We start from the raw sequence: 57,671 nt of genomic DNA on the forward strand, positions 1-57,671 counted from the left end.
TTATTTCTTGGAGTTAAACGCTTCTGTCCCTGCCTCTTTTTATCTAATAAAATTTTAAGACCACCGATTATTGATCGATTTTTTCTGCCGCATTTTTAGGGACTTCAGAAGCTTTTATTTCTTCCCAGCTTAATACACCTTTACGAGGATTGACTTTGAGTTGGAGATACGCATTCATCTTTAATGGATGTTCTCTTACTTCATGAAGCGTCACTTGTTTTTTTTCTCCATCTTTGTTATAAGCCGCTTGCTTGTAGGTATAAGTCGTAAATTTTTCTCCATTATCTGTTCGGAAAGCTGACATTTCGCCATTCGTCGTGATTTTTGTATAATAGGCTTCGCCGCCGTAAAAATAATGATAGGCTGCAAAACTTCCGCCGAGAAAGATGCCTAAAACGACAAGTACGCCAATTAATTTTTTCATGTACTTCACCTCTCTTCTTATTATTAACGAAATAGAAGATTTCGTCTATTGAAAGTTGTTGGCGACAGCTGAATTTTAAACTTTTCCTCATTTTGTTCTTATTGCTTCAAAAGAAAGTTAAAGAAGAGCTTGAAGTTTTTCTCAAAAAACATAATTTTTTATTTATAAAAGGTACTTTTTTCGCGTATAAGACAGGCGAGTGCTCTTAGTTGACTTTGACCAATTTTGACGTATAATAAGCTTAGTTCGAATCTTACAAAAAGTAAGCCGGACGTATTCTTTTTGATTTATTCAAAAAAAGACTATAATAAAAAAGTGAGAGCTGAAATCCTTCAGTGATCTATATTATTTAGGAGGTTTGTAAATTATGGCAAAAGAACATTACGACAGAAGTAAACCACACGTTAACATTGGTACAATTGGACACGTTGACCATGGGAAAACTACTTTAACTGCTGCGATCACTACAGTATTAGGCAAAAAAGGCCTAGCAAATCCTCAAGACTATGCTAGTATTGATGCAGCTCCAGAAGAACGTGAACGCGGGATTACGATCAATACCGCACACGTAGAATATGAAACAGAAAAACGCCACTATGCGCATATCGATGCACCAGGACACGCGGACTATGTGAAAAACATGATTACAGGGGCAGCCCAAATGGATGGTGCCATCTTAGTCGTTTCTGCAACTGATGGTCCGATGCCTCAAACACGTGAACACATTTTGTTGTCACGTCAAGTTGGTGTAAAATACCTAATTGTCTTCTTGAACAAAGTAGATTTAGTCGATGATGAAGAATTGATCGATTTGGTAGAAATGGAAGTTCGCGAGTTATTGAGCGAATATGGTTTCCCAGGCGATGATACTCCTGTGATCAAAGGTTCCGCATTAAAAGCATTGCAAGGCGATCCAGATGCTGAAGCTGCTATTATGGAACTGATGGATACAGTGGATGAATATATCCCAACACCAGAACGTGATACAGATAAACCATTACTATTACCAGTGGAAGATGTTTTCTCTATTACAGGACGAGGAACTGTTGCCTCAGGTCGTATTGACCGCGGTGCTGTTCGTGTCGGTGATGAAGTAGAGATCGTAGGGATCAAACCTGAAACACAAAAAGCAGTTGTCACAGGTGTAGAAATGTTCCGTAAAACGTTAGATTACGGGGAAGCTGGGGATAACGTAGGCGTACTGTTACGTGGTATCCAACGTGACGATATCGAACGTGGACAAGTACTTGCTAAACCAGGTTCCATTACTCCACATACAAAATTCAAAGCTGAAGTGTACGTGTTGACAAAAGAAGAAGGTGGTCGTCATACACCATTCTTTAACAACTACCGCCCACAATTCTACTTCCGTACAACTGACGTTACTGGAACAATCACGTTACCAGAAGATACAGAAATGGTCATGCCTGGTGACAATGTGACGATTGATGTTGACTTGATCCACCCAATCGCTGTTGAAAACGGAACGACCTTCTCCATTCGTGAAGGTGGCCGTACAGTAGGTTCAGGTATCGTTACAGAAATCGAAGCATAAGAAACGTGACTCGAATATTTTGGTAATGAAAAATGTTTAAAATGAAAAGCGGTCAAAACAGAAATCTTGTTTTGACCGCTTTTTTTGTTCTTCAATTGTACAATAAGAGAGGGCAGGAGCCGTACCTCACGCTTTGGTTCAGTCTCTTTTATTTATATTGTGAGTGTTTCCTTACTAACTACGCAGTTTTTAGTACTTTCTTCGTATCCATTTTTTCAAACCACTTATTCTACCTTGTGTCTGCTCAACTGGCGCATTATCAATAATCAGCAAAGCAATCATAACATATGCAATCCAACTATCTCGCGAATATAGGGTGTAGCGTGAGACCCAGTTCGTAGCGTACTTGCTTTTGTATTCTCTTAATCCATGGAAAGAATAAAAATGAGAGCCAAACTCGTAAACCAAGTAAGCAATTCTTTCCTGTAAAAAACTCTTTCTGGAAGTTCCAACATTTGAAAGAGGTGCCATCCCTAAATTGAACCATTGGATATGTTCTTCTTTCATATAAGCAAATAAATGCAGGAACAAGAAATCCATACTGCCGGAAGGGGCTTTTTTGGGATCATATCGCATCAAATCGATCGTTCCTACTTTGTTGTTCGTGTAAGTAGGCATGATCGTCGCAAAAGCGACAATTTCTTCTTGAGTATTTTTGACTACAGCAATAGGCGCTCTTTGTAAATAATCTTCCGAGAAAAAGCCTAAAGAAAAACCTTTTTCTTTTCGTGAACCCAACCAATTATCAGAAATATTTTTGAAAATACTCATTTGCTCAGCAGAAAACGGCGGTTGTAAGACATCAAATGTAAATCCTTCTCGTTCAATTCGGTTCAAGACAGCCCGAGTGCCCTTCATTTTTTTCCCTGATGTTGTAAAACTATTCAGGTCTACATAAGCTTCTTCCCCCATTTTAATGAAGTCATAGCCGAATTCATGCAAAATCATAACGATCTCTTCGCTTGTTTCGTAGAAAACAGGTAAATAACATAATCGGTCTGTCTCTTCGATGAAAGCTTCAATTGCTTCTGGAAAATCTTCTTTCTTACCAGAAGGATCGCCCATTACGATGCATTTATTATTGAAGCAAGCGAATTGGAGAAGCACAGTTGGTTCACCGTCTTTTTCGTAGGCAAACATCCGCTTGTCTTTTAAGAAGATCAATTGACTGTCGGAGTTTCCTCCATAAGTTGTGAGGATCTTCAGTGCCTTTTCTTCATTAAAGGCTTCGCCAATCTGTTTCTTTTCTCCTTGAAGAAAATGGACAAATAAAACGATCATGAAGCTAACGGCGATAATGGCCAACAACCCTGAAAACCAAATCTTTTCAGAAGGGAATAAGAAAAAGGAAATAAAATGGTGACGCCGATGTGGAAAGTCAGGCAGATTGTATACACCAATAACGATATAAAGCAATGTCAATGCACCGATAATGATTCCGTCGATCGTACGCCATTCCCACGAATAGATGAGTTGTTCCCGAAACAGTTCGTTTTTGGACGCAAGAATGATCAGAAGCAGAATAGACAAGAAAATCACCGGTGTGAAGCTAAAATCGCTTAATAAAACATAAAACAAAGCGAGTGCGATCAAGAAAATTGTAGGCAGATAGGCTCGTTTTACGCGTGCAGCGATCCCTCTCCCCATAACAATCAAAAGAAATCCTAATAATATACTAGGAAATTGGATAATAAAGTGGAATTTCAATGGGTTCAAACTATGAAGCCAGCGAAACTCTGTAAAAGCTTGCGGAATAGTGGCAGAAAGTACCAACATGATTCCAGAAAAGTATAAGAGGACAACCACGATTTTATGCGCGATTTCTGTTGCTAACTGCTTAGGGATCCCTGAATAACGTTGATCAAAAGTGGAACCGATATTTTTGAAGAAAAAGACGATTCCAATCAAAAACGGAATGATGTAGTAGAACAGACGATAAAGCAAGATCCACACAACGACTGTTTCTCTTGGCACACCAATAGCAGATAATCCGATAATCATCATCACATCGAAACTGCCGATTTCGCCAGGAATCATAGACACAATCCCTATCACTGAAGCAGCAATGAATAACGGAATCGTTTGCCACAGATCGATTCGGATTTCCATTAGGTAACCAACAGAAAGGAAACTGAACAGGACACCAGACCATTCCAATAATGAAACAAGCAAGAGCTGTCCTTGCGTTTTAAGTGAGGTACCACCAAGGAATCCTTTCTTTTTGAAAGTAGTGAATAAAAAGACAACAGGGAAATACAGACCGCCGCCAATCAGCCATATCCAATATTGCTTCAAAAAAGGAGCAACTGGCGTGAAGACTACAAGTAAAAAAGAAAGCAGACTGTAAATAGAAAGTCCAGCCATCAAAAACAAGAAAACTTTCGATAATGCCTGGATCACGTTTCTGCTCTCTTTCTTTTGTCCATATAGCTCAGAGCGAAGCCCCACACTGACAAACCCGCCGAAACCGGCAATATTGTTGATTGTATTGATCAGCCAGCTTGTCTCAAACAAGTAACGAGGATTCTGCTTTTGTTCAAGCATCCGATTCAAAATAATATCATAACCAATCATAGGTAACACAGAGACAAGACCAATCAACAGCATAAGTCCGCTTTTCCAAATAGGTATAGTGGCAAACGTTTCTCCTAATTGCTGGATAGATAGAGTCTTACCGATGGACATCAATTCACCGACAATAATGACAATGACAGAAATCAAAAAGATTGTTTTGAACAGTCCTAGATGGTTTTTCAGCCATTGTATGGTAGTTTTTAACAAATAAATCACCTTCTATTCCTAATAATTATGTTTCAGAAAGAAATTGAAGAACTTCTCGGTTGAAGCGTTCAGGATCTTTTCTAGCTAATTCATGTCCTTGTTCTTTTACAAGTACAAAAGAAGCTTTTGGTATAGTTTTAGCTATATACAGAGAATGTTTCAGCTTGATCACATCTTTTTTTCCTACAATAATCAAAGTTGGGGAGTTGATTTTTTTTAAATCGTTTTCTGTAAGGCCGATATCATGCAGCAATAGTTTAATAACTAACAGATTTTTGCGAAGGCTTGGGCGAAATAAAGAGAGCAACCATACCCATGCATAATGAAAATTGCTGATGACTCTGGCAGAAAAACGAACGCCTTTAACTAGCGTGTTTCCAGAATTTAAAATCAGTCGATGAACTTTTTGGGGAAAGCTGCTGGCAAATACCAATGCCAGATTTGCGCCATCACTAAATCCAAGAAAATCTGCCTGATTGATTTTTTCTAGCAACATAATCGTATTCAGATCCTCAGCCATCAAATGAAAATTCAATATAGATGCTTCATTTGTTGAACGGCCATGTCCTCTGCTGTCTACTAGATAAACGGTATAGTAGCGTTCAAGTACGGGAACCTGTTCTGAAAAAAAGCGGCCGCTGCCATCATTGCCATGCAGTAAAAAGAGTGGGAAGCCTTGACCACTCTTTTCATAATAAATTTCGCTCCCGTCTGACATTTTTGCATATTTCTTTTCTTTTTTCACATAATCACCTACTGTGTAAAGTATAACGATTATAACAGTCATTGGGCAATCGTTTTTACTGAAAAACAACGATCATTTTCGTAAGATGATAAAAAACACAGGAAAATTCATTTTTTCTTAAGGTGTACACAGAATTTAAGGAAGAAATAGCCAAGAAGATAAAGAAATAGTAAGATAAAAAAGATGTCAAAATAACTAGGTGATGAAATGAAGCGAAAACGATTATCTATTATCCGTATTCTTTTTTACATGATCCTTCTAACGGTCATTGGTGCGGTGTTATTTTTAGGAGGAAGAACTTATCGCTCAGTAAAACGGGTGGAAAGCTATCAAATAGAAATAACGACAGCTGCAAAAAATTATCATATGGAAGCATACGAAAAATTGATCAAGGCAATAATCTTGACCGAATCAAAAGGAAAAGGCACAGATCTCATGCAGAGTTCAGAGAGTTTGCATGGAGAAGCCGATATCATTGATAATCCAGCTGACAGTATTGATCAAGGGGTCAAATATTTGGCAGAGATGATAATGGAAGCAAAAAAACAAGGATGTGATCTGTGGACCGCTGTCCAAGCGTATAATTTTGGGAAAGATTATATTGCCTATGTAAAAAATCATGGCGGAGAAAACACAGTAGAACTAGCAGAAGCATATTCTAAAGATGTGTTAAGCCCACTTTTAGGAAATGAAGAAGGAAAACAGTACCGATATTGGCGGATCCAGTCCTTGCTTTACAACGGTGGCTATCTCTATCATAATGGAGGTAACATGTTTTATCCTGATATTGTCAAAATGAATGAAAAAATAATAGAGACTTACGAAAAAGTCTTTAAATAAACGAGTAGGAAATATCTAAACATAATAAAATGAGTTGAAAGAAGGAGTGCGCAAATAGTGGAAAAAAGGCAAAAAATGGAAAATCAAAAAGTGGGGTACACAACCAAAGATTGGATGTTGCGGTTTGTGAAGGGAATGTTTATCGGTTCAGGATTTATCTTGCCGGGGGTCAGCGGTGGTGCATTAGCAGCTGTTTTTGGCATGTATGAGCGACTGATTTCTTTTCTAGCCCATATCACAAAAAATTTCAAAGAAAATGTTTTGTTTTTCCTGCCTGTTGGTCTAGGCGGAGTGACAGGCATCTTTTTACTTTCTTTTTTAGTCAGTTTTTTATTAGGGGCGTATGAAACAACAATATTGTGGTTTTTTGTTGGGTGTATCGTCGGAACTGTTCCTGCGTTATGGAAAGAAGCAGGAAAAAAAGGACGAGATACTTCTGATGTAATCATCATGGTTGTTACTTTTGTTCTGGCTTATTTGTTTTTATTATACGGTGCTCGATTATTTGATGGACAAGTCGATCAGAATTTTGGGACTTGGCTGATCGCCGGTGGATTGATTGGTTTAGGGATGATTGTCCCAGGATTGAGTCCTTCTAATTTTTTGGTATATATGGGATTGTACAAAGCGATGGCTGACGGATTTAAAGAAGTTCGGTTTGAAGTCATCTTGCCGATCGGAATTGGTGGGATTCTTTGTGTCCTTGGCTTGTCAAAAATCATGGATTATATTTTCTCAAAGGCATACAGTAAGCTATTCCATTTTATTTTAGGCGTCGTTTTTGCTTCAACGATTATGATCATCCCTACTGATTACGCGGGATTGGGAGTCGCTGGAGTGCTAGCTTGTCCTGTTCTTTTTGTAGCTGGTACAGCACTAGGATGGTGGATGAGCCGTTTGGAAGAACAATATAAGTAAAGATAGTTCGATAATAAAAAAACAACACACGGGTGATTTATACAAAAAAGATCAGTATCTTTTTCGTAAGAATCCATTCGTGTGTTTTTCTATAAATTTTATAAAAACAAGTTGTTTTTAATCTTGGAACACGCTAGACTTAAACACGTGATTATTTTTGAAAGTTGGCGGAAAATGGAGAAAAAGAAAATGAATGGACTTACACAGCAAGAAGTAGTTCAAAAAATGGCTTCTGGCCAGCAAAATGACTACCAGGAAGATGCATCAAAAAGTACAAAGCAAATATTCAGCGATAATATATTGACGTTATTCAATTTTCTGAACTTCGGTATCGGGATTTGCCTGTTATTTGTAGGTGCTTATTCCAACATGGCGTATTTAGCAATTATTATCGTGAATATCGTTATTGGAATTTATCAAGAAATACATGCAAGAAATCTTGTACGGAAATTATCGATTGTTTCCCAATCAGAAGTACTAGTGATTCGGGACGGTAAAGAACAATCGATTTCTACTAAAGAGCTGGTATTAGGAGATTTGGTAAAAATCGGAGCAGGAGAACAGATACCAGCCGATTTGCAGGTCATATCAGGACGGGCAGAAGCAAATGAAGCTCTTTTGACAGGTGAATCTGACTTGATTGTCAAAGAAGCTGGAGCTGAATTGCTTTCTGGGAGCTTTTTGACAAGTGGTTCTGTCATGGCTGAAGTCATCCGAGTTGGGGCAGATAATTATGCTGTCCGCTTGACTAGCGAGGCAAAAACCCACAAAGCTATTCATTCTGAACTTGTAGATTCGATTCGTAAAGTATCCAAGTTCACTAGTTTCGTGATTATTCCTTTAGGGATCATACTATTTTTGGAGGCACTGTTCATTCGCGATGCTTCTATCAAGATTTCAGTTATTGCCTCTGCAGCAGCTTTGTTAGGGATGCTTCCAAAGGGATTAGTATTGCTGATAAGTATTGCGTTAACGACAGGTGTAACAAAACTGGCAAAAAAACGGATTCTTGTTCAAGACATGTATTCCATTGAAACACTTGCTCACGTCGATACATTATGTTTGGATAAGACAGGAACCATTACTGAAGGGAAAATGAGTATCCAGCGTGTAGAAGCATTACATCCGCTGTATGAAAAAGCTATTCCAGAAATTATGGGAACGTATCTTGCAGAAAGCAGTGATAACAACATCACCATGCGGGCGATGAGAGAGTATTTTGAGCTTTCTAATCGTTATGATGTAACAAACAAAGTCGCATTTTCTTCTGATCGCAAATGGGGTGCGATGGAGTTTCCAGAATTAGGAGTCGTATACGTAGGAGCACCTGAACGCTTGGTGGAAGAAGATCGGCTGCCAGATAGTCTAAAAACAGCTCAAGCGAATGGCTATCGCGTACTTATGTTGGGGATTGCTCCAAATCAGCAATTAAACGAAGAAAAACCCGCGTTTGTTGAGCCAGTTGCTCTGTTTGAAATCGATGACCCAATCCGAAAAAATGCGCCAGAAACACTAGCTTATCTTCATGAGGAAGGCGTTGACCTGAAAGTAATCTCTGGAGATAATCCATTTACTGTCTCCAATATTGCCAGACGTGCAGGATTACCGAATTATGATGCGTATATCGACCTTTCTCAGATTACTGAAGAATCGGACGTGCGAGAAGCTGCACATCAATATACCGTTTTTGGTCGAGTGAGTCCTCAGCAAAAGAAATTACTGGTAAATGAATTGAAAGATAGCGGTAGAACGGTTGCGATGACAGGTGACGGCGTAAATGATGTTTTGGCATTAAGAGAAGCAGATTGTAGTATCGCCATGGCAGAAGGTGACGGAGCGACACGTCAAATTGCTAATCTGGTATTGTTGGACTCTGATTTTACGACATTGCCAGAAGTCCTGTTTGAAGGACGTCGGGTAGTCAACAATGTGACGAAAGTCTCCGGTATCTTTTTCATCAAAACGATTTATTCTTTTATTTTATCGATTATCTGTGCCGTTACAGCTATTGGATTTCCATTTATCCCTATCCAGATTACGCTGATTGATTTGGCGATTGAAGGGTATCCTTCCTTCTTTTTATCATTTGAACAAGATAAACGCAAAATCACTTACCGTTACTTGCCTACTGCACTTATCAACGCGTTGCCGAATGCCTTGCTTGTAGTAGTGAATATCATAGCAGTGTATCTACTTGGAAAAACGTTCGCGTGGGGAAGTAGTGAAACCACTACGTTGATGTATTACTTGCTAATTGGAATCAGCTGCATGGCAGTTGTAAAAGCTTGTTATCCTTTCAACCCGTTGCGAATATTCTTAGCAGTAACGACAATCGTAGGGATATATGTAGCTGCGATGCTGTTCCACGGAATTTTGGAAGTAAACTTAGGTTTAGGAGAAACCATAGGATACTTCGTTATGTTCATGATCATAAATATTGTCCTTCGATTATTGTACTGGAAGGCTGATATTCAAAATCAGCTACTGAAAAGAGTAGCAAATTGATGCTTAATTAAATAGAAATGTGTTATACTTGAAAAAGAATTGAAATATGATACAATCAAACATGTATAATTGTGTCCTTTAAAATCGCACTGATTTCAGTTAGTGCGATTTTTTACCGGTTATTCTCCTGAAATATCTTTTGTTAAAACGAAAAGATATCAATAAAGCAGGGGGTGGAAAAATGGCTCAACGGATTCCTCAAGAAGTTATCGAAACGGTACGCAGTCAAACGAATATCGTTGAGGTGATTGGACAATATGTCCAATTGAAAAAGTCTGGTAAAAACTACTTAGGGCTGTGTCCTTTTCATGAAGAACGCACACCATCCTTCTCTGTTGCAGAAGACAAGCAGATCTTTCATTGCTTTGGTTGCGGCAAGGGCGGAAACGTGTTTACTTTTCTTCAAGAACTAGAAGGACTGAGTTTTCCAGAAGCAGTGATAAAAGTAGCAGACTTCGAACAGATTCCGTTGGAAGATCAATGGCGTCAGCGAACGGTAGCTGTACAAAATCCTGAATCTGCTACAGGAAAATTGATTGCTGCTCATGAAAAAGCAGCGGAAATCTATCATCACATGCTGTTGCATACAAAAGCGGGACAGCCAGCCCTAGAATATTTGCAAAGTCGTGGGTTGTCTTTAGAATTGATTGAAGAATTCAATATCGGGTTTGCGCCTAATGAACGCTCGTTTCTTCAGCAAGTCTTCAAGAATGAATCATTCTCAAATGAATTGTTAGAACGTTCTGGATTGTTTGTCACACATGATGATGGCCGTCTGTCGGACCGTTTTTACCAAAGGGTGATGTTTCCCCTTCGTAATCCTCAAGGCCAGACAATCGGGTTTTCAGGACGCTGGCTTGCACCTGAAAAAGGGCAGGAAAAAGATCAGCCCAAATATTTGAACAGTCCGGAAACAGAATTGTTCAATAAAAGACAAGTTTTATTTAATCTTGATAAAGCAAGAAGCGATATCCGAAAAAATGGAGAAATCTTGTTGTTCGAAGGTTTTATGGATGTGATTGCTGCATGGCAGGCTGGTATCAAAACTGGATTAGCTTCCATGGGAACAAGTCTGACAGCTCAACAGATCCAGCAAATGGAAAAACTGACGAAAGAACTGGTTTTTTGTTATGACGGAGATAACGCAGGTTTTGAAGCAACCAATCGAGGGATTGAATTGCTTCGGCAAAATAGTCGCTTAGGACTTTCGGTCGTAGTCGTTCCAGAAAAGCTTGATCCTGATGAATATCTCCGTAAGTATGGGGAAGCATCTTTTCAAGAATTAGTGGCTCATGGGCGTGAAACAGTTTTTACTTTTAAATCACGTTATTTGAAACAAGGGAAAAATTTAGAGAATGAAAAAGACAAAATCGAGTACCTTGAAGAATTATTAGTTGAACTTAGCCGAGTCGTTTCACCAATTGAACAAGATATGTATTTATCGCAGCTGTCCACAGAGTTTCAGGTTAGCAGAGAGACGATACAAAAACAATTGCGTGAGCTCCGAAGAACAAATCAGCAAAATCGTCAAGAACCTCAGGAAAACCAACATACGCAGACCAAGAGACAAGAAACTGTACGGAAGAAGAGACCGTTGACGCAGGTAGAAAAGGCAGAGCAGATTCTGTTGTACCGCGCATTTAAAGAAGTTTCTGTCCGCAATATTTTAAAAGAACGAGAATTTCAGTTTATCCACGACGCATATGCAGAAGTTTATTTTTTATTCGATGCATATGTCTCACAACATTATGAATTCAACCTTGCAGAGTTTTTAGACTTTTTGCAAGATGAAAATTTAAGGCGGTTGGTGGTGGAGATCGAATATTTACCGGTGGCAGAAGAAAGTTCGCCACGGGAAATCCAAGACTTGCTAGATGTGATCAGCAAATCTGGCTTAGCTGATGAAATAACATTAAAAAAACAAATGCAGCAAGAAGCCAGACGTACGGGGAACAAACAGCTTGAGCTTGAATTGACGATCGAAATCATCAATTTAACGAAACAGTTAAAACAAGCCAAATAGCTACTCAAGGGGGGCCTTCTTTTATGGCAAATGGAACAGATAAAAAAAAGTATGAAGCAGCAGTAGCAGCTTTCATCAAAGAAAACAAACCCAAACGACAAGTTGTATATGATGATTTATCCAATCAGCTTGCTACACCATTCACTTTGAATGCAGATGAAATGGACAAATTGATCCAAAAGATTGAAGACGCAGGTATCAGTGTGGTGGATGAAAATGGTGATCCATCAATTCACAGCTTGAAAAGTGCTGAGAAAAAAGCTGAACAGGCAAAAACAGAAGATCTCTCTGCGCCAACCGGTGTAAAAATCAATGACCCGGTTCGTATGTATCTGAAAGAAATTGGCCGTGTCTCCCTTTTAACTGCGGAAGAAGAAGTAGCGTTAGCATTGAAAATCGAAGAAGGCGACCAAAAAGCAAAACAGCGTTTAGCAGAAGCAAACCTTCGTTTAGTAGTAAGTATCGCTAAACGTTATGTAGGGCGAGGCATGCAGTTCCTTGACTTGATCCAAGAAGGAAATATGGGGCTGATGAAGGCAGTTGAAAAATTCGATTATCGCAAAGGATTCAAGTTTTCTACTTATGCTACATGGTGGATTCGTCAAGCAATTACTCGTGCAATCGCCGACCAAGCACGTACGATCCGTATTCCAGTTCACATGGTAGAAACAATCAATAAATTGATTCGTATCCAGCGTCAATTGTTGCAAGACCTGGGAAGAGAACCTACGCCGGAAGAAATCGGTGCAGAAATGGACCTTCCGACAGAAAAAGTCCGCGAAATCTTGAAAATCGCGCAGGAACCTGTTTCCCTTGAAACGCCAATCGGTGAAGAAGATGATTCTCATTTAGGTGATTTCATCGAAGACCAAGAAGCAACAAGTCCAGCAGAACACGCAGCATATGAACTACTAAAAGAACAATTGGAAGATGTACTAGATACATTGACAGATCGGGAAGAGAATGTCCTTCGCTTACGTTTTGGTCTAGACGATGGACGTACGAGAACACTGGAAGAAGTAGGAAAAGTATTTGGTGTTACTCGGGAACGTATTCGTCAGATCGAGGCTAAAGCATTGAGAAAATTACGCCATCCTTCTCGTTCGAAACAATTAAAAGACTTCTTAGAATAAGCACGAACTATTGACCAGAAGAAAAATCAGTCAAATGGTTTGGTTTATTTTAAAAGAAAAAAAGCTTGGGACTACGCGGTCTCAAGCTTTTTTTTCTATAGGAAGAAAATTTATTCATTATTTTTAAGTAAATCCTAAAAATAAGCTATTGGCGTGACGAATAGAATATGATAGATTAAATGGTAGCGTAAACCTAGTAAAGGAGCCGATCGCTAAGTGATGAAAAAATGTCCAAATTGCGGATCGAAAAAAATGGATGAGAACAATATCTGTCCAGACTGCGGTCATCAACTAACTGCAGAAGATCAGCAAACAAAAGAAACAATCGAAGAAATAAATGCAGATGAAACTATGCAGGATAAATCAACTGAAGACGCAGTCTTTCCTGATACAGAATTAAACGATCCAATCGAATGGTCGGAATTGAAAGATCTACCTCTCGAATCCGTGATGGAATTATTCGAAAAAACAGAACCAGAAGACGATGTATCATCTACTCACGATAAAGTAGCCAATAAAGAAAAAAGGGAACAGAAGAAAGCGACTGTTCGTGAGACTTCGGAAAAATCAGGAAAGAATCAAGAAGAAACCCTTGAATCAAAACAAAAAAGAAGAGTAGCTGAACTAAAAGAAATCGTCGATAATGAGGAAGAAAATTCGATACTATCCGCCTATATCAAAGCACATCGTGAAGATACAAAGGAAGAGCACGCGGAAGAGCTGCTCAAAATGATCAGTGAAAAAATTGCACAGGAAAACAAAGTAGAACCAGAACATGAAGCTGAAAAAGACGCTGAAAAAGACATTAGAGGAGTAAACGCTGCAGGTAAAGAATCAGTAAAAACGAATGATCTAAAAACGGATATCCCGGAAAAAACTGAAACATTGTCTGAAAAACAATCAGAAGACGAGAAATCGAATGGGTTGCCGGAAGCAGAGAAAAGAGAAATGCTCGAAAAAGCAGACAAGAAATCAACAGAGTCGGATGGAATAAATAATGAAGCCGATGCTGAAAGTCAATCTGCAAGTGAAGATAGCACTGTTCTTGAAGCTAAAATAGAAAAAGAAGAGAACCAGCCTGAGCTGATTGAAGCAGAAACAGAACCAATAACAATCGTGCCAAATACTGAAAAAACGCCTCAAGAATCAAACCTAGAAAAAAAAGATCTAGATAAGACACAAAAGAAAAAATCAAAAAAAGTGCCTTATCTCGCTTTAGCAGCGGTTCTTCTACTAGGTGGGGGAGGCTGGGCTTATTATGACCATCATCAAAAAGTAGAAGCCGAAGTAGCAGCAGAAGCAAAAAGACAGCAACAAATGGAAGACCTTCATGGGAAACTTGCTGCCTTTTATACAGATGATCACCATCAATTTATTCGTGCAGATATGATTCATCAAGATCTATCAAAACTAAAAAATGATTTATCAAGTCTTAAGAATGAAAAAGGATATTCAGCGTTAGAAACAACTTATCAAGATATCCAATCTAAGATCCAAGATATCCAGAAAGTGAATGAATGGTTCGTAGCACCTGTGATCGTCGATGATCATCTAGCAGATGACATCAAGTTGAAAGCAGATAAAGAGATACAAACGATCGAAACGGATAACACAGATTTTGGAAAATTGATTCAACAAGCACAAACAGAAGCTAAAAATCAATATGCTGAATTGCAAACAGCTAAAGAAAAAACAGCTATAGTCTTTAAAGACGGAAAAGTAGTGGGTTCAGCGACACGCGACCAATACAAGACGGCAAAAGAAGCAGTAGAAAAGGTGAAAAATACAGATCTATCTGCTCAGTTGAATGAACAATTGAAACAAGTAGACAAGATGCTCACTGATAAAGAGAAAAAAGAAGAAGAGGAAAAGAAAAAAGCAGAAGAAGCGAAAAAAGCAGCTGAAGAACAAGCAAAACAAGCTGCTCAAGCAGCAGCTACAGCTCAAGCCGCTCAACAAGCTGCGGTCGCACAAGCAGCACAGCAAGAAGCGGCATCCTCGACTCCTTCCTCTTCAAACTCAGCGAATCAGCCAATCAAATCTGCCAGAGCAAGTGATATTGCCGATGCATCTAATCCAGCATGGACGTGGGCACCAGGTGTCCAAAGCAAAGTGATTGCTACATGTATCCAACGTGGATATATTGTTGAAGGAGGTTACAGATTAGAAAAAGCCAGAATCGAAAATGGGGAAGGCTATTACAATCTATATGCCACTTCAACAAAATCTGCATTGATGAAAGGCATTGGAGAAAGTGCTTTGCCATTTTATATCGTAACGATCAACTGTAAAACTGGGTGGTTCGGAGGAAATGGGAGCAATTAGTTTTAGCTAAACGAAAGAGGTTGTGAGCCTGCCGTTTCACTCTGAGTCACAAGGAACAATTTCAAAAAACAGCTTCTCATGTTTGATGAATAGTGTGACTTGAAACCGAGGAGTTGGCAGGTAAACACCGTTTATTCAAAAAAGGGGAGTATGACACAACTGTTGTCATACTCCTTTTTTCACCTTTCCAAAGCAAGGCTCAGCTATTCAAGTAGATAACATTATGTTATGATAGCAAAGAAATGTATTAAGAAAACCTTTCACTATAGAGGGAGAAAAAAATGAACGATTTATTAGCAACTATATTTACAGGTATTATTATTGATGAAAATGAAAAAAATTACTTTGTCCAAAAAAATGGGCAAACCTTTGGCTTAAGCAAATCAGAAGGCGAGCACAAAATCGGTGAGGCAGTGGAAGGATTCGGCTACCAAAATCAAAAACATGAAAACCGGATCACTACACAAATTCCAAAAAGTCGCATCGGTCACTATGCATTTGGGATCGTTACTGCTACACGAAAAGATTTAGGCGCATTTGTCGATATCGGTCTTCCAGATAAAGACTTTGTCGTATCTCTTGATGAATTACCGACCATGACAGAGCTGTGGCCTAAAAAGGGAGATCGTTTGATGATTTCCCTTAGAGTTGATGCAAAGGATCGTGTTTGGGGTAGTTTAGCAGACGAAAAAATATTCAAATCTTTAAGCAAGTATGGAACAGAAGAAATGAAAAACAAAGATGTTATAGGAACAGCCTACCGTTTGAAATTAACAGGTACGTATGTTTTGACTGAAGATTTCTATCTTGGGTTTATCCATCCTTCTGAACGATATAACGAACCTCGACTAGGCGAGCAGGTAAAAGGGCGTGTGATCGGTGTCCGACCAGATGGTGTACTGAATCTTTCATTGAAACCAAGAGCGTATGAGGCAATATCAGATGATGCACAAATGATTTTAACCATTTTAGAACGTTCTGCAGATCAGCAAATCAACTTTACAGATAAATCAGATCCAGAAGACATCATGAAAGCTTTCGGCATCAGCAAAGGTGCTTTTAAGCGAGCATTAGGCAATCTTTTGAAACAAGGACTGATTAAACAAGAAAACGGTGTGACAAAATTAGTCAAAAAATCTAATTGAGAATCCCTTGCATGTTTTTCTTAACTAGCTTATAATAATTTTAATTAACACAGTGTTATTGTTTTTCTAAATTGTAATTATTATAAATTGTTGGGGTTGAGTAAATGGTCATGAATGCTATTTCGGCGATGAAAAAAACAAAACAGCAGCTACATGAATCGGGGTTCAAGCTGACACCGCAAAGAGAAGCTACCCTGCTTGTGCTTTTGGAGAATGAGAAAGAGCATTTGTCTGCAGAAGAGATCTTCTTTTTAGTGAAAAAAAAGAGTCCAGAAATTGGACTTGCTACTGTTTATCGAACCCTTGAAATCTTGACAGAATTAAAAATTGTCGATAAAGTAAGTTTTAATGATGGATTAGCCCGTTATGATTTGAGAAAAGAAGGCGCCAAACATTTCCATCATCATTTACTATGCTTGAACTGCGGCACGATCGAGGAAGTAGAAGAGGATCTTTTACTTGAAGTGGAGCAAGTAGTAGAAGAACGTTATCATTTTTTAGTAAAAGATCATCGGCTGACGTTCCATGGAATCTGTCAGGAATGTTATGAAAAAGAAAAAAGAAACCAGTCCGTCTGAGTGTCTAGACGGCTTTTTCTTTGCTCAGATTATGGAAAAAGACTATCAGAATGAAGCGGTATCTGATATGATAGAGAGGCATGAGGGGGATTATTATGAAAGAGCAAATCAACGATTATCTCCACTACTTGAATATTGAACGGGGATTATCCGCCAATACACGTCAAAGCTATGAACGTGATTTGGAACAATACTTGCATTTTCTAGAAGAGCAGAAAGTTGCTTCATGGCAAGATGTCGATCGTTTTTTAGTCATCCGTTTTCTGGAAAAACTGCATGAAGAAAAAAAAGCGACAGCAACCGTTACGCGTATGATCTCAAGCCTCAGAAGATTCCATCAGTTTTTACGACAAGAACGTATCACGGATCATGATCCAATGCAGCATATCGATACGCCAAAGAAAGCGCAGAAATTACCAAGTACATTGACGCTGGCAGAAGTAGAAAAGCTGATTGAAGCACCTGATACGACAAAAACGTTAGGGATAAGGGATCGTGCAATCTTAGAAGTCATGTATGCTACTGGGATGCGCGTCAGTGAATTGATTGGATTGAAATTGGGAGATCTTCATCTTTCTCTTGGGCTGGTACAGACAGTCGGTAAAGGAGATAAAGAGCGGATTATTCCTTTAGGTGATTATGCGATTCAATGGCTGGAACGCTACTTAGACGAAGCACGTCCGTTACTTGTAAAGGACGCATCTGAAATGCATGTATTTGTCAATAATCATGGAAAAGGTCTTTCCCGGCAAGGAATCTGGAAAAATCTGAAACAGCTAGTAAGAGAGGCTGGGATTTACAAAGAAGTAACGCCGCATACGCTACGGCACAGCTTCGCCACCCATTTGCTAGAAAACGGAGCAGATTTGCGGACAGTACAGGAATTGTTAGGTCACGCGGATATCTCTACGACACAGATTTATACACATATCACGAAAAAAAGGATGACAGATGTTTATAAGCAGCATTTTCCAAGGGCTTAGTCATAGGAAGGTGAGAAGATGTTAACACATTACCGAAAAGAAAACCGTAAAATTGCTATGGGACTGTTGAGTTTCCATAAGAAGCTGACAGGTAAGTCTTCTTTGTTGAAGGAGATAGATACGTACGAATCTGAAGATGATTATGAACTTTTTTTCTTTACGCCGGAAGGTTCGACCAACATTCAAGGAATCATTGGTGTTTATTGGGCAACGAACGATCAGCTGATTATCCATGACATTTCTTTGAATCCATCTTATCGCGGTGAGAACATGGGCTTCCAAATGTTAGATGAATTACAAGAAAAGTATCCGGATGTCTCCATCCGTGCAACTGAAATCACAGAGCCTTATATTGGAAAGTGGCTAGCAAAGAAAAAGAAGAAAGAGTGAATGAGTTGACGGAGATCAATATTAAATTAGATGTATTCGAGGGACCTCTCGATCTGCTGCTTCATCTGATTCAGCAAATGGAAATCGATATATATGATATACCAATCGCTACGATCACGGAGCAATATATGAATTATATCCATACAATGAAAACACTAGAGCTAGCTGTTGCAGGAGAATACCTAGTGATGGCTGCTACATTGATGGCAATCAAAAGTAAGACGTTGCTCCCTATCCAAGAGTTTGTTACAGATGATGAAGAACTATGGGAAGAAGATCCTCGAGAAGAATTGGTCACTCAGCTTTTAGAATACCGTAAGTATAAGTATGCGGCTGAAAAATTAACAGAAAAAGCAGAGGAACGAAGTCTTTATTACACAAAAGACCCTATGAACATCGATGGATTGGCGGATGTTGAAAAGCCGTTGAAGCGAGGACAAGTTAAAAAAATCGATCTGATCCGTGCCATGCAGAAAATTTTGGAACGTAAGAAATTTTCTCAAAAAGTGGAAAAAACGATTACGCCGGATGATACAACGATCGAAGAACGAATGATCTTTATAGAAGAGCGTATAAAAAGAAATACGCATGGCTGTACCTTCGACTCTTTTTTTGAGTCGCCTTCCAAAAGTGAAGTCGTCACTACTTTTATGGCTTTGCTAGAGTTGATGAAAAAAGGACAGATTATTGCGCAACAAAAAGAAAACTATGAATCAATTATGCTTTATCCAGCAGTAGGAGATACCGAACATGACGAAATTAAGTGAACTTGAAGCCCTTCTTTTTATTGTTGGCGAGGAAGGAATCAGTAATGAAGAATTAAGCGGACTGTTGAATCTCAGTGAAGCAGAAGTCGCAAATTTAATGAAAGAATTAAAAGACTCTTACGCTCAAAACCCGCACTCAGCTTTGCATATTTTTGAAACGGAAAGCCATTATGTATTAACGACTAAAAAAGAGCTAGCGCCATTGCTCAAGCGATATGCACAAGGAACATCGAACACGTTATCTCAAGCCGCTGTCGAGACTTTAGCAATCATTGCCTATAAACAACCGATCACACGAGCTGAGATCGAGCAGATTCGAGGCGTTCAGGTTTCAGGAGCGGTACAGCGTCTGGCTGCTCATAAACTGATTGAAGAAAAAGGCAGAGTAGAAGGACCAGGTCGCCCGATATTATATGGAACAACTGGTTACTTCTTGGATTATTTTGGGCTGAAATCATTAGAGGAACTGCCTGATACACAAGAAATGGAAATTTCACTTGAAGAAGATGTGTCACCAGATCTATTCTTTGATGGAATGAATAAAGGAGAACAATTGTAAATGGAGAGATTACAAAAAGTAATTGCCCACGCTGGCATCACTTCTCGTCGAAAAGCAGAAGAATTTATCCTTGCAGGACGTGTAAAAGTAAACGGACAAGTTGTAAGAGAATTAGGGATAAAAGTTGGAAAACATGACACTGTGGAAGTGGATGAAGTGCCAATTTATCAAGAAGAATACGGTTATTATTTATTGTACAAACCTAAAGGAGTCATTTCTGCTGTAGCAGATGACAAAGGAAGAAAAGTCGTTACGGACCTTCTGCCGATGGTAAAAGAACGAATTTACCCCGTAGGTCGACTGGACTACGATACTTCGGGCATCTTACTGCTGACAAATGATGGAGATTTTGCCCAGCGCCTGACACATCCAAAACATGAAGTGGATAAAGTTTATGTCGCAAAAGTAAAAGGGATTGCGACAAAATCGATGCTTGCACCTTTGGCGAAAGGAATAAAGATCGAAGGACGAAAAACGTCTCCAGCTAAATTCCAAATTTTATCAGTGGATCCTAAGACAAATCACAGTATCGTGGAATTGACGATCCACGAAGGACGGAATCATCAAGTGAAAAATATGCTTCAAGCAGTTGGGCTTCCTGTGCAAAAGTTAAAACGTGAAAAATACGGTGATTTGACATTACAAGGTTTACGCCCTGGGGATTATCGTGAATTGAACAAAAAAGAAGTCAGCAGCTTATTGAATCATTCAAAATAAACACTTACTTTTTATAAGCGTTAAATGTTGCGTTTTTTGAAGAGATATGTATAATGAACATGTAAACAAAAATTATATAAGGTTCGTCTTCAGGGGCAGGGTGAAATTCCCGACCGGTGGTTATAGTCCACGACCTATTTTGCAAAAAATAGCTGAATCGGTGAAATTCCGATACCGACAGTACAGTCTGGATAAAGAAGATAGGGCTTATTTGACGCACACTTGATCAAATAACTCTAACTCTATTTTCCCTGGAAAATAGAGTTTTTTCATTTGGAGAGAAACGTCAAAAAGTTCGCTGAAGAGGAGTCCTAACAGGAGGATTTCAAATGAAGAACACCCGTGTACAGAAAATGGTTGCAGTAGCGATGTTTGCTGCGATCGCGTTAGTTTTACAGTATTTTGCTTTTCCGATCATGCCGGCTTTTAGTTTTTTGAAGATTGATTTTAGTGATATCCCGGTATTGATCAGTATGTTCTTATTCGGTCCAGCGGCCGGAGTAGCAACAGCGTTCTTGCGTTCAGTATTACATCTGCTGACTACAGGTTTTTCTCCAGATAACCTAGTGGGAGACACAGCTAGTTTCTTATCAACAACGATCTTTACATTCCCGATTTATTACTTCTTTAGTGTAAAGAAACAGCATAAAGGAAGAAATAAATTTTTAGGTGTGATTACAGGAACGATTGCTCTGACTATTTTCATGAGTATCGCGAATTATTTCGTTATTACGCCTCTTTACTTAATGTTTTTAGGACTGAACGCGACACAGATGTTGGGGATGTCTTTAGCAAATTATGTATTGATTGGGATTGTTCCTTTCAACTTGATCAAAGGATTCATCGTGAGTGCTGTCTTTTTAGTGCTACATGCGCAACTTCTTCCATGGTTAAGTCGAAAACAACATCAGATGGAACAACGTCATACAGCAGTTAAATAAATGTCAAAAAGATCAAGAAATTTCTTGATCTTTTTTTTGGAAAAAAATACAATACATGCAATATTGTAAACGTTTTATTTGTTTGTTTTGAGTATTTTTTTTATTTATGCATAAAAATCAATTAGTTCTTTTGGAATGTGAAATCCTTCTCCTTTTAAAAGACGGAAATGTTTGTTTATATAAAAAAGGAAACGCTACAATGAAAATGAAGAAAGCTTTAAAAACCTAAGAAAAGGGGGAGAAAATAGGAAAAAACGAACTTTTTGAACAAAAGTTTTATAAAATGCGTGTTATTATTTTTGTTCTGATACTCTTTTTGATAAAATAACATTAGAGCCAAAAATGATGTCTCTAACGGAAAAGAAAGGAAGAAGAAGATGGAACAAACAAAGAAGAAAAAATTTCAAATGCCTTCAGCGTATACGGTCTTATTCATTATTATTGCAGTAATCGCTGTACTTACTTGGTTTATACCAGCTGGGCACTATAGTGTAGACGATGCAGGCAACATTGTCGCTGGATCATATGAACGAGTACAACAAAATCCTCAAGGGCTGTGGGATATTTTCATGGCGCCAATCAATGGGATGCTAGGTGTACCAGCGGGGGAGCTAACTAAAGAAACACCTGCTGCAATCCCAATCTCTTTCTTCATTTTAGTTGTTGGTGGATTTTTAGGTATTATCAACAAAACAGGCGCCCTAGATGCCGGAATCGCTTCAGTTGTGAAGAAATTCAAAGGAAAAGAAAAAATGCTTATTCCAGTATTGATGCTGTTATTTGCATTAGGCGGATCTACTTACGGAATGGCGGAAGAAACGATTCCGTTCTATGCTTTACTGATCCCAGTTATGATGGCAGTAGGCTTTGATACAGTGGTAGCAGTAGCCATCGTATTAGTAGGGTCTCAAGTAGGCTGTTTAGCTTCAACGGTCAATCCTTTCGCAACCGGCGTAGCTTCGCAAGCTGTTGGGATTTCGATGGGTGAAGGGATTGGTCTTCGATTCTTGATGTTCGTTATTTTGTTAGCTATTTCTATTGTATATGTGTATCGCTATGCATCAAAAATCGAAAAAGATCCAACAAAATCATTAGTATACAATCAACGTAAAGAAGATATGAAACATTTCGATATCGAAGCAATCGGTCGCCAAGAAGTAATCACGAAAAAACAAAAACATGTAAATGTATTGTTCTTCATTACTTTTGGTATCATGATCATCAGTTTGATTCCTTGGACAACCTTGAATGCGAATTTCACAATTTTTGAATCGTTGACAAACTGGTTAACAAATCTTCCGGTACTAGGAACTGTTTTAGGTAAAAGCATGCTTCCACTAGGTGACTGGTACTTCCCAGAAATTACTATGTTGTTCTTAGTCATGTCAATCGTCGTAGCAATCACGTATGGTATGAAAGAATCTGAATTCGTCTCTGAATTTTTAGCTGGTGCTTCTGACTTGATTGGTGTAGCTATCGTAGTAGCTGTTGCTCGTGGTATCCAAGTGGTTATGAACAACGGGTTGATTACAGACACTATCTTACACTGGGGCGAACAAGGATTAAGTTCATTATCTTCAAGCGTATTTATCATCATTACATTTATTTTCTATATTCCTATGTCATTCTTGATTCCTTCAACTTCTGGCTTAGCTGCTGCAACAATGGGAATCATGGGACCTATGGGTGAATTTGCCGGTGTAGGGAAGGATTTAGTTATCACTGCTTATCAATCTGCGTCTGGCTTAGTAAACTTGATTACGCCAACATCTGCTATCGTAATGGGTGCTGTAGCGATTGCTCGTTTCGATGTTTCAGTGTGGTGGAAATTTACTGGTAAATTAATTGCGATATTATTTGTAGCCATCTGTGTGATCCTAGGTGTAGCAGCAATGTTCTAAACCTAGACAAATACAGGTACAAGGTCTATCATAAGAGTGAAGAAACCGATATACGGCTATCAATAAGCACGTGGATAAGTCGATTGCTCCATTCAGTGAGTGTTTTTTCTTTCATCATTAAGAACATTCTGCTTGCTGATGGAGCAGGCTTAAAACGTCATTATTAGAGAAGAAGAGGTTGTGTCGGAGGCATTTGACATAACCCTTTTTAACATATTAGGAGGTTAAAATCATGAAACAATTTGTGACAGAACAACATCATGAACAAGCATTAGAATCATTGAGCGAATTGATCCGAATCCCTTCCGTACTAGATGAAGCAGATTCAGGGCAAGGACACCCCTTCGGTAAAAAAGTGATTGAAGCTTTGGACAAAGTATTGGAAATCAGTGAAAAGCTAGGATTTAGAACATTTAAAGATCCAGAAGGCTATTACGGTTATTCAGAGATTGGCTCAGGAGATGAATTATTCGGTATCTTGTGTCATATGGACGTTGTTCCGGCAGGCGACGAAAACAATTGGGAAACGAAACCATTCGATCCAACCGTAAAAGACGGCTGGTTAGTTGGTCGCGGCTCTCAAGATGACAAAGGTCCTTCCATTGCAGCAATGTATGCTGTAAAAGCTTTGATGGACGCTGGCGTGGAATTCAAAACACGTATTCGTTTTATCTTTGGTACAGATGAAGAAAATTTGTGGCGTTGTTTAGAAAAATATAACGAGAAAGAAGAAGGCATTACGCAAGGATTTGCGCCAGACGCTGAATTCCCTTTAATTTATGCGGAAAAAGGCTTACTACAAGCTTACTTGACAGGTCCTGGAACGAACGATTTTTCTGTAAAAGCTGGCGGAGCGCTGAATGTTGTTCCTGATGCAGCTCCTTATTCTGGTGAAAAGATTTCTGAAGTAAAAGAAGCATTGAAAAAACACGGATTCGATTTCGAAGAACAAGGCGAAGGAATCGTCGTTCTTGGTAAAAGTATCCACGCGAAAGATGCCGCACAAGGAGTGAATGCTATTTCTCGTCTGGCAATCGCTCTTTCAGAAGTATTCGATTTTGGCCCAATCAATTTCTTAGGAAAATTAGTTCAAGAAAATGCAACTGGTGAAGCAGTCGTGGGCAAGACAGAAGATGAACAATCTGGTGAGTTAACGATGAACTTTGCAAGTTTGGAAATCACACCAGAACAAACAAAAATCGGTGTAGATATGAGAATTCCTGTGACATTCAAAAAAGAGGATTTAGTAGCTAAATTAACTAAAACAGTAGAAAAATATGAGTTGTCTTATGAAGAGTTTGACTTCCTAGATTCATTATACGTGCCATTGGACAGTGAATTAGTGAAAAACCTATTGGGGACATATCGCGAGATTACTGGAGACATGACTGAACCATTTGTATCAGGTGGCGCTACGTTTGCCCGTACGATGAACCAGTGTGTGGCATTCGGTGCGATGTTCCCTGATACTCCTGACTTCATGCATCAGGCAAATGAACGATGGGAATTAAGCAGTATGTATAAAGCAATGGAAATTTATGCAGAAGCAGTGTATCGTTTGTGCGCTAAATAAAAAATAATCATATAAAAAAGGCGGATATTCGAATGGATATTCCGTCTTTTTTATTTGGTGCTGGAAAGTTTGCATTTTTCTCTTATTTTTTTTAAGGTATAATCATACTTGATTGAGAAGAAGGTATAAACTCAGATAGAAAAGGTGGGAGAAATTGAAAATATTTAGACGAATACTAATTAGCTTAGTCATTATTTTAGGATTACTTGGCGGAGGCGGTTATTACTATATACAGCAAAATACGTACGAACCATCTTCAGAAGCACAAAAGGTGGTAAAAGAAGGAAGAAACAAAGAAGATTACTTGTTTTTTGAAGGAGAGAAAAAGAATCAGGCAAAGTCTCCATTACTTATTTTTTATCCTGGTGCTCTCGTAGACCCAGAAAGTTATAGTATTTGGGCGCAAGATTTAGCAAAAAACGGCTACTCAGTTGCTATTGTCAAAATGCCACTTGATCTAGCAGTGATAGGTGGAAACAAAGCGGATAAGATCAAAGAAGATTTTCCAGATTCCGATTATGTGATCGGTGGTCACTCTTTAGGCGGTGTCATGGCAAGTCGATATGCGAATAAGAATCGTTCAGACAGTCATTTAAAAGGGGTATTCTTCATGGCAAGCTATCCCGATAAAAAAGGAACATTGAAAGAATCAGCTGTCCCAGTTTTATCCATTACAGCAACTAAAGATAAAGTATTGAATCAGAAAGCTTATGAAGAAGCCAAGCAGTACTTACCAGAAAGAACAGAGTATGTATCAATCAACGGCGGGAACCATGGAGGTTTTGGTAGCTATGGTGAGCAAAAAGGAGATGGAGAAGCAGAAATTTCTAACGCAGATCAGCAAACTGTGATTGTCAATACATTGGAAAACTGGCTGAAAAAGTTGAAATAACCGAAATGGGACCTATAGGGTCTATGAAAAAAACAAGTCAAATAAATAGATAGTAAATATAACCTTCAAAATAAGTCGGGATTTCACGGAACGGGAGAAACAGATCCCGGCTTATCTTTAAGTTTAGAAAATCTAGTATCCATTTTTAAAGCTTAGTTTGACTTACATTTTATTTTCTAATAAAATCGCCCGGACTGGACACTTCTGATACGCTTTTCTTACATACGCTTCTTCTTCCGGCATGACGAACTGTTGATGAGCCTCTGGTTCTTGGGCAAATAAAACGATTCCTTCTTCATCATAATCGAAAATATCCGGCGCTTCGATTTGGCAAAGACCGCATGCAATACAGCGTTCAGGTACAAGTTTACATAGTAGTGACATTTCTAACCATCCTAACTTAAGGAGAATAATATGATTGTTTTTATTTTATCGCTATTTTCATCAAGAAACAAGCTGCGAGTCAGCTCTCTTTACCAGCTCCTTGTGGGAAAACGAACGACTTCAGTACTTATTTTCGGATTTACTCACGAACTTTTATTTGCTCATAACAGTTTTCCAGATTTGAAGCAAGACAAGTTTTATCAGATTATGCAAAAACTTGCACAGCAAGGATGGATCGAAATAAATGAAAATGAAGCAAAACTAACGTCTGCAGGAGCAGATAGGTTGTCTGAACTTCACACAGAATATACTGGTTTGCGTTTTGACCGATATGGACGAACTGGGGAAACTAGTTGGCGGCTCATCAAATTTGCTGTTCAAGTGATTTCTAATCTGGCATCTGGGAACCAAGATTATCTTCCAGCAGAGACAAGTCCTTTTTATACTTTCCAACTGAAAAAATGGCTTAGTGGAAGCAGATTGCCACGTGGAATTTTGATTGATAGCGCGTATGAAAGTTTAGCGCAGCTGTTTTCGGAGATACCAGAAGGAGCAGCCAATTTTTTAGCTAACCAATTCTCTGGAAATGATCAAACAGGACTTCTGCCGTATCAGCTAGCAAAAACCAATGATGAGTCAGCTGTTTATTTACAACAAAGCAGATGTATCCATCTTTTGCTCGCACAAATAGAAGAACGGCCAGATTCGCTATGGTATGTGTTGATTGATCCGTTATTACAGCAAAATTTCAATCAAAGCATGATGATCACCAAGCAGATGTTTATGAATGGTCAGACAATTGACCAGATCATGGCAATCCGTCATTTAAAAAAAGGGACGGTAACAGATCATCTTATTGAGTGGGCCTTGTTTTTTGATGATTTTCCATACGAGCGGGTTCTCTCTCAAGAAACGGTCGAACGATTGGAACCAAATAAGGATTCCGTGCGAGAGTGGCGCTTCAGCGAATGGAATGTAGATGGACAATTAGATTATGGAGAATTTCGTTTGTATCAAATCTATCTATTGAGAAAGGAAGCGATACAGAATGTTAATAAATGAATTAAAAAAATATTTTGGATTCGATTCATTTCGACCCGGCCAAGAAGAAATTATTCAGGCGTTGCTTGATGGAGAAGATACTCTCGCTATTTTGCCTACAGGAACGGGGAAAAGCCTGTGCTATCAATTAACAGGGTATTTAACGGATGGGATGGTTCTCATCGTGTCACCGCTACTTTCTCTCATGGAAGATCAAGTGACACAACTGCAAAAACGAGGGGAAAAACGAGTAGCTGCTTTCAATAGCTTGCTTTCGCGAGCTGAAAGAGGATACGTTCTCCGTCATCTGTCGCAATATAAATTTTTATTTTTGAGTCCGGAAATGTTGACTAACCCTTCTCTTTTAGAGCAGCTGAAAAAACAGGATATAGCGCTATATGTAGTGGATGAGGCACATTGTGTATCACAATGGGGAGTTGATTTTCGGCCAGAATATCAACAGTTAGGAAAAATCCGCGAGCATTTAGGAAACCCGGTCACATTGGCTCTAACCGCGACAGCGACAGATTTAGTAGCGAAAGATATACGTCAGGTGCTATTTGATCGACAGACAAAAGAGGTTAGACAATCAGTCAATCGACAAAACATCTCGCTTTTTGTTCGAAAAACGCAGCAAAAAGAACAAGAACTTGAACAATTCATGGAAAGTGCACATGGTGCGGCAATTATTTATTGTGCAACAAAAAAAGAAGTCGAACGTTTGTATCATTTATTCAGGGAGCGCTTTTCAGTTGGATATTATCACGGTGGCCTTGACACAGCTCAAAGAAGACAGCTTCAGCAACAGTTTGTAAAAAATCAGCTGCAGTTTCTCATTGCTACGAACGCATTTGGTATGGGGATCGATAAATCTGATATTCGTTATGTGATCCATTACGATTTGCCAGACAGTCTGGAAAACTATGTACAAGAAATCGGTCGAGCAGGCAGAGATCAGGAAGAAAGTGCAGCAATCCTTTTATATCAAAGTGGAGATGAACGTATTCATTATTTCTTTAATCAACTTTCTAGAGAACAGCGACAAAGTTTTGAGCTTTATTTGGAATATGCAGCAGAGCAAGCGCCATTTGATGAGCTGCAAAAAAAATGGATGGAGTTGATCCAGCAGTCTGAAAAACCAGAAAATTGGGTGGAACGGCTCAAACGTCAGGAAAAAGAAAAAGAATTCCGCCTGCAGCAGATGCTTCGTTATATCCATGAAGAAGACTGCCGCAGAAAATTCATCTTGGCTTATTTTGGGGAAGAACTTTCCAAAAAGCCGCAGAATTGTTGTGATATTGATGGCGCAAAAGTAGAACTTCTACCAAAGAAAAAGGCTTTTTCTAAGACTGAACCGCTTCATTGGGAATCGATTTTACTAAATTTATTTAAAAAAAACATGGAACATTGATTTTTTAGGACAAGACACTTTTTCCTATGGTATAATACACACGATAGAGTTTAGGAGGTAAAACAGTGAGCAGAAAAGATAGACATCAATCTACAGAAAATAACGAAACACAAGAACCATGGGAACAACCAATCTATGATACAGATGATGAGGTTTCATCAAGAAGTTCTCAGAGACAACAAAAGAAAGGAAATACATTATTTCTTTCGCTATTTTTGATTTTACTAGTCTTATGTATCGCTATTCCAGCAGGTGCTTATTTCTGGATCAGAAACGGATCAAGCAACAATGCAACAGCAGCATCTTCTTCTGAAACTTCGACATCAGTAGTAGAAAGTTCCACAAGTACAACAAAAGAGGAGTCAACTGAGACTTCAACAGTAGAATCTAGTACAATGGCGGAAGAATCTACTGTTTCTCAAGATACAGGGGTAACGTCAGAAAGCAGTATTGCAGCAGAGACAACACCTTCTTCCTCAAGTGACACAACTTATCAAGCAGGGGATTCAAGCAGCAATGCAGCAGAAACAACACCTTCTTCCTCAGCTGTAGCCGGTACGACAACGACTGTTCAAGCAGGCGAAGGTCCAAAACAAGTGGCTGAGCGTGCAGGAATCACCACTGACCAATTGTTTGAATTGAATGGCTTAGATCCAAACAACTTTATGCTTTACCCTGGTCAAGAACTAAGAATTAAATAATAATAGCCGCGCTTTGCGGCTTTTTTTTTGAGAAAAAGGAGTTATATCATGACACAAATCAGTATTGCGATCGACGGACCTGCTTCATCTGGAAAAAGCACCGTTGCCAAAATCTTAGCAAAAGAATTAAATTATATTTATACGGATACCGGTGCCATGTATCGCGCAGTGACTTATCTAGCTATTACGAATAATGTATCTTTTTCAGATGAGGAAGGACTAGTTTCACTGATCAAAAAGTATCCTATCTCTTTTTCACAACAAGAAGATGGGCAGCATGTATTCACAGCATCAAAAGACGTCACACTAGAAATCCGTCAGCCAGATGTCACAAAAGCTGTTTCAGAAGTCTCTGCTCATGGGAAAGTCAGAGAAGAACTAGTTGCTATCCAGCGGAAAATAGGCGAACGCGGTGGCGTTGTGATGGACGGAAGAGACATCGGGACAGCTGTATTGCCGAATGCAGAAGTAAAAATCTTTTTAGTAGCAAGCGTAAGTGAGCGTGCAGAAAGACGATTCAAAGAGAACCAAGAAAAGGGGATTCCGACTGATCTTGAAACACTAACAAAAGAGATACAGGCAAGAGACCATTATGATTCAACAAGGGAAGTTTCTCCGCTGCAGCAAGCAGAGGACGCTGTTCGTATCGATACTACCGGCAAATCCATTCCAGAAGTCGTTGCAGCGATAAAAGCCGTCGTTTTAGAAAAGGGATATCTTCTTTTTTAAATGAAGAAAAAAACTGAAAAACAATTGTTTTTTCAAGGAAAACGAACGAAATCGCTTTATTTTTTTTGAATAATCAATTAAACTAAAAACAGTACCGTACTTACGGCAGAATGTTGGTTAGGAGGACAAGTGTTATGACAGAATTTGATCAAAATCAAGAGAACAACCAGTCAATGGAAGACGCAATGAAAAGCGTCCAAGAAGTAAAAGTTGGCGATGTTGTTAAGGGCGAAGTTTTGGTTATTGAAGACAAACAAGTAATTGTCGGAATCGAAGGGGCCGGAGTTGAAGGCGTCGTTCCGGCAAAAGAATTATCAACTTTACCAGTAGAAGATATCAACGAAGTAGTGAAAGTCGGCGATGTATTAGACTTAGTCGTTATCAGTACGATTGGCAAAGATAAAGAAAACGGCAGCTATCTTCTTTCAAAACGCCGTTTAGATGCTAAAAAAGTTTGGGAAGACATTGAAAGAGATTTCCAAGACGGCAAGGTAATTGAAGCACCTGTTACAAATGTTGTCAAAGGCGGTTTAGTCGTTGACGTCGGTGTGCGTGGCTTTGTCCCTGCATCAATGGTGGAAGATCATTTTGTTGCGGATTTTTCAGATTATAAAGGCAAAACATTGAGCTTTAAAATCATTGAAATCGAACCATCAGAAAATCGTTTGATCTTATCGCACAAAGCGGTAGTTGAAAATGAAAGAGAAGAAAAGAAAAAAGAAATCCTTTCAACGATTCATGAGGGAGATGTTCTCAGCGGACGTGTCGCACGTCTTACTGATTTCGGGGCATTTGTCGACCTAGGCGGAATTGACGGTCTAGTCCATGTCTCAGAGATTTCTCATAGTCATGTAGCAAAACCAAGTGATGTGTTAGCTGTTAATGACGAAGTAAACGTCAAAGTGTTGTCTATCAACCCTGAACAAGAACGTGTTTCCTTGTCAATCAAAGATACACAGCCTGGACCTTGGTCAGAAATCGATACAAAAGCCCCAGTTGGAGCAGTATTGGACGGAACTGTTAAACGTCTAACAAGTTTCGGTGCCTTTGTTGAAGTATTCCCTGGAGTAGAAGGACTAGTCCATATCTCTCAAATCTCACATAAACATATCGCCACACCTCACGAAGTACTTCATGAAGGCGACGAAGTGAAAGTGAAAGTACTGGAGATCCATCCAGAAGAACATCGTATTGCATTGAGCATCAAAGCTTTAGAAGAAAAACCAGCTTCAGAAGAAGAACCAAAAAATGTGGAGTCTTATGAATTACCAGAAGAAAATACTGGATTCACTATGGGAGACATTTTAGGGGATGCGTTGAAAGAAGAAGTAGAAGAAAAAGCAACCGATGATTCTGAAAAATAATTGATTTTGTATCTGTGACTGAGATGAAAGCAGCTGCTTTTGTCTCAGTTTTTCTTTTGAAAAGCGGTGAGTATTTCATTAAGGAATAAAAATACTTCGTTTAATTGACAATCTATGCTTGAAAGTTGGCATTGCATTCGTTAAACTAAGTGAGATTGGAAACTTGTGAGGAGGAAATAATATGGCAAATCCAACAATTGCAATCGTTGGCCGCCCGAACGTCGGTAAGTCTACGATTTTTAACCGCATCGCTGGTGAGCGTATCTCGATTGTCGAAGATACTCCTGGAGTAACTCGTGATCGTATTTATGCAAAAGGCGAATGGTTAGGTCGAGAATTTAGCGTGATCGACACAGGCGGAATTGATCTTGGTGATGAACCTTTTATGGATCAGATCAAACATCAAGCAGAAATCGCGATTGAAGAAGCAGATGTGATCATCTGTGTCGTCAGCGGACGCGAAGGCGTGACAGACGCAGATGAGATGGTTGCGAAAATTTTATACAGAAGTAATAAACCAGTGATTTTAGCAGTCAATAAAGTAGATAATCCGGAAATGAGAAATGATATCTATGAATTTTATTCTTTAGGACTAGGCGATCCTTATCCTGTTTCAGGAAGCCACGGACTAGGAATTGGCGATATTTTAGATGAAGCAGTGAAGTATTTCTCTGAAGAGACTGAAGAAGAGGATGACGACACAATCAAGTTTAGTTTGATTGGTCGCCCAAATGTTGGTAAATCTTCTTTGATCAACGCGATTTTAGGAGAAGAACGTGTGATTGTTTCGGATATTGAAGGAACGACAAGGGATGCAATCGATACTCACTTTGTTTCTGAAAGTGGACAGAAATTCTTGATGATCGATACAGCCGGCATGCGTAAACGCGGAAAAGTATATGAAAATACTGAGAAATACAGCGTGATGCGTGCGATGCGTGCGATCGACCGTTCTGACATCGTTTTGATGGTACTGAACGCGGAAGAAGGGATTCGAGAACAAGACAAGCGAGTAGCGGGTTACGCTCATGAAGCTGGTCGTGGTGTCATTATCGTTGTGAATAAATGGGATCTTGTGAAGAAAGAAACCAATACGATGCGTGATTTCGAACAAGAGATCCGTGATGAATTCCGATATTTAGATTACGCACCGATCGTCTTTGTTTCTGCAGTGACTAAACAACGGTTGGAACGTCTTCCTGAAATGATCGAACAAGTAAGTATGAACCAGAATCTTCGTATCTCTTCTGCTGTTTTGAATGATATCATTATGGATGCTGTAGCCATCAATCCAACACCGACAGATAAAGGAAAACGGCTGAAGATTTTTTATGCTACACAAGTTGCTGTCAAACCGCCTACATTTGTTGTTTTTGTCAATGAAGAGGAATTGATGCACTTTTCTTATGAGCGTTTCTTAGAAAATCAAATCAGAAAAGCATTTACTTTTGAAGGGACATCCATTCGAATCATCCCTCGTAGAAGAAAATAGGCATTTTACCATATCAACGTTTTTTTTTCAAAAGAAAAAGACAGTTTTGTTTGTTACGTTTCTATGACTAAAAAAAGCATATGAAAATTGGTAAAAACCTTGCTATTAAGCGGTTCATATGATATCGTGATAACAGAATATTGAAGTTAATCAATATTTCTTTTTAAACTTCTGGACCACTCAGAAAGTTTTAACTAAATGATATTTCTATCATATCTCTTGTGGAGGAGGTGAATCTATCCATGGCAAACAAAGCAGAATTAATCGAAAAAGTTGCTTCAGCTACTGATTTAACTAAAAAAGATGCAACTGCAGCAGTAGATGCTGTATTTTCAACTATTCAAGATGCTTTAGCTAACGGCGAAAAAGTTCAATTAATCGGTTTTGGTAACTTTGAAGTTCGCGAACGCGCAGCTCGCAAAGGTCGCAACCCACAAACTGGTGAAGAAATCGAAATTCCAGCTAGCAAAGTACCTGCATTCAAACCAGGTAAAGCATTAAAAGACGCTGTTAAATAAGACAGTAAAAAAGCGCTTGTGGCTCTAGGGCTACAAGTGCTTTTCTTTTTATTTCCTAGCAGAAAAAGTCAATTAAGAGACAAAAATTTCGAATCCGCATGTCATACATAAAAAACACATGTATTTTATTTAATTTTTATTTATTTCCAAGTTAAGAGGTGGACTTTGCCCTTATCTTTTCTAGATTTTGCTTACTAATGGTAAAATAAAAATAAGAAGAGGAGGGATGCGCATGGAACTTGATTATCAAGTAGAAGAAGCATTGACGAAAGTGTTCTACGGAGAAACGCTTGTCAGTCAACTAAGAGCACTTTCGATCGATCAACCCATCTTGTTTTTAACAAATCAGCGTTATTATGATTTGTTTGCAGATAAGATTAACCCATTATTTGCAAATCAGGCAAATAATGACTGGTACATTTGTGCCAATACTCAATGTAATCATTTAACAGAATTGAAGAACTTGCTTGATTTCACCAAACGCTATCCCGAAAATCAATCCATGTTTGTTATCGGATTTGGAAATGAAGGGATCATGGATCTGGCAGGTTTTTTTCAAAAACATACAATCCTTGATTCATCACTTTGGCTGATTCCTGTGTCGATCCGTTCGCTGAGCCGAGCATTAACTCCACAGCGAACGATTTTGCAGCTACCGAATCGTGTCGTGCTGCAAACCATCAACATGCCAGAACGCATCGTTTATGATCAAACGATCAGCGAGCGGCAAGTGGACGGAAAACAGATTGACTTTTTGACTTTTATCTGTTGCGGAATGATTTGTGATCACCGTTTTTTACAAAATTTGTATAAAAACTATCCAAATAAAAAGCAATTAACGACTCGGCCATTTGCCGGGATGATCGAAGAAATGATTTATTTTTATCAATTAGAGGCAGAAAATCTGTCAAATTATGGTAAACTGTTTGAACAAGCTTTTTATCTGACTGAAAATGGGCACTTGCTTTCTGCTAGTATGAAAAAATTTTTAGGGATGATGTTTCATTTCGTGTGGAATCTCCAAGCCTATCCTTTTGATTTCCAACTAAAAAATTTTTTTGTATGGCTAGACCTGCTTGGCTATCCTATCCAATGGTTAGAACAGATTTCAAAGATGGAGTATTTGGAAAAAGTCCTTTTCTTGGCAGAAAAAAGCAAAAAAATACTTGTTTTAGAAAAAATAGGTATAATAGACGGATACCAACGACCAAACGAAAAAGAATTGTTGAGAACAATGACGGTATTTCAACAAATCGTCAGCGAGATAAGAGGGAATTGAAATGAATACAAATAGCGAAAAAATGTTGCAAGCTTTATCAGATGAAGATCTGGCACAAGCACAACTCTTTTTAGAAAAAGCATTAAAAGAAGATCCAGCAGATATATTAGCTGAACTAGGGGAAGAATTGCTAGCTATTGGCTTTTTGATCGAAGCAAAACAGATTTTTGAACAATTGATCAACCAATATCCAGAAAATGACGGACTAAACATCCCCCTAGCAGAAATTGCAATCGAAGACAATGAGATCGACCTAGCTTTTGAATACTTGGAAAAAGTGGATAAGGAAAGTGATTACTATCCGCAAAGCTTATTGGCGATAGCTGATTTGTACCAAGTCATCGGGATTCCTGAAGTAAGTGAAGCAAAATTGAAAGAAGCGGCAGGGTTGCTACCGGATGAACCATTGATCCAGTTTGCACTAGCTGAATTGTATTTTTCAGTCGATCGTTTCAAAGAGGCAGCAGTGATTTATGAAACATTGTTGGCAAGTGGGATAAACGAGATGTCAGGAATCTCGATGCAAGAACGTTTAGGGCAATCCTTAAGCATGCAAGGTGAATTTGAAGCAGCTATCGCACCTTTAGAAGAAGCATTGAAAGAAGAAAAGACAGATGATCGACTGTTCCAGCTAGCCTTTACGAATCTCCAATTAAAAGAAAATCAGCAGGCAATCAACTATCTGGAAGAACTTCGAGAAGTCAATCCGCATTATCAATCGTTATATCTATATCTAGGACAAGCTCTTCAAGAAGAAGAAATGGTTGAAGAAGCGCAAACAGTGTTAGAAGAAGGAATCAAAGAAAATCCTTACCAAGTTGAACTTTATCATCTAGCCTCTGAAAATGCTTTTCGTCTCCACGACAAACAGCGAGCAGAGGAACTCTTGCTGAAAGCTTTAGAAGTAGGAGATAAACAAGATGAAACATTACTTACTTTAAGCAATCTTTACTTGGATGATGAAAGATATGAAGATGTGATACAAGTGATCAATCAGATGGAAGAAACTGCTAATCCGTATGCGGAATGGAATCTAGCGCATGCTTATAATGAATTAGAAGACTTCATCGTTGCAGCTGTACACTATGAACAAGCTTATCATGAACTATCTCATGAACCAGATTTCTTGAAAGAATATGCCTTTTTCTTAAGAGAAGAAGGACAGCTAAAAAGAGCGCAAGAATTATTGACTCATTATTTAAAACTTGAACCAGGAGATATGGAGGCACTGTCATTATTAGATGATCTAACAGAGAGGTGAGAAAAATGCTAATTGATGTACGGGAAAAGAAGAATTTTTTAACGTGGATGGTCAATCATGTATCTTTTAGCCGAAGAGAAGTTTTTTGGATCTTGAATTATCTTGCCAATCATGAAGCGATTTTAAGTAATGTCCACTTTGTAGAAGGGGCAAATTTTGCGGATCGAGGTCTGCAAATCAGTGATCTATCTGTTGAAGGGGAACCAATGAAATTGTTTTTGCAGGGAAAAGAATTTACGGATACAGATCAGATTTTTCATGAGATCCGATTGAATTGGAAGAAACCCTTATATGTGGAATGTCTATTTGAGAATGCTTGGCAGACAAGAGAATATCTATCGATCTTAGAAGATAATCCATTTTCTTCTTGGGATGCTTCTGTCAGTGAAGAAGATACTGAATTGATCGAGCGATATTTTCAAGAAAAAGAAGAAGCAGCAAAACTAAATATGCTTTATGCTCAAATCGATCAAGCGCTAGAAGATGGAGACAGGGATGCATTTTTGAAATTGTCTGATGAAGTCAACCGAAAAATCCTTTTGCAGACGCAAAAGAAAAATAATCGAGTAAGCGAACATAATAATTAGCTAAAAATGAATCATACCAAAAAAGACAAGGGGCAGCTGGATTTGGAATCTTTCCTCACAGCTACCCCTCGTCTTTTTTATCGTTTTTTCAGTAATCTTGTTTGTGGCTTCAAATAGGTAAACCCTTGCCCTTCAACTTCATGCACATTAATAATCGACAGAAAAGCTTTTTCGTCAATCTCGTGGACAATTCTCTTGGCTTCCGTTAATTCACTAGAACTAACGACCATGTAGATGATCTTTTTTGAATTTCCAGAGAATGCGCCTTCGCCAGAGAGGAAGGTGACACCTCTTTGCAGACCGGTCATCAGCAGCGGTGCAATTTCTTCGCTTTTGTTGGAGACGACAAGCAGACCTTTTGCAGAATACCCACCATCCAAGATTGAATCAATTACGCGACTGAAAACATAGGAAACGATCAATGTATACATCATGCGTTTCAAGTCGATATAGGTTAAGGAAGCAAGCAAGACGATGATATCGAATGCCAATAGAGAACGCCCCATGGAGATGCCGTAATTTTGTTCTAAAATCCGAGCGATAATATCGCTTCCGCCTGTTGTTCCACCCATCCGATAGACGATCCCGCTTCCTACCCCTGCAACCAAACCCGCAAGTAGAGAAACGATCAGTAGATCATGCTGTAAATTGATTTCTAGCGGAACCCGTTGCCAGATCCATAAAAAGAATGACAAAGAGAGTGTACCTAGAACAGTGTAGGCTAAAGAACGTTTTCCGAGGATCTTTCCCCCTAGTAAAATCAACGGGATATTGATTAATAAAGTCGTATAAGCTGGATCAATTCCGAATAAAGCTCTCAAGATCAAGGTGATCCCTGAGACGCCCCCTTCTGCTAAGTGATTAGCGATGTTCAAATAAACAAGTCCAAATGCGTAAATACTCGTTCCTATAATAATAAAAAGTACTTCTTTTACTGTTTTCCGTGTAGCCATATGAATCCCAGCTTTCAATTATGTATTTTCACAGAATCTACATTTAGAAATTCCTTCCTAAATGTAGCATGGAAATTCGATTTTCTCAATTGCTCTTATCTAGGATTTGCGTTAAAGTTTTGGTAAGATAGTTTTGGAGGGAAAAAGATGGATGAAAAACGTTCTTTATACAGTATGCAGCAAGAAGTAGATGAATATATCCAACAATTCAAGGTCGGGTATTTCTCTCCATTAGCTCAGCTGGCTCGATTAACGGAAGAAGTAGGTGAATTGGCCAGAGAAGTCAACCACACTTATGGAGAAAAAAGCAAAAAAGCTTCGGAACCAGATAACTCGGTAGCAGAAGAACTTGGAGATGTTTTATTCGTTACGATGATCATGGCTAATTCATTGAATATCGACTTAACTGATGTTTTTGAAAAAAATATGGAAAAATTCAATCACAGAGACTATAACCGCTTTGAACGGAAGGACAAGTAAAAAAGATGAAGTGGTTTGTGCTTTGAAGCCGCTAAAACGGACGTATCAATCAGGCATCATGCAACTGAGTACTTATCTCAGTACAAGAAACACACAGGAAAGGTTGGAAAAATGAAATTAAAACAATTACCTCTGGAATACCAAAAGGCAATTCCAGTTCTGAAAAAATTAGAAAATGCAGGATATGAAGCTTATTTTGTAGGTGGAAGTGTTCGTGATATCTTGCTGAACCAGCCGATCCATGATGTGGATATCGCAACAAGCGCATTTCCAGAAGAAATCAAACAGCTTTTTCCAAAAACGATAGATATCGGGATCGAACACGGGACTGTATTGGTATTAGAAAACGATGAACAATATGAAATCACCACATTTCGGACGGAATCAACTTATCAAGACTACCGCAGACCAGATCATGTAGAATTCGTTCGTTCGTTGGAAGAAGACTTAAAACGAAGAGATTTCACAATCAATGCCTTTGCTTTGAAAGAAGACGGCGAAATCATCGATTTGTTCGATGGCCTGCAAGATTTAGAAGAACAAATCTTGCGAGCTGTAGGCAATCCTCATGAGCGGTTCCATGAAGACGCCTTGCGAATGATGCGCGGGTTGCGTTTTGTCAGTCAATTAGGATTCAAATTAGAGGAAGAAACCTTCTACGCCATCAAAGAAAACCACGAGCTATTAAGCAAAATATCTGTAGAACGTATAAATGTGGAATTCATCAAGATGCTTTTGGGAAATGAACGGTCTGCAGGAATCCATGCATTCATTGAAACAGAATGTTATATTTGCTGCCCTGGTTTGAGAGAAGAAGGTGAAGCACTTTTACGTTTTGCTGAATTACCTTCCGTTCCATTGAAAGAAGAGAGTCAAGCATGGACATTATTAATCAGTCAACTGGATCTAAAAGAAAATGAAATCCGCTCCTTTTTGAAATCGTGGAAGTGTTCCAATCAAATGATCAAGGATGTCCAAGCACTTGTTCAAGGACTGCGTCAACGAAAAACTGGAGTTTTAGAACCGTTTGAATTATACTTCTTAGGCAAAGAGCATGCATTGCAAGTAGAAGAATTGATGACTTATTTTGATGAAACACCACAGATGGATGTCGTAGAAGAATCCTATGATCGTTTACCTATCAAGTCATTAAGCGAATTAGCTGTAGATGGTAAAATCTTGCTGGAAGAAAGTGGAAAAAAACCTGGCAAGTGGGTTAGTGAAGCTTTGCAATCAGCTGAAAAAGCTGTCGTAGAACAAAGAATAGAAAATGATAAAAAACAGGTTTTGGATTTTTTATCGAAAGAAAAATTGATTTAAAAAAAGCTAGACTGTATCTGCTCAGCTTGGCTAGCTACTTAAACTGGGCAGATACGTCATTAGAAGAAAAAACATAAAATGTGACCACTTACATAAATTTGTGCTAAACTGAGGAAGTACAAGAATAAATTACATCATAAAGGAGTCTTTTTAATGAGTAAAGAAATGACAGCGCTAAAATTTTATTTTAGAAATGGAGAAACATGGACGATTAACCGCCGCCACATCGGCGATCTTTGGATCAAACAAATCACAACAAGTTTTGGACGGATCAACGGCAGTGAATTTGTTGAAATCCATCCATGTGCCGGATTTAAAATCGAAATCTTCCATGAAGGGGACGCAGTTGCGACACATGATATCAACTTAGGTGGACTGGAAATGGGCATGTTTAATCGTGCATTGAAATACGAAGATATCGAACGAATGGAAATCCTTTACCGCAATGGAACACCTGATCTTGTATACTTCCCATATCTAGATAAAGGAACAGAAGGATTAGACAATCAATACCAATCTACAAAAATCAGCGAAAAAACAGGTAACTTGTACATCGTAATCAACCCAGACCAACGTGTAGAAGATGTATACGGAGAATTTTTCGAATAAATTGATTTTACGCAAAAATGAGGTTGTGAAAGAGACATTCAGCCTTGAGCGATGATGAAAACTCTAACAAAAAAATTGCGACGAGTAACCGCAGGACCGATAAGAAGTGATGTTGAAAAATAGCTTCTCATATTTTACAAAATCGTGCCTTATGGCTGATAGGCTGTCTCTAGAACACCATTTATTCAGAATAAGGGGCTGTGACAAGATTTTTGTCACAGTCTTTTTTTTGTTATGACAAAGGAACAAGGAGGATATGATAAAAAAACGAATATTATTTTTGTTAGAAACTTTTATCTTTCTTAAGTTTTACTTGATATATGAGACTATTTGGAATAGAATGAGGCGTTGAAAAATTTATGGAAATTTCTAACTAGCAATAAACGATGAAACAATGAAATATTTTTCATTCAAAGAGAACTTTGCTATAATGATGGAAGTTTGTGTATAGGAGATCTAGAAAATGAGAGAAAGTTTTGAACAACAAAAAAAACTGTTGCATGATCGCTATGGCGCCCTTTCGATGGATGACCGCCGTCAAATACTTTGTAAGTTGCGTAAAAGAAATATATTGATGTATCGTCAGTTGGAACGTCTGAAACATGATCTGCTTCGTTTGGAGTCAAAACGTGTACAGTGTGAATTAGAGGGAAATCAAACACAAGTTGAAGTAGTTGAAACCAAAATTTTAAAGAAAAAAGAACAATTTTTAAAAATGCTTACACAAAATAAAAAATAAAGGGGATGGACGATGGAATTTGCTGAGTTAGTTATTGTATTTGCAGTAACGATCACCTTATCGAACATAGCTAGCCGCATTTTGCCAATGATCCCAGCTCCACTGATCCAAATTTTCCTTGGAGTGGTATTAGGTCTGACAGAGTGGGGACAATCAGTTGATTTTGAACCCGAATTGTTCTTGGTTATGATCATTGCACCATTATTATTTAGAGAAGGAGAAAAAGCAGATATTTCTTCGATTCTCAAAAATTTCGGGACGATTCTGTTCTTGGCATTTGGCGGAGTCATTTTGACCCTTGTCGGCGTAGGTGCGACGTTGTCATTCCTGTTGCCAAGTGTCCCTCTTGCTGCCTGCTTTGCTTTTGGAGCAGCGTTAGGTCCGACAGATGCGGTAGCAGTCAGTTCGCTTTCTGGACGGGTGAATATCCCTAAGAAAGCAATGCATATTTTAGAAGGAGAAGGTCTGTTGAATGACGCATCTGGTGTTACTGCCTTCCAGTTTGCTCTTGGTGCGCTGATCACCGGTTCTTTTTCCGCAGTAAATGCTGGGATGAGTTTAGTGGTCTCCAGTATTGGTGGAGCTTTGATCGGATTTTTGCTTGTCTGGTTCAAACAAAAAATAATCCATTTGATTGAAAAAGCATCGGCACAAGATGTCACTGGGTATCTGCTGATCGAACTTTTGCTTCCTTTTCTAGCCTATGTATTGGCAGAGGCATTTGATGTATCTGGGATCATTGCTGCAGTAGCAGCAGGTATTCTCCAAGCTTCTGGTTTTAGGAGAATCACCGTGTTTGATGCAGAGTTATCGAGTTTGTCCCACAGTACATGGACAACTATTGCTTTTACACTGAATGCATTAGTGTTTATATTCTTAGGAATCGAACTGACACAAGTATTCTCGCCGGTATGGGGCGACGGTTTATATCCAAACGGTCTTTTGTTAGCAATTATCGTATTGATCTCTATTATGCTTTTTGTGATTAGATTCATTTCCATCAGTCTTTTTTATGTATTCAAAGATGGCAGTAAAAAGTTCAAAAAACAGTTGAACGAGATCTTGATTTTGACATTTGGCGGTGTAAAGGGAACAGTCAGTTTGGCTACGATCTTTATTTTGCCCTTTTCGATCAATAATATGATGTTTTACCAGCGATCTTTACTTTTGTTTCTGACGGCCGGTGTCATCTTAGTGACTTTGGTCATAGGGATCATTGTCTTGCCTATGCTGACGGAAACAGAGGAAGCGAAAAGCACGGATTTGAATGCTTTGATGATCTTAGAAGAGGTCGTTGAAGTTTTGCGAAAAGAAATAAAGGAAATTGATCGTGATACAAAAGAATTTTTAGCCACTGAAGCAGTGATAGAAAATTACCAGGAACGGATACGTGATTTGTACTTGGAAGATTTAACCGATGATGAAAAGCAAGAAGTACAAGAAATACAAGCGCTGATTTTGTCGATCGAACGCGACGGATTAGATGAAAGTTATCGTTCGGGTAAACTTTCTTCTAATGGTTATCGCTTTTATTCCCGTTTTCTTTCCCGGTTCGAACATTCGATCACCAGTCAATTTTTATCTTTTATCGGCTTTTGGTTCATTGTTGTCCGTAGGTTGATGCGAATCGTTCTCCACCCCAAAATGTTTTGGCAAAGAAGGTATGCGGATCGTCAGACATTTATTAGTGATGAAGATATCCAAGAAATCAGGGAGACATATCAAAAAAATACCCAATTGATTATTGAAAGTTTAGATAACTTGACTGATATTTATGATGAAACGATGCTTCAATTTTTTATCCAGCAACGTAAACTTGAGGGAATAAAAATGAGCTCGGGGAATTTGATTTCTTCGTGGATGATCCAGCAAGATAGCCTGTTTACGAAAAAAATGCTGAGAGGTTATTATCTTGAAAGAAAAATCATTGATGAATACGAAGTTGCTGAGAAAATCACGACGTTTTCTGCGAATAGCTACCGTAGGAATATCAATTTGTTAGAATCTTATACGATGAACAAACCGTCAGATAACTTTTCTTTCCGATTTGCGTTTCGAGCAAAGTCAAAAAAATCGAGCGCAACGAAATAAAAAAATAGATTTTCAAGAACGATAAAAACAAAACATGTCAGAACAGGATCGGATCGGTCCTGTTCTTTTTTTGGAACACAAAAAGAACAAATTCGAAAAAAATTTTCCTGAAGTTCACTATTTTTATGATACAATATCCAAGATAAGGAGGGAACACGTTGAAAGAATTAAAAGTAACTGACCTCAAAAAAACTTATGGTGAAAAAGATTTGTTTGACCAGATTTCTTTTTTGATCCACGAAAAAGACCGTATCGGGTTGATTGGGACGAACGGGACGGGTAAAACAAGTCTCTTAAATATTATTGCTGGTATCGATAGCGGCGATGGCGATCGGCAAACAGTGTTTTATCCAACTGATTACCGTATAGGTTATCTTTCTCAAGCAGCTGAATTTTCTGATGAACTAACTGTTCTCCAAGCAGTCTTTCAGGGAAACAGTCCCTTGATCCAAACTGTTCGAGCATATGAGGAAGCATTGATCGAACTAGGGGAAAATGGAGAAGACCCTAATGTGCAAAAACGTTATGCTAAAGCAGAAGAACAAATGAATAAAGAAGATGCTTGGACCACAGATACCAATGCGAAGATTATTTTGCAAAAATTAGGAATCAGTGAATTAGATAAAAAAATAAATACGCTATCGGGTGGACAGAAAAAACGAGTTAGTTTAGCTCAAGTGCTGATTGATGAACCCGATTTACTATTACTAGACGAGCCAACAAACCATTTGGATTATCAAGCGATCGAGTGGTTGGAAAACTATTTGAAACAATACCGTGGCGCCCTACTGATGGTTACCCACGATCGGTATTTTCTAGATAGAGTAGCAAACCGGATCTTCGAACTTTCATTTGGGAAATTATACGAGTACAAAGGAAATTATGAAGCTTACGTCTTAGAAAAAGCAGAACGTGATCGTGTAGAAGTAGAACAAGAAGAAAAGCGCAAGCGGCTTTATAAGCAAGAACTAGCATGGATGAGGGCAGGAGTGCAGGCTCGCGGTACCAAGCAGCAAGCACGAATCAACCGTTTCGAAGATCTAAAGGAGAATTTATATCAAGTAAACCAAGAAGATGACTTAGAATTGAATCTAGCGACACAACGTTTAGGAAAAAAAGTACTGGAAATCAAAGATGGCAGTTACCGTATAAATGACCAAACACTGCTAGAACATTTAGATTTGCTGATCCAATCTCGGGAAAGGCTAGGAATTACTGGTAAAAATGGGGCAGGGAAATCGACATTGCTTAATATTCTAGCTGGCAGAATTCCTCTGGATAGCGGTACAATTTCTATCGGTGAAACGGTTCGGCTTGCGTATTATACACAAGAAAATGAAGAAATGGCACCAGATAAACGGATGATTGCTTACTTGCAAGAAGCTGCTGAAGAAGCAAAAACGGCTGATGGCAGTCAAATCGGGGTAGCAGAATTACTTGAACGATTTTTATTTCCGAGATTTATGCATGGGACACTGATTGGCAAACTTTCAGGCGGAGAAAAACGGCGATTGTTTTTGTTGAAACTGCTGATCCAACAACCCAATGTGTTATTATTGGATGAACCGACCAATGATTTGGACATAGCAACATTGACGATTTTGGAAGACTATTTCAGAAGTTTCCCAGGTGCTGTGATCACTGTTTCCCATGACCGTTATTTCTTGGATAAGGTAGCAGATAAGCTATTGGTATTCCAAGGAAACGGAAAACAAGAACTTTATTATGGAAACATGTCCAGTTATTTGCTGAAGCAAAAAGAACTCCAGCAGCCTGCTGAAAAAGTGAAGCCAAAAACACAGAGCAAGGAACCTGCTGGAAAGAAAAAATTATCTTATATGGAGCAAAAAGAATGGGAAACGATTGAAGAGGATATTGCAGAACTTGAAGAAAAAATCTCATTGCTCCAAGAAGAGATGAATCATCAAGGTGATGATTTCACTCGGTTACAGGAATTGCAAAACGACGTATCTGAGACAGAAGCACAACTTGAAGAAAAAATGGCACGTTGGGAATATTTGAGTGAATGGGCAGAAGATTAGGAGGAAAAGGGATGGAACAAGCGTATCTTGACTTAGGAAGAAAATTGTTGGAAGAAGGACATCGTAAAGAAGACAGAACGGGAACGGGTACGTTAAGTTTATTCGGGTACCAAATGCGGTTTGATCTGCAAAAAGGGTTTCCTTTGTTAACAACGAAACGAGTACCTTTTGGCTTGATCAAAAGCGAACTGCTTTGGTTTTTAAAAGGAGATACGAACATCCGCTATCTATTACAAAATAAAAACCATATTTGGGATGAGTGGGCATTTGAACGCTATATCAAAAGTACAGATTATAACGGACCAGATATGACTGATTTTGGACATAGAAGTTTGGCAGATCCTGAATTCAATGAAGAATACAAAAAGCAGAGCAAACTTTTTTGCGAAAAGATCCTAACAGATGATTCCTTTGCTGAGAAATACGGTGATCTTGGTCACATCTACGGTTATCAATGGCGGCATTGGGAGACAAAAGACGGCGGTTTTATCGATCAAATCAAAGAAGTGATCGAAGCAATCAAAAAGACACCTGATTCTAGAAGATTGATTGTCTCTGCATGGAATCCAGAAGATGTTCCTAGCATGGCTTTGCCTCCTTGCCATACAATGTTTCAATTTTATGTGCAAGAGGGACGGTTAAGCTGCCAATTGTATCAACGTAGTGGGGATGTCTTTCTAGGTGTTCCGTTCAATATTGCAAGTTATGCGTTGCTGACTCACTTGATTGCACATGAAACAGGTTTAGAGGTGGGAGAATTTGTTCATACATTAGGAGATGCTCATCTTTATATCAACCATATCGAACAAATGAAAGAACAATTAAGCCGAGAAGTACGCGCATTTCCAACTTTAGCTTTGAATCAGGAAAAGCAGTCAGTATTTGATTTTGAGATGGAAGATATCCAGTTAGAAGGATATGACCCACATCCAACAATCAAAGCGCCTATCGCTGTTTAAAATCAGAAAGGATGAGAAAATGTTAGCTGCAATTTGGGCACAGGACGAAAACGGATTGATTGGAAAAGAAGACCGTCTTCCTTGGCGTTTGCCAAATGATCTGAAATTCTTTAAACAAATGACAGAAGCAAATACATTAGTGATGGGACGTAAAACTTTCGAAGGGATGGGCAGCCGTCCGTTGCCGAATCGTCAAACGATTGTTTTGACTAGAGATCCTTCCTATACAGCAGAAGGCGTGCATGTTATGCATAGTGTAGAAGAAGTGCTTGCCTTGGAAAAAGAAACAGACGGTATTTTTTTCATCGCTGGAGGTTCAGCTGTTTATCAAGAATTTCTACCATTTTGTACGATATTATACCGGACAGTCATCCATCATGTATTTGATGGAGATGCTTATTTTCCACCTGTTGACTGGTCTGATTGGTCATTGATCAATACGAGTCAAGGAGAAATAGATGAAAAAAATCGTTACCCGCATCAATTTGAAACCTATCAGCGTAATGAGAATCCTTTAAAAAAAGGGACAGGCGAATAGACGATAAAAAAAACTATTGATGGAACAGCTTTTATTTAGAGCTGACCCATCAATAGCTTTTTTATTAAGTAAAGAATAAAACAGAGAAGTACATAAAACCTGCACCTAACATAACAAACAAATGCCAAACAACATGCATATAGCGGATAGAATTCAAACTATAAAAGAATGCGCCTATCGTGTAAGAAAGGCCGCCTGCCACCATCAAAATAACACCAGTCATTCCAAGAGAATGATAAAGAGGAACAGCAGCCACGACACAGAGCCACCCCATAAAAATATAGATGATCGTAGATACTTTTGATACTCTCTCGCGTTTATGCAACGTCAATGCTTTATATATAATGCCAAGAATCGCAAACAACCAGATCAATACAAATAAAGTCCAACCTAGCCATCCTCGGATACTCAGCAAACAAAAAGGAGTATAACTTCCTGCAATCAAAAGAAAAATCGAACTATGATCGAATACTTGGAACACCTTTTTTGCTTTTGTAAAAATCAATGAATGAAACAACGTAGACGTTAAAAATAAAAGAATCATCATCGATCCATAGATAGCATAAGAGACAATATGGAGAGAGGAATGCAAGTGGGCACCCTTTATCAAAAGAATCACTAGTCCTGCGATACTCAATCCAGTCCCAATTCCATGGGTGATTGCATTAAACACTTCATTTAATATTTCATACGTTCGATTAAATTTCGTTTTTTCCATGAAAACGGCTCCTTTACTAGGTGTAATTAATGAAAAATCATTATTTGTCTGTTATACTAAAAATAGAAATTGTCTTACATGTAGTTTAACATGAATAAGGCATCTTGTTAAAGAAAGAGAGAGAAAATAATGACAAACGTAAAAATCGTAACAGATTCTTCATGTACGATGGAAAAAAACATACGCGACGCTTTAGGCATTCGTGTCATGCCGCTATCCATCATGATCGACGGAACAGTATATCCGGATGATGACCAATTAGACGGTGAAAGATTTATGGAAATGATGGCGAAAGCAAAAAATCTGCCAAAAACCAGCCAACCACCGATTGGAGAATTCATCTCAATGTATGATGAGTTAGGAGAAGACGGCAGTGAAGTGATTTCGATCCACATGACAAAAGGCTTGAGTGGAACAGTAGAAGCAGCAAGACAAGCTAGTAATTTAACAAAAACGAAAGTAACGGTTATCGACAGTGATACCACTGACCAAGGATTATCGTTTCAGGTAATTCGAGCAGCTGAATTAGCAAAAGAAGGTAAATCAGTAGAGGAAATCCTTGAAGAAGTCAAAAAAGTACAAGATCATACAAAATTATACATCGGAATTTCCACACTAGACAACTTGGTAAAAGGTGGAAGAATCAGCCGAACGACTGGTTTACTGTCTAGTGTTTTGAACATACGCGTGGTGATGAATTTCGCCCACTCTGAATTGATTCCTGTAACGAAGGGGCGAGGAAAGAAAACGTTCGACAAATGGTTCAATAATTTGAAAAACGAACTGAAAGAATTGCCAAATGTGCGGCAAATCGGCATCTCACATGCGGATGCAAAAGAATTGGCACAAGAATTCAAAGAAGGTCTGCAAGAATTGTTTCCTGATATGCATATCCCTGTACTGCATACGAATCCGGTTATCGCTACGCATACTGGGAAAGACGCGTTTGCAATCATGTATTACGTAGACTAGTCAAAAAGAGGATAAGCCCTCAGCCTGCAAGGCTTTTAGCTTATTCTCTTTTTCTTTGTAAAAATAGGAAAATAATTATTTTCTTTTTTCATAAAGACTACCTTTTTGATAAAATTTTTGATAACATTAGAACCAATCGAATACAAGAGGTGAAAAGATGAAATTAACGAAACGACATTTGATCCTCGTTTTGTTCCCACTATTAATTGCGATCATCATCTATGCAGGTCTAGCTGCTTCCATACCGAAAGCTGGCCCTCTAATGAAACCAGTAACTACTGTGAGAGAAGATCCAAATAAAAAAGAAAAACTTCACTACATAGCTATCGGAGATTCGCTGACTGAAGGAGTAGGAGATCAAACCAAACAAGGAGGCTTCGTTCCCCTTGTCGCAAATGATTTAAAAGACCGTTATAATTTGACTGCGGTTGAAACAGAAAACTATGGTGTAAATGGTGAACGAAGTGACCAGATCTTAAAGCGAGTAAAAACAAAAGAAGAAATTCGAAACAATATCAAAACAGCTGATTTTATCACGCTGACTGTTGGCGGAAATGATTTGATGAAAGTTATCCAAAATAATTTGTTCGGGTTAACGGTCAATTCCTTTAAAAAACCACTGAAAAACTATCAGGAAAATGTCACAGAACTATTGGAAGAATTTCGATCCCTCAATAAAACCGCGCCAATTTATATTTTAGGCATCTACAATCCATTTTATTTGAACTTTCCTGAAATCACTGACATGCAGACCATCGTTAATAATTGGAACAAAGGAACAGAAACGGTGACGAAAAAAATGCCGAACTGCTACTTTATCCCAATCAACGATTTGCTTTATCAAGGATTGAATCAGGAAGTAGGTGTCACGGAAGAAGGCACAGATCAAACAACTAGCACGACAGAAAATCTAAATGGTATCAAAAACAATGTGCTTTACGAAGAAGATCATTTCCATCCGAATAATTTAGGTTATCAATTAATGGCAAATGCAGTGAGAGATCAGCTGATCGAGACACAAAACCAATGGCTAGAGAAGGAGGACGATCAATAAATATGAAAACAAGATCTGGAGCAACTTCAAACAAAGCAAAGAAAACGAATTACTGGAAAGTCGCCTTTCTTATCCTTCTTGGGGTAGTACTCGGTTCGACAGTATTTTTAGGTAGCCGTATTTTTGCTAATCGGGAACCAGAACTCCCAGAAATACCTGCCCTCACGGAAAGGCAAGGCGATCCTGTCCTCACGATCAATTCAAATAAAGAAAAAGTCAATCAAATCATTAGCTTTTTCCTTAGTGAGTATCAAAAAGATAGTGATATCGAATATAAATTCTATTTGGAAAATGAAGCACTGCTCAATGGTACTTTCGAAGTATTAGGTTTTCCTATCAATTTCTATTTATATTTTGATCCTTATGTGATGGAAAATGGAAATGTCCAACTAAAAGCTAGAAGTCTTTCTATTGGAACATTAAGTTTGCCAATCAAAGATGTGATGAATATGATCAAGAGAAACTATAAATTGCCAGATTGGATCGAAGTTAATACAGATGATTTGACTATCATGCTTAGATTGGATCAATTCCGAATGCAAAACGGGATGTATATTAAAGCAGATAAAATCGACTTAGTAAATGATGACATCCGATTTAGTCTATATTTGCCAAAAGATACCTCTGATGCTTCAAACAACTCAAATGCAAACAAAACTAGCAACAGCAGTACTGAAAGCAAAACAAAAGAGAACAATAAAACATCAAATGAGTAGTATTAGAGGAGGAATAATAATGGAACGAGCAATATTTGCAGGAGGCTGCTTCTGGTGTATGATCCAACCTTTCGATACGCTTCCTGGTATTCATACAGTGATGTCAGGATATACTGGAGGACACGTACCAGATCCAACTTATGAACAAGTAAAAAGCCAAACGACTGGACATACGGAAGCAGTGGAGATTATCTATGATCCAACATTGATTTCATATGAACAATTAGTAGAACTTTACTGGCAGCAAACGGATCCGACTGATGCTTTTGGACAATTTGAGGATCGCGGCGACAATTACCGTCCGGTCATCTTTTATTTGACAGAAGAACAACGGATCATTGCTGAAAAAAGTAAGAAACAGCTAGCTGAAAGTGGACGTTTCGAACAGCCAATCGTTACGAAAATCGAACCAGCCCAACCATTTTATCTAGCAGAAGAAGACCATCAAGAGTATTATAAAAAGCATCCTGAAAATTTTAAAAGAAACCATGCACGCCGGGCTGCCTTTATTGAAGAAAATTGGAGGAACGAAGGGTGAATCGAAGCTTTTTTCACTATTTAATGACACTGCGAGGCGGTGGTGTACACGATACTTTATCTATTTTTGCTACAGAAGCCGGTAAAGATATCCAATTCCCTAAGCACAGCTCTAGCTACGAAGAAATTTCTAGTTATCTAGAATTGAATGTCGACTATTTGCCATCCATGGATATTTTTGACGAAGCCTGGGAAAAATATTTAGAGAACAATCATGACTTATAAAAATTGGCTTTCCATTTATGATCCAAGCGCTTTTTGTCCAACAGTTTGATAGAAAGAATTATTTTTATTTCAGCTATCTAGTCGCATTTTTTTGATATTTTTCTTATAATAAAGAAAGAATGAAAAAACGAGGGATGGATTGATAGAGATTGACAAAAAAACAACGCTATATTGATCGCTTCTGGCTTATATTCAAATACTTACTTGTTTCTGTATTCATTGCGTTCATGTTGCGGGGATTTTTGTTCATCCCTGTACCAGTAGAAGGCAATTCAATGGAAAATGTCTTGAAACAAGGCGACATGGTTGTGATGGAAAAATTTTCGGAGATCAGACGATTTGATATTGTTGTTTTTCAATTAGCAGATGGGACGATTTATATCAAACGAGTAATCGGGCTTCCAGGAGAAAATGTTAGCTACCAAAATGATCAATTGAAGATCAATGGAAAAGTAGTGAAGGAGCCTTATCTAACTAAAAACATGAAGTCAGATCATGCAAATGCGTCCTATACGACGGACTTCACACTACAAGAACTGACGGGACAATCGAAGCTTCCCGAAGATAGTTACTTTGTACTTGGAGATAATCGAAGAGTTTCAAAAGATAGCCGCTCATTTGGTACGATCAATAAAACGGATATTTTAGGTAAAGCAAGATTCGTGTATTATCCGCTTGATGAAATAAAATGGATCCAGTGAGAAATAATAAAGAGGTTGTGACCATTCTTTTGTCACAACCTCTTTATCGTTTGGTCCAAAATCAGCATATTACCTTAGTACATAAAATCAAACAGCTCGTTTAAACACTTTTCTAGCCTCTAAAGCTTTGATAAATGAATAAACGACTGTTACTTGAATAGGAATCTGGATCATATTCCTGATAACCCTACCTAGAAAAATCACTTTGAAATCTGCACCAAACAAAACAGACATCAGCCAAGAATTGATAAAAAGGCTAACTGGAATCATAATCAATAGTTGGGCGGCGATGACGGAAAGCAGATTTATCTTTTTATGATATAAAAATAAGCCATTGATAAACCCACCAAGGAATGCTGTGATAAGAAAAGCAGCTTGAAACGTACCTGAACCAAATATTGTGAAATTCAAAGTGTTCGACAACATTTCAAGCAAACCAGCCCAGATCGGCCCATATAGATAACCCATAAGCGCCATACTTAAAAATCCGAATGTGACTTGAAAATAAGCAGGACCAATCGCTATCTTGTATAAGATGACATCAAGGGCTAATAAAAGGGCAGAGGTCGATAACAATCTTGCATTCATTTCAGGCAATCTAAAAACGTCTTTTGCAATCAAAGTGTTCAAAATATTCTCTCCTTTGTCAGTTAATAAGAAAAGGATACCATAAAATCGCCAATGTGTCATGACACCTTTTTAATTTACACAAGTAACCATCCAACGACTAATAAAAGGAGAAGAAGACTGATTTTATAAACTGTAAAAAAGGCAATTGTACGATTGAAAAAAATAGAGGTGGAGAATACTTATCGTATCACCCATCTCTATTTTTTTGTTATAAAAACGTCAGTTTTGTTATCTGCTTACATCTTCATCCATACGGGTTCTAATGTGTTTCCATCCAAATCTTGGACTTCTAATGAAAACATTTCTTCTTCAGGTATTCCCATATCGACTTCGTGGAAAGTACCACCATTTTCTTTTGCAATTTGAGCGAATTTTTTTACTTTGTCCGCGTTGTCCATACTAAACGAAATCAAAGCGCCACTTGTTTTTTTATTATCGGCTATTTCTTTATCTTTTATAAATTTTTTATAAAAATCATGAGAGAGGAGCATCACCCAAAAAGTGTCATCCCACACCATTGAACTAGCTTCTTCAGTAGAGAATTCTTCGTTTTTTTTAAACCCAAGCTTTTCATAAAAAGCAACGGAACGATTGACATCGGCAACAGGAAAATTAACAAAAACCATACTATTCATTTGTTTCGTCTCCTTTCTGCTTTGTTCGTCTATCATCTCTTATTTAGGAAACGCTGTCAAAAAATCAGGCTCGTATACAGAAATCAAAATAAAAAATTTACATCATCAAAAAAGAGAAGATGTGATAGAATGAGGACTGGTTCACTTTCACTTAACTAATAGATAGGATTTTTTTATAATAGAAAAAGTGAATATGTATTGAAAAATAAAAAACAAGTAAAGTCGGAGAATATTCCGATATGAAAGGAATGGAGAGAACAATGACCATCCAATGGTTTCCAGGACACATGGCAAAAGCCCGACGAGAAGTTTCTGAAAAAATGAAATATGTGGACATCGTATTTGAATTGGTAGATGCACGTTTACCTTTATCTTCTCGTAATCCAATGCTAGATCAGATCATTCAGCAAAAGCCTCGGCTTGTTTTGTTGAATAAAGCGGATCTGGCAGATCCACAACAGACAAAGCTGTGGCAAGAATATTTTCGTAAGCAAGGCCACCTTGCGTTAGCTATCACGGCACAAGAAAGTAAAGGAATCAAAGGGCTAGTACCTGCAGCTAAAGAAGCGTTGAAAGAAAAACGAGCAAGAGACGCTGCTCGTGGGATCAAGCCTCGCGCTATTCGGGCAATGGTGTTGGGTATTCCGAATGTTGGAAAGTCTACGTTGATGAATCGACTAGTAGGCAAAAAAATTGCTCAGACAGGAAATAAACCAGGTGTAACAAAAGGTCAGCAGTGGCTTCGTTTAGGTAACGAGTTGGAATTGTTAGACACACCAGGGATTTTATGGCCTAAATTTGAAGATGAAGAAATCGGCAAAAAACTAGCGCTGACAGGCGCCATCAAAGACCAACTTGTCCATTTAGATGATTTGGCGATTTACGGATTGGACTTTTTTGCCCGATATTATTCAGGAAGAATCAGCGATCGTTATGGTTTGCCAATCGAGCAAGAAGAAAAATTGGCACCGGAATTGCTGATGGATATCACAGCAAAACGTGGGTATAAAGAAGACTATGATCGCGGCAGCGAACTAGTCGTGCATGATATCCGTCAAGGAAAACTTGGTCGATACACATTGGATCGTTGCGAAGAAATGGAGCAAAAAAGCGATGAATGAATCCATCCAAAGTATCAAAGAACGATTGAAAAGCATACAGAGAATAGATGATCCTACACTAGAATCATTGAGAAACGATCCACGCAAAGGCGTACAGCAAGCGCTAGTTTCTTTTGAACGACGATTGAAAAAAGAGGCATTGATCAAGGAAAAATATGAAGAAATGTTTTGCTTTGAAAAACAAGGGTACGCACAAGGTCACCAATGGATTGCCGGCATTGATGAAGTAGGAAGAGGACCGTTAGCTGGACCTGTCGTGGCAGCTGCAGTTATCTTGCCGAAAAATGAGATCATATTAGGGCTGAATGATTCAAAACAGTTATCAGAGAAAAAACGAGAACTTCTTTCTCAACAAATTCAAGAAAAAGCTTTGGCCATCGGGATCGGAATCATTGATCAGCAGGCAATCGATGAAGTGAATATTTATGAAGCAAGTAAATTGGCGATGATCCAAGCAGTAGAAAACTTGTCTATTGCACCAAGCTATTTGTTGATCGATGCGATGACCTTGGATTTGCCTATACAGCAGGAAAAAATAATCAAAGGGGATGCACGATCTGTGTCGATTGCGGCTGCAAGTATCATTGCTAAAGTATATCGAGACCAATTGATGAAAGAATATGACGTGCTTTATCCTGGGTATGGTTTCTCGCATAATGCAGGCTATGGAACAAAGGAACACTTAGAAGGACTTGAAAGACAAGGGATTACGCCAATCCATCGCAAAAGTTTTGCACCTGTAAAAAAATATTTACAATAAAAAACAGCCGCTTTTACGTATCTTATTAGAAAGAGAGACGAAAGGCGGTTTTATGATGTATCAAATAGAAGAGAATTTATTGAAACTTACTTATGCAAAAGGAATCAGTAGCCAAGGGAAATGGGCACTTGCTAACTGGATGATGCATATCCTTACAAAGAAATCGGATTTGAAGACATCGTTAAGATAGGAAAAATCACCGCACATCGGGAGCTGTTCCGTACAAGTTGGCAAGAAATTCACAATAATTGGGACAATATCCAATCGAAACAGTCGTTTGTTACTTGCTTTGATCCCAACTATCCCCCTCAGTTGCTTCACTTGACCTATCCGCCAATTGTCCTGTTTTACAGTGGTGACCTGTCTTTACTTTCTTGTAATATGTTGAGCGTTGTTGGTGGAAGACGTACTTCTGCTTTAGCAAAAAAAACAGTGTATTATTTACTAAAACCAGTGGTAGAAGCTGGATATGTGATCGTCAGTGGCTGCGCGAAAGGGATAGATACCTACAGTCACCAAGCAGCAATCTCTCATGGTGGACGGACAATCGCGGTCATTGGAACAGGGATAGAGCAAGTTTATCCTGCTGAAAATCGTGACCTGCAAGAGGTGATTGCAAATGATCATCTTCTTTTGAGTGAATATCCTCCTCAATCCGGCCCGAAAAAGCATCGTTTTCCAATGAGAAATCGTATTATCGCAGCTTTGTCTAAAGGAACATGTGTCTTTGAAGCCAAGAAAAAAAGCGGCTCTCTGATAACAGCACAGCAAGCATTGGATCTTGGAAGAACAGTTTTTTCTGTTCCAGGAAATATTTTAACAGAACATTCTACCGGATGTCATCATTTGATCCAAGACGGTGCAGTTTGCACGGTTTCGGGTGAAGATATCTTGGCAGAATTTAAAGAATAACACCATACTTTTCATTTGCTTTTCTTGACAAACGTTTTCTGAATGGATATGATTAGCTACGATTTGTATGAATCCTCTTTTAATAGTAGGAACACGACAATGGAAAGGAGTCCATTCAGTAATGGCGTATAAATATTTAGTGATTGTAGAATCACCTGCAAAAGCCAAGACGATTGAGAAATATCTTGGACGAAACTATAAAGTAATGGCCAGTGTTGGCCATATAAGAGATTTACCGAAAAGTAAAATGGGTATCGATTTTGAAAACAATTATGAACCCCATTATATTTCTATACGCGGAAAAGGCGATGTCATCAAAAGCCTGAAAGCCGCAGCAAAAAAAGCTCAAAAAGTTTACTTGGCAAGTGACCCGGATAGAGAAGGAGAAGCGATTGCTTGGCATTTAGCGTACCTACTTGGGTTGGATCTGAAAGAAAAAAATCGGGTGGTCTTCAATGAAATCACAAAAGATGCAGTCAAAGCAGCCTTTAAGGAACCAAGAACGATCGATGTAGATTTAGTAGATGCACAGCAAGCACGTCGTACCTTAGACAGAATCGTTGGTTATTCGATCAGCCCTATTCTTTGGCGCAAAGTCAAGAAAGGGTTAAGTGCAGGACGTGTCCAATCTGTCGCTTTAAAAATTATTATTGACCGTGAAAAAGAGATCCGAGAATTTGTTCCAGAAGAATATTGGAGCATCGACGGTAATTTTAAAAAAGCTCGCAAGAAATTCAAAGCAAATTTCTGGGGAATTGACGGTAAGAAAAAGAAATTACCAGATGCACAAAGTGTAAAAGAAGTCACTGCTAGAATTGATGGAACAGACTTCGAAGTTAAAAAAGTAGAAAAGAAAGAGCGCAAAAGAAACCCTGCGAATCCTTTCACTACAAGTAGCCTGCAACAGGAAGCTGCCCGTAAATTAAACTTTCGAACAAGAAAAACCATGATGGTAGCACAACAATTATATGAAGGAATCACTTTGGGTAAACAAGGAACAGTCGGCTTGATTACATACATGCGTACTGATTCTACCCGGATTGCCGATACAGCAAAAGCAGAGGCCGCAGCATTTATTGAAGATACGTATGGAAAAGAATTTTCTAGACATGATCACCGAAAGATCAAAAATGCTCAAGGTGCACAAGATGCCCATGAAGCTGTGCGTCCAACAAGTGTGCTTCGTACACCAGATGAACTCAAACAATATTTAGATAAAGATCAATTGAAACTTTATACATTGATCTGGTCACGTTTTGTGGCTAGTCAGATGACGCCGGCTATTTTGGATACAATGAAAGTAACATTAGAACAAAATGGTGTGATCTTCATTGCGAACGGTTCAAAAATTAAATTCAAAGGATTCATGCAAGTGTATGTGGAAGGTAGAGATGACGGCAAAGAAGAGAAAGAAAATATTCTTCCAGAACTTGAAGAAGGCGATGTCGTCCAATCTGTTGATATTGAACCAAAACAGCATTTTACTCAACCACCTGCACGTTTCAGTGAGGCTACGTTAATTCGTGCACTAGAAGAAAACGGGGTAGGGCGACCTTCCACTTATGCACCAACACTTGATACGATCCAAAGACGCTACTATGTAAAATTGACACAAAAAAGATTTGAGCCGACAGAATTAGGAGAGATTGTCAATTCGCTGATCTGTGAATTCTTCCCTCAAATCGTTGATATCCATTTCACAGCAGAAATGGAAGGAGATTTGGATAAAATCGAAGAAGGCACGGAAGCGTGGGTCAAAGTAGTCGATCGTTTCTATAAACCGTTTGAAAAAGAACTGACGAATGCGGAAGAAAAAATCGAAAAAATCCAAATCAAAGATGAACCAGCAGGATTCGATTGTGATGTCTGTGGACATCCGATGGTGATAAAATTAGGGAAATACGGGAAGTTTTATGCTTGTAGCAATTTTCCTGATTGTCGGAATACCAAACCGATCGTAAAAGAAATCGGTGTGACTTGTCCAGTATGTCATGAAGGGCAAGTCATCGAACGAAAATCTAAGAAAAACAGACTGTTCTACGGTTGTTCTCGTTTCCCAGAATGTGAATTCACTTCTTGGGATAAACCAGTGGGCAGAAATTGTCCAAAATGTGACGGATATCTGGTCGAAAAGAAAGTCAAAGGTAGCAAACAAGTAGTCTGTGTAAATGGAGACTACGAAGAAGACATCCAAAAATAATAGAAAAGAGGTTCTTTCATTGAAAATGGTAAATGTTGTTGGAGCAGGACTTGCCGGAAGTGAAGCTGCTTGGCAGATCGCACAAGCAGGAGTACCTGTCCGTTTATATGAAATGCGTCCAGTCAAATCGACTGAGGCGCATCACACAAGTAATTTTGCTGAACTAGTATGTTCCAATTCACTAAGAGGAAACAGTTTGGCTAACGCAGTAGGATTATTGAAAGAAGAAATGCGACGATTGAATTCAGTAGTAATCACTTCGGCAGATGAAACAGCAGTGCCAGCTGGTGGTGCTTT

Annotated in this window: 54 protein-coding genes, 1 pseudogene and 1 riboswitch (1 of these 56 cut by a window edge); of the genes and pseudogenes, 47 read left to right on the plus strand and 8 right to left on the minus strand. The window is 38.6% G+C overall.

The genetic code is table 11. From position 1 onward, the window contains the following. Window positions 1-67: 67 nt before the first annotated feature. Entirely contained in the window at window positions 68-424 is a 357-nt protein-coding gene (locus HMPREF2988_RS11605; protein ID WP_002290132.1) for a YxeA family protein, read from the minus strand. A gap of 367 nt (window positions 425-791) precedes the next feature. On the opposite strand from HMPREF2988_RS11605, the gene tuf reads away from it, so the two are divergent. Then, on the plus strand, window positions 792-1,979 hold the full coding sequence (gene tuf, locus HMPREF2988_RS11610) for an elongation factor Tu (RefSeq protein WP_002289463.1): 1,188 nt from the start codon (window positions 792-794) through the stop codon (window positions 1,977-1,979). 189 nt (window positions 1,980-2,168) lie between these two features. Here tuf and mprF read toward each other — a convergent pair whose 3' ends face one another. Further along, a complete protein-coding gene (gene mprF, locus HMPREF2988_RS11615; protein WP_070770702.1) occupies window positions 2,169-4,760 on the minus strand; it encodes a bifunctional lysylphosphatidylglycerol flippase/synthetase MprF in 2,592 nt (863 codons plus the stop codon). 25 nt (window positions 4,761-4,785) lie between these two features. After that, on the minus strand, window positions 4,786-5,547 hold the full coding sequence (locus HMPREF2988_RS11620; protein WP_002315226.1) for an alpha/beta fold hydrolase: 762 nt from the start codon (window positions 5,545-5,547) through the stop codon (window positions 4,786-4,788). Window positions 5,548-5,712: 165 nt separating this feature from the next. Between HMPREF2988_RS11620 and HMPREF2988_RS11625 the strand changes: the two genes are divergently transcribed. The 17 genes from HMPREF2988_RS11625 (at window position 5,713) to HMPREF2988_RS11705 (ending at window position 25,695) form a co-directional block, all read left to right on the plus strand. Next, window positions 5,713-6,345 carry a lysozyme family protein gene (locus HMPREF2988_RS11625; protein ID WP_002290135.1) on the plus strand — a complete coding sequence of 211 codons (633 nt, stop codon included), beginning with the start codon at window positions 5,713-5,715 and terminating at the stop codon, window positions 6,343-6,345. A gap of 57 nt (window positions 6,346-6,402) precedes the next feature. Further along, on the plus strand, window positions 6,403-7,263 hold the full coding sequence (locus HMPREF2988_RS11630) for a DUF368 domain-containing protein (protein ID WP_070770703.1): 861 nt from the start codon (window positions 6,403-6,405) through the stop codon (window positions 7,261-7,263). A gap of 189 nt (window positions 7,264-7,452) precedes the next feature. Then, window positions 7,453-9,768, plus strand: a complete 2,316-nt coding sequence (locus HMPREF2988_RS11635; protein ID WP_024636184.1) for a cation-translocating P-type ATPase — start codon at window positions 7,453-7,455, stop codon at window positions 9,766-9,768. A 181-nt stretch (window positions 9,769-9,949) separates the two neighbouring features. Continuing rightward, on the plus strand, window positions 9,950-11,791 hold the full coding sequence (dnaG, locus tag HMPREF2988_RS11640) for a DNA primase (protein ID WP_070770704.1): 1,842 nt from the start codon (window positions 9,950-9,952) through the stop codon (window positions 11,789-11,791). A gap of 23 nt (window positions 11,792-11,814) precedes the next feature. Further along, a complete protein-coding gene (gene rpoD / locus HMPREF2988_RS11645; protein WP_070770705.1) occupies window positions 11,815-12,924 on the plus strand; it encodes an RNA polymerase sigma factor RpoD in 1,110 nt (369 codons plus the stop codon). A 219-nt stretch (window positions 12,925-13,143) separates the two neighbouring features. After that, a complete protein-coding gene (locus HMPREF2988_RS11650) occupies window positions 13,144-15,249 on the plus strand; it encodes a cell division site-positioning protein MapZ family protein (protein WP_070770725.1) in 2,106 nt (701 codons plus the stop codon). Window positions 15,250-15,530: 281 nt separating this feature from the next. After that, on the plus strand, window positions 15,531-16,394 hold the full coding sequence (locus HMPREF2988_RS11655) for a virulence factor B family protein (protein ID WP_002290150.1): 864 nt from the start codon (window positions 15,531-15,533) through the stop codon (window positions 16,392-16,394). A gap of 104 nt (window positions 16,395-16,498) precedes the next feature. Then, window positions 16,499-16,972, plus strand: a complete 474-nt coding sequence (locus HMPREF2988_RS11660) for a ferric iron uptake transcriptional regulator (protein WP_002290152.1) — start codon at window positions 16,499-16,501, stop codon at window positions 16,970-16,972. Between the two features lie 95 nt (window positions 16,973-17,067). Next, window positions 17,068-17,955: a site-specific tyrosine recombinase XerD gene (xerD, locus tag HMPREF2988_RS11665; protein WP_010732791.1), complete on the plus strand. Its 888-nt coding sequence runs from the start codon at window positions 17,068-17,070 to the stop codon at window positions 17,953-17,955. Window positions 17,956-17,973: 18 nt separating this feature from the next. After that, on the plus strand, window positions 17,974-18,345 hold the full coding sequence (locus tag HMPREF2988_RS11670) for a GNAT family N-acetyltransferase (RefSeq protein WP_002290158.1): 372 nt from the start codon (window positions 17,974-17,976) through the stop codon (window positions 18,343-18,345). Continuing rightward, window positions 18,342-19,112, plus strand: coding sequence for a segregation/condensation protein A (locus HMPREF2988_RS11675; RefSeq protein ID WP_277885141.1), 771 nt, complete (start codon window positions 18,342-18,344; stop codon window positions 19,110-19,112). Before HMPREF2988_RS11670 ends, HMPREF2988_RS11675 begins: the two co-directional genes overlap by 4 nt. Continuing rightward, window positions 19,096-19,671, plus strand: coding sequence for an SMC-Scp complex subunit ScpB (gene scpB / locus HMPREF2988_RS11680; RefSeq protein ID WP_070770706.1), 576 nt, complete (start codon window positions 19,096-19,098; stop codon window positions 19,669-19,671). The genes HMPREF2988_RS11675 and scpB overlap by 17 nt, the downstream gene beginning before the upstream one ends. Further along, entirely contained in the window at window positions 19,672-20,388 is a 717-nt protein-coding gene (locus HMPREF2988_RS11685) for a pseudouridine synthase (protein ID WP_002313886.1), read from the plus strand. An 81-nt stretch (window positions 20,389-20,469) separates the two neighbouring features. Continuing rightward, window positions 20,470-20,594, plus strand: a riboswitch (FMN riboswitch). 123 nt (window positions 20,595-20,717) lie between these two features. Next, the gene (locus HMPREF2988_RS11690) at window positions 20,718-21,329 is read left to right on the plus strand and encodes an ECF transporter S component (RefSeq protein ID WP_002290166.1); all 612 of its coding nucleotides are present in this window, start codon (window positions 20,718-20,720) and stop codon (window positions 21,327-21,329) included. A 377-nt stretch (window positions 21,330-21,706) separates the two neighbouring features. After that, window positions 21,707-23,230, plus strand: a complete 1,524-nt coding sequence (locus HMPREF2988_RS11695) for a YfcC family protein (protein ID WP_002290168.1) — start codon at window positions 21,707-21,709, stop codon at window positions 23,228-23,230. Window positions 23,231-23,462: 232 nt separating this feature from the next. Then, the gene (locus tag HMPREF2988_RS11700; RefSeq protein ID WP_002315221.1) at window positions 23,463-24,803 is read left to right on the plus strand and encodes a M20 family metallopeptidase; all 1,341 of its coding nucleotides are present in this window, start codon (window positions 23,463-23,465) and stop codon (window positions 24,801-24,803) included. Between the two features lie 154 nt (window positions 24,804-24,957). Then, window positions 24,958-25,695, plus strand: a complete 738-nt coding sequence (locus HMPREF2988_RS11705; protein ID WP_024634660.1) for an alpha/beta hydrolase — start codon at window positions 24,958-24,960, stop codon at window positions 25,693-25,695. Window positions 25,696-25,857: 162 nt separating this feature from the next. Here HMPREF2988_RS11705 and HMPREF2988_RS11710 read toward each other — a convergent pair whose 3' ends face one another. Beyond that, the gene (locus tag HMPREF2988_RS11710; RefSeq protein ID WP_002290171.1) at window positions 25,858-26,079 is read right to left on the minus strand and encodes a ferredoxin; all 222 of its coding nucleotides are present in this window, start codon (window positions 26,077-26,079) and stop codon (window positions 25,858-25,860) included. Window positions 26,080-26,109: 30 nt separating this feature from the next. Here HMPREF2988_RS11710 and HMPREF2988_RS11715 point away from each other — a divergent pair, with 30 nt between their 5' ends. The 10 genes from HMPREF2988_RS11715 to HMPREF2988_RS11760 all read left to right on the plus strand — a co-directional run bounded on the left by HMPREF2988_RS11715 (window position 26,110) and on the right by HMPREF2988_RS11760 (window position 36,462). After that, the gene (locus HMPREF2988_RS11715; protein WP_070770726.1) at window positions 26,110-27,141 is read left to right on the plus strand and encodes a helix-turn-helix domain-containing protein; all 1,032 of its coding nucleotides are present in this window, start codon (window positions 26,110-26,112) and stop codon (window positions 27,139-27,141) included. Then, window positions 27,128-28,531 carry a RecQ family ATP-dependent DNA helicase gene (locus HMPREF2988_RS11720; RefSeq protein ID WP_070770707.1) on the plus strand — a complete coding sequence of 468 codons (1,404 nt, stop codon included), beginning with the start codon at window positions 27,128-27,130 and terminating at the stop codon, window positions 28,529-28,531. The genes HMPREF2988_RS11715 and HMPREF2988_RS11720 overlap by 14 nt, the downstream gene beginning before the upstream one ends. Window positions 28,532-28,596: 65 nt before the next feature. After that, window positions 28,597-29,232: an SAG1386/EF1546 family surface-associated protein gene (locus HMPREF2988_RS11725; protein ID WP_002315217.1), complete on the plus strand. Its 636-nt coding sequence runs from the start codon at window positions 28,597-28,599 to the stop codon at window positions 29,230-29,232. 48 nt (window positions 29,233-29,280) lie between these two features. Next, entirely contained in the window at window positions 29,281-29,961 is a 681-nt protein-coding gene (gene cmk / locus HMPREF2988_RS11730) for a (d)CMP kinase (protein ID WP_002309595.1), read from the plus strand. A gap of 134 nt (window positions 29,962-30,095) precedes the next feature. Then, window positions 30,096-31,325 (plus strand): 30S ribosomal protein S1, encoded by a 1,230-nt coding sequence (gene rpsA, locus HMPREF2988_RS11735; protein ID WP_002290176.1) that lies wholly within the window; start codon window positions 30,096-30,098, stop codon window positions 31,323-31,325. Between the two features lie 181 nt (window positions 31,326-31,506). Continuing rightward, window positions 31,507-32,817: a ribosome biogenesis GTPase Der gene (gene der, locus HMPREF2988_RS11740; RefSeq protein ID WP_002290177.1), complete on the plus strand. Its 1,311-nt coding sequence runs from the start codon at window positions 31,507-31,509 to the stop codon at window positions 32,815-32,817. 242 nt (window positions 32,818-33,059) lie between these two features. Continuing rightward, on the plus strand, window positions 33,060-33,335 hold the full coding sequence (locus HMPREF2988_RS11745) for an HU family DNA-binding protein (RefSeq protein ID WP_002290178.1): 276 nt from the start codon (window positions 33,060-33,062) through the stop codon (window positions 33,333-33,335). A 232-nt stretch (window positions 33,336-33,567) separates the two neighbouring features. Beyond that, a complete protein-coding gene (locus tag HMPREF2988_RS11750; RefSeq protein ID WP_002309590.1) occupies window positions 33,568-34,614 on the plus strand; it encodes a hypothetical protein in 1,047 nt (348 codons plus the stop codon). A gap of 1 nt (window position 34,615) precedes the next feature. Beyond that, window positions 34,616-35,875 (plus strand): tetratricopeptide repeat protein, encoded by a 1,260-nt coding sequence (locus tag HMPREF2988_RS11755; RefSeq protein WP_070770708.1) that lies wholly within the window; start codon window positions 34,616-34,618, stop codon window positions 35,873-35,875. A gap of 5 nt (window positions 35,876-35,880) precedes the next feature. Then, a complete protein-coding gene (locus HMPREF2988_RS11760) occupies window positions 35,881-36,462 on the plus strand; it encodes a ReoY family proteolytic degradation factor (RefSeq protein WP_002335598.1) in 582 nt (193 codons plus the stop codon). Between the two features lie 77 nt (window positions 36,463-36,539). Here the strand turns inward: HMPREF2988_RS11760 and HMPREF2988_RS11765 are convergent, their stop codons facing one another. After that, complete coding sequence (locus HMPREF2988_RS11765) at window positions 36,540-37,415, minus strand: YitT family protein (RefSeq protein WP_002290183.1); 876 nt, start codon at window positions 37,413-37,415, stop codon at window positions 36,540-36,542. A 147-nt stretch (window positions 37,416-37,562) separates the two neighbouring features. Here HMPREF2988_RS11765 and HMPREF2988_RS11770 point away from each other — a divergent pair, with 147 nt between their 5' ends. From HMPREF2988_RS11770 to HMPREF2988_RS11805, 8 genes are all read left to right on the plus strand, one after another. Further along, window positions 37,563-37,895, plus strand: a complete 333-nt coding sequence (locus tag HMPREF2988_RS11770; protein WP_002315213.1) for a nucleotide pyrophosphohydrolase — start codon at window positions 37,563-37,565, stop codon at window positions 37,893-37,895. A gap of 111 nt (window positions 37,896-38,006) precedes the next feature. After that, on the plus strand, window positions 38,007-39,215 hold the full coding sequence (locus HMPREF2988_RS11775; protein ID WP_002342693.1) for a CCA tRNA nucleotidyltransferase: 1,209 nt from the start codon (window positions 38,007-38,009) through the stop codon (window positions 39,213-39,215). Window positions 39,216-39,368: 153 nt separating this feature from the next. Continuing rightward, a complete protein-coding gene (locus HMPREF2988_RS11780) occupies window positions 39,369-39,824 on the plus strand; it encodes a hypothetical protein (protein WP_002290187.1) in 456 nt (151 codons plus the stop codon). A 463-nt stretch (window positions 39,825-40,287) separates the two neighbouring features. Next, window positions 40,288-40,563 carry a hypothetical protein gene (locus tag HMPREF2988_RS11785; protein WP_002290188.1) on the plus strand — a complete coding sequence of 92 codons (276 nt, stop codon included), beginning with the start codon at window positions 40,288-40,290 and terminating at the stop codon, window positions 40,561-40,563. A 12-nt stretch (window positions 40,564-40,575) separates the two neighbouring features. Beyond that, window positions 40,576-42,654, plus strand: coding sequence for a cation:proton antiporter (locus tag HMPREF2988_RS11790; protein ID WP_002290189.1), 2,079 nt, complete (start codon window positions 40,576-40,578; stop codon window positions 42,652-42,654). A gap of 158 nt (window positions 42,655-42,812) precedes the next feature. Next, a complete protein-coding gene (locus HMPREF2988_RS11795; RefSeq protein WP_002290190.1) occupies window positions 42,813-44,696 on the plus strand; it encodes an ABC-F family ATP-binding cassette domain-containing protein in 1,884 nt (627 codons plus the stop codon). Between the two features lie 11 nt (window positions 44,697-44,707). After that, on the plus strand, window positions 44,708-45,655 hold the full coding sequence (locus tag HMPREF2988_RS11800) for a thymidylate synthase (protein WP_002290192.1): 948 nt from the start codon (window positions 44,708-44,710) through the stop codon (window positions 45,653-45,655). Window positions 45,656-45,674: 19 nt separating this feature from the next. Continuing rightward, complete coding sequence (locus tag HMPREF2988_RS11805; protein WP_002290193.1) at window positions 45,675-46,193, plus strand: dihydrofolate reductase; 519 nt, start codon at window positions 45,675-45,677, stop codon at window positions 46,191-46,193. Window positions 46,194-46,257: 64 nt separating this feature from the next. Here HMPREF2988_RS11805 and HMPREF2988_RS11810 read toward each other — a convergent pair whose 3' ends face one another. After that, window positions 46,258-46,911 (minus strand): PAQR family membrane homeostasis protein TrhA, encoded by a 654-nt coding sequence (locus tag HMPREF2988_RS11810; protein WP_002290194.1) that lies wholly within the window; start codon window positions 46,909-46,911, stop codon window positions 46,258-46,260. Between the two features lie 129 nt (window positions 46,912-47,040). On the opposite strand from HMPREF2988_RS11810, the gene HMPREF2988_RS11815 reads away from it, so the two are divergent. The 6 genes from HMPREF2988_RS11815 (at window position 47,041) to lepB (ending at window position 51,116) form a co-directional block, all read left to right on the plus strand. After that, window positions 47,041-47,883: a DegV family protein gene (locus HMPREF2988_RS11815; RefSeq protein WP_002290196.1), complete on the plus strand. Its 843-nt coding sequence runs from the start codon at window positions 47,041-47,043 to the stop codon at window positions 47,881-47,883. A gap of 157 nt (window positions 47,884-48,040) precedes the next feature. Continuing rightward, entirely contained in the window at window positions 48,041-48,937 is an 897-nt protein-coding gene (locus HMPREF2988_RS11820; RefSeq protein ID WP_002288395.1) for an SGNH/GDSL hydrolase family protein, read from the plus strand. A 2-nt stretch (window positions 48,938-48,939) separates the two neighbouring features. Continuing rightward, window positions 48,940-49,653 carry a YpmS family protein gene (locus tag HMPREF2988_RS11825; protein WP_070770709.1) on the plus strand — a complete coding sequence of 238 codons (714 nt, stop codon included), beginning with the start codon at window positions 48,940-48,942 and terminating at the stop codon, window positions 49,651-49,653. A gap of 19 nt (window positions 49,654-49,672) precedes the next feature. After that, window positions 49,673-50,191, plus strand: a complete 519-nt coding sequence (msrA, locus tag HMPREF2988_RS11830) for a peptide-methionine (S)-S-oxide reductase MsrA (RefSeq protein WP_002288397.1) — start codon at window positions 49,673-49,675, stop codon at window positions 50,189-50,191. Beyond that, window positions 50,188-50,415 carry a YozE family protein gene (locus HMPREF2988_RS11835; protein WP_002290200.1) on the plus strand — a complete coding sequence of 76 codons (228 nt, stop codon included), beginning with the start codon at window positions 50,188-50,190 and terminating at the stop codon, window positions 50,413-50,415. The genes msrA and HMPREF2988_RS11835 overlap by 4 nt, the downstream gene beginning before the upstream one ends. A gap of 149 nt (window positions 50,416-50,564) precedes the next feature. Next, the gene (gene lepB, locus HMPREF2988_RS11840; RefSeq protein WP_002290203.1) at window positions 50,565-51,116 is read left to right on the plus strand and encodes a signal peptidase I; all 552 of its coding nucleotides are present in this window, start codon (window positions 50,565-50,567) and stop codon (window positions 51,114-51,116) included. Between the two features lie 87 nt (window positions 51,117-51,203). On the opposite strand, the gene HMPREF2988_RS11845 is transcribed toward lepB, so the two are convergent. Both HMPREF2988_RS11845 and HMPREF2988_RS11850 read right to left on the minus strand, forming a co-directional pair. Continuing rightward, window positions 51,204-51,746: a folate family ECF transporter S component gene (locus HMPREF2988_RS11845; protein WP_002315205.1), complete on the minus strand. Its 543-nt coding sequence runs from the start codon at window positions 51,744-51,746 to the stop codon at window positions 51,204-51,206. 236 nt (window positions 51,747-51,982) lie between these two features. Then, entirely contained in the window at window positions 51,983-52,381 is a 399-nt protein-coding gene (locus HMPREF2988_RS11850; protein WP_002290207.1) for a VOC family protein, read from the minus strand. 260 nt (window positions 52,382-52,641) lie between these two features. Here HMPREF2988_RS11850 and ylqF point away from each other — a divergent pair, with 260 nt between their 5' ends. From ylqF to trmFO, 5 genes and pseudogenes are all read left to right on the plus strand, one after another. After that, a complete protein-coding gene (ylqF, locus tag HMPREF2988_RS11855) occupies window positions 52,642-53,502 on the plus strand; it encodes a ribosome biogenesis GTPase YlqF (RefSeq protein WP_002315204.1) in 861 nt (286 codons plus the stop codon). Next, complete coding sequence (locus HMPREF2988_RS11860; protein ID WP_002315203.1) at window positions 53,495-54,262, plus strand: ribonuclease HII; 768 nt, start codon at window positions 53,495-53,497, stop codon at window positions 54,260-54,262. Before ylqF ends, HMPREF2988_RS11860 begins: the two co-directional genes overlap by 8 nt. A 55-nt stretch (window positions 54,263-54,317) precedes the next feature. Next, window positions 54,318-55,174, plus strand: a pseudogene (dprA, locus tag HMPREF2988_RS11865) (DNA-processing protein DprA). Window positions 55,175-55,295: 121 nt separating this feature from the next. Next, window positions 55,296-57,374, plus strand: coding sequence for a type I DNA topoisomerase (gene topA, locus HMPREF2988_RS11870; RefSeq protein WP_070770710.1), 2,079 nt, complete (start codon window positions 55,296-55,298; stop codon window positions 57,372-57,374). Then, window positions 57,343-57,671, plus strand: the beginning of a protein-coding gene (gene trmFO, locus HMPREF2988_RS11875; protein WP_002372288.1) for an FADH(2)-oxidizing methylenetetrahydrofolate--tRNA-(uracil(54)-C(5))-methyltransferase TrmFO. Its footprint extends 1,048 nt past the window's final position; only the first 329 of its 1,377 coding nucleotides appear in the window; its start codon is at window positions 57,343-57,345; the stop codon falls past the right edge of the window. The genes topA and trmFO overlap by 32 nt, the downstream gene beginning before the upstream one ends.

The organism is Enterococcus sp. HMSC061C05 (genome assembly GCF_001814765.1).
Lineage (GTDB): Bacteria > Bacillota > Bacilli > Lactobacillales > Enterococcaceae > Enterococcus_B > Enterococcus_B lactis.

Excerpts from the sequence above, each read along its gene's own strand:
- HMPREF2988_RS11605 (WP_002290132.1), bottom strand. The coding sequence starts at position 424 with ATGAAAAAATTAATTGGCGTACTTGTCGTTTTAGGCATCTTTCTCGGC.
- tuf (WP_002289463.1), top strand. The coding sequence starts at position 792 with ATGGCAAAAGAACATTACGACAGAAGTAAACCACACGTTAACATTGGT.
- HMPREF2988_RS11620 (WP_002315226.1), bottom strand. The coding sequence starts at position 5,547 with ATGACTGTTATAATCGTTATACTTTACACAGTAGGTGATTATGTGAAA.
- HMPREF2988_RS11625 (WP_002290135.1), top strand. The coding sequence starts at position 5,713 with ATGAAGCGAAAACGATTATCTATTATCCGTATTCTTTTTTACATGATC.
- HMPREF2988_RS11635 (WP_024636184.1), top strand. The coding sequence starts at position 7,453 with ATGAATGGACTTACACAGCAAGAAGTAGTTCAAAAAATGGCTTCTGGC.
- dnaG (WP_070770704.1), top strand. The coding sequence starts at position 9,950 with ATGGCTCAACGGATTCCTCAAGAAGTTATCGAAACGGTACGCAGTCAA.
- rpoD (WP_070770705.1), top strand. The coding sequence starts at position 11,815 with ATGGCAAATGGAACAGATAAAAAAAAGTATGAAGCAGCAGTAGCAGCT.
- HMPREF2988_RS11650 (WP_070770725.1), top strand. The coding sequence starts at position 13,144 with ATGAAAAAATGTCCAAATTGCGGATCGAAAAAAATGGATGAGAACAAT.
- HMPREF2988_RS11655 (WP_002290150.1), top strand. The coding sequence starts at position 15,531 with ATGAACGATTTATTAGCAACTATATTTACAGGTATTATTATTGATGAA.
- HMPREF2988_RS11660 (WP_002290152.1), top strand. The coding sequence starts at position 16,499 with ATGGTCATGAATGCTATTTCGGCGATGAAAAAAACAAAACAGCAGCTA.
- xerD (WP_010732791.1), top strand. The coding sequence starts at position 17,068 with ATGAAAGAGCAAATCAACGATTATCTCCACTACTTGAATATTGAACGG.
- HMPREF2988_RS11670 (WP_002290158.1), top strand. The coding sequence starts at position 17,974 with ATGTTAACACATTACCGAAAAGAAAACCGTAAAATTGCTATGGGACTG.
- scpB (WP_070770706.1), top strand. The coding sequence starts at position 19,096 with ATGACGAAATTAAGTGAACTTGAAGCCCTTCTTTTTATTGTTGGCGAG.
- HMPREF2988_RS11685 (WP_002313886.1), top strand. The coding sequence starts at position 19,672 with ATGGAGAGATTACAAAAAGTAATTGCCCACGCTGGCATCACTTCTCGT.
- HMPREF2988_RS11690 (WP_002290166.1), top strand. The coding sequence starts at position 20,718 with ATGAAGAACACCCGTGTACAGAAAATGGTTGCAGTAGCGATGTTTGCT.
- HMPREF2988_RS11695 (WP_002290168.1), top strand. The coding sequence starts at position 21,707 with ATGGAACAAACAAAGAAGAAAAAATTTCAAATGCCTTCAGCGTATACG.
- HMPREF2988_RS11700 (WP_002315221.1), top strand. The coding sequence starts at position 23,463 with ATGAAACAATTTGTGACAGAACAACATCATGAACAAGCATTAGAATCA.
- HMPREF2988_RS11710 (WP_002290171.1), bottom strand. The coding sequence starts at position 26,079 with ATGTCACTACTATGTAAACTTGTACCTGAACGCTGTATTGCATGCGGT.
- HMPREF2988_RS11715 (WP_070770726.1), top strand. The coding sequence starts at position 26,110 with ATGATTGTTTTTATTTTATCGCTATTTTCATCAAGAAACAAGCTGCGA.
- HMPREF2988_RS11720 (WP_070770707.1), top strand. The coding sequence starts at position 27,128 with ATGTTAATAAATGAATTAAAAAAATATTTTGGATTCGATTCATTTCGA.
- cmk (WP_002309595.1), top strand. The coding sequence starts at position 29,281 with ATGACACAAATCAGTATTGCGATCGACGGACCTGCTTCATCTGGAAAA.
- rpsA (WP_002290176.1), top strand. The coding sequence starts at position 30,096 with ATGACAGAATTTGATCAAAATCAAGAGAACAACCAGTCAATGGAAGAC.
- der (WP_002290177.1), top strand. The coding sequence starts at position 31,507 with ATGGCAAATCCAACAATTGCAATCGTTGGCCGCCCGAACGTCGGTAAG.
- HMPREF2988_RS11745 (WP_002290178.1), top strand. The coding sequence starts at position 33,060 with ATGGCAAACAAAGCAGAATTAATCGAAAAAGTTGCTTCAGCTACTGAT.
- HMPREF2988_RS11750 (WP_002309590.1), top strand. The coding sequence starts at position 33,568 with ATGGAACTTGATTATCAAGTAGAAGAAGCATTGACGAAAGTGTTCTAC.
- HMPREF2988_RS11755 (WP_070770708.1), top strand. The coding sequence starts at position 34,616 with ATGAATACAAATAGCGAAAAAATGTTGCAAGCTTTATCAGATGAAGAT.
- HMPREF2988_RS11760 (WP_002335598.1), top strand. The coding sequence starts at position 35,881 with ATGCTAATTGATGTACGGGAAAAGAAGAATTTTTTAACGTGGATGGTC.
- HMPREF2988_RS11765 (WP_002290183.1), bottom strand. The coding sequence starts at position 37,415 with ATGGCTACACGGAAAACAGTAAAAGAAGTACTTTTTATTATTATAGGA.
- HMPREF2988_RS11770 (WP_002315213.1), top strand. The coding sequence starts at position 37,563 with ATGGATGAAAAACGTTCTTTATACAGTATGCAGCAAGAAGTAGATGAA.
- HMPREF2988_RS11775 (WP_002342693.1), top strand. The coding sequence starts at position 38,007 with ATGAAATTAAAACAATTACCTCTGGAATACCAAAAGGCAATTCCAGTT.
- HMPREF2988_RS11780 (WP_002290187.1), top strand. The coding sequence starts at position 39,369 with ATGAGTAAAGAAATGACAGCGCTAAAATTTTATTTTAGAAATGGAGAA.
- HMPREF2988_RS11785 (WP_002290188.1), top strand. The coding sequence starts at position 40,288 with ATGAGAGAAAGTTTTGAACAACAAAAAAAACTGTTGCATGATCGCTAT.
- HMPREF2988_RS11790 (WP_002290189.1), top strand. The coding sequence starts at position 40,576 with ATGGAATTTGCTGAGTTAGTTATTGTATTTGCAGTAACGATCACCTTA.
- HMPREF2988_RS11800 (WP_002290192.1), top strand. The coding sequence starts at position 44,708 with ATGGAACAAGCGTATCTTGACTTAGGAAGAAAATTGTTGGAAGAAGGA.
- HMPREF2988_RS11805 (WP_002290193.1), top strand. The coding sequence starts at position 45,675 with ATGTTAGCTGCAATTTGGGCACAGGACGAAAACGGATTGATTGGAAAA.
- HMPREF2988_RS11810 (WP_002290194.1), bottom strand. The coding sequence starts at position 46,911 with ATGGAAAAAACGAAATTTAATCGAACGTATGAAATATTAAATGAAGTG.
- HMPREF2988_RS11815 (WP_002290196.1), top strand. The coding sequence starts at position 47,041 with ATGACAAACGTAAAAATCGTAACAGATTCTTCATGTACGATGGAAAAA.
- HMPREF2988_RS11820 (WP_002288395.1), top strand. The coding sequence starts at position 48,041 with ATGAAATTAACGAAACGACATTTGATCCTCGTTTTGTTCCCACTATTA.
- HMPREF2988_RS11825 (WP_070770709.1), top strand. The coding sequence starts at position 48,940 with ATGAAAACAAGATCTGGAGCAACTTCAAACAAAGCAAAGAAAACGAAT.
- msrA (WP_002288397.1), top strand. The coding sequence starts at position 49,673 with ATGGAACGAGCAATATTTGCAGGAGGCTGCTTCTGGTGTATGATCCAA.
- HMPREF2988_RS11850 (WP_002290207.1), bottom strand. The coding sequence starts at position 52,381 with ATGAATAGTATGGTTTTTGTTAATTTTCCTGTTGCCGATGTCAATCGT.
- ylqF (WP_002315204.1), top strand. The coding sequence starts at position 52,642 with ATGACCATCCAATGGTTTCCAGGACACATGGCAAAAGCCCGACGAGAA.
- HMPREF2988_RS11860 (WP_002315203.1), top strand. The coding sequence starts at position 53,495 with ATGAATGAATCCATCCAAAGTATCAAAGAACGATTGAAAAGCATACAG.
- topA (WP_070770710.1), top strand. The coding sequence starts at position 55,296 with ATGGCGTATAAATATTTAGTGATTGTAGAATCACCTGCAAAAGCCAAG.